This window comes from Pseudomonas sp. YL2 (assembly GCF_023063025.1).
In the GTDB taxonomy this organism is placed as follows: Bacteria; Pseudomonadota; Gammaproteobacteria; order Pseudomonadales; family Pseudomonadaceae; genus Aquipseudomonas; species Aquipseudomonas putida_A.
Genome location: NZ_JAJSLU010000002.1, coordinates 336,650 through 394,320, shown reverse-complemented (window position 1 = coordinate 394,320; position 57,671 = coordinate 336,650). Strand labels below are relative to the sequence as shown.

At 52.4% G+C, this 57,671-nt stretch carries 45 protein-coding genes and 1 pseudogene (2 of these 46 running past the window's edge); 19 read left to right on the top strand and 27 right to left on the bottom strand.

Annotated elements, in window-relative coordinates; all coding sequences use genetic code 11:
* Positions 1-225, bottom strand: partial view of an ATP-dependent nuclease gene (locus LVD08_RS04835; RefSeq protein WP_342453827.1) — the 5' end (the start) only. It extends 732 nt beyond the left edge of the window; 225 of the gene's 957 nt are visible here — the first part of the coding sequence; it begins with the start codon at positions 223-225; the stop codon falls past the left edge of the window.
* A 95-nt stretch (positions 226-320) separates the two neighbouring features.
* Entirely contained in the window at positions 321-632 is a 312-nt protein-coding gene (locus LVD08_RS04830) for a hypothetical protein (RefSeq protein ID WP_247267588.1), read from the bottom strand.
* A gap of 155 nt (positions 633-787) precedes the next feature.
* Here LVD08_RS04830 and LVD08_RS04825 point away from each other — a divergent pair, with 155 nt between their 5' ends.
* Both LVD08_RS04825 and LVD08_RS04820 read left to right on the top strand, forming a co-directional pair.
* Complete coding sequence (locus LVD08_RS04825) at positions 788-1,612, top strand: HNH endonuclease (protein WP_247267587.1); 825 nt, start codon at positions 788-790, stop codon at positions 1,610-1,612.
* Positions 1,613-1,649: 37 nt separating this feature from the next.
* A complete protein-coding gene (locus LVD08_RS04820) occupies positions 1,650-2,387 on the top strand; it encodes a hypothetical protein (RefSeq protein ID WP_247267586.1) in 738 nt (245 codons plus the stop codon).
* An 87-nt stretch (positions 2,388-2,474) separates the two neighbouring features.
* Here LVD08_RS04820 and LVD08_RS04815 read toward each other — a convergent pair whose 3' ends face one another.
* The 3 genes from LVD08_RS04815 to LVD08_RS04805 all read right to left on the bottom strand — a co-directional run bounded on the left by LVD08_RS04815 (position 2,475) and on the right by LVD08_RS04805 (position 8,986).
* Entirely contained in the window at positions 2,475-3,491 is a 1,017-nt protein-coding gene (locus tag LVD08_RS04815; RefSeq protein ID WP_247267585.1) for a hypothetical protein, read from the bottom strand.
* Between the two features lie 321 nt (positions 3,492-3,812).
* Positions 3,813-4,151, bottom strand: a complete 339-nt coding sequence (locus LVD08_RS04810) for a hypothetical protein (RefSeq protein ID WP_247267584.1) — start codon at positions 4,149-4,151, stop codon at positions 3,813-3,815.
* A gap of 248 nt (positions 4,152-4,399) precedes the next feature.
* The gene (locus tag LVD08_RS04805; RefSeq protein WP_247267583.1) at positions 4,400-8,986 is read right to left on the bottom strand and encodes an AAA domain-containing protein; all 4,587 of its coding nucleotides are present in this window, start codon (positions 8,984-8,986) and stop codon (positions 4,400-4,402) included.
* A gap of 349 nt (positions 8,987-9,335) precedes the next feature.
* On the opposite strand from LVD08_RS04805, the gene LVD08_RS04800 reads away from it, so the two are divergent.
* Entirely contained in the window at positions 9,336-10,631 is a 1,296-nt protein-coding gene (locus LVD08_RS04800) for an ImmA/IrrE family metallo-endopeptidase (protein WP_247267582.1), read from the top strand.
* Positions 10,632-10,752: 121 nt separating this feature from the next.
* Here LVD08_RS04800 and LVD08_RS04795 read toward each other — a convergent pair whose 3' ends face one another.
* A complete protein-coding gene (locus LVD08_RS04795; protein ID WP_247267581.1) occupies positions 10,753-11,445 on the bottom strand; it encodes an ImmA/IrrE family metallo-endopeptidase in 693 nt (230 codons plus the stop codon).
* 296 nt (positions 11,446-11,741) lie between these two features.
* Positions 11,742-12,809, bottom strand: coding sequence for a DNA-binding protein (locus tag LVD08_RS04790; protein WP_247267580.1), 1,068 nt, complete (start codon positions 12,807-12,809; stop codon positions 11,742-11,744).
* 1,200 nt (positions 12,810-14,009) lie between these two features.
* On the opposite strand from LVD08_RS04790, the gene LVD08_RS04785 reads away from it, so the two are divergent.
* Entirely contained in the window at positions 14,010-15,866 is a 1,857-nt protein-coding gene (locus LVD08_RS04785; protein WP_247267579.1) for a hypothetical protein, read from the top strand.
* A 188-nt stretch (positions 15,867-16,054) separates the two neighbouring features.
* On the opposite strand, the gene LVD08_RS04780 is transcribed toward LVD08_RS04785, so the two are convergent.
* The gene (locus LVD08_RS04780; protein WP_247267578.1) at positions 16,055-17,137 is read right to left on the bottom strand and encodes a serine/threonine protein kinase; all 1,083 of its coding nucleotides are present in this window, start codon (positions 17,135-17,137) and stop codon (positions 16,055-16,057) included.
* A 739-nt stretch (positions 17,138-17,876) separates the two neighbouring features.
* On the opposite strand from LVD08_RS04780, the gene LVD08_RS04775 reads away from it, so the two are divergent.
* The 5 genes from LVD08_RS04775 (at position 17,877) to LVD08_RS04755 (ending at position 23,823) form a co-directional block, all read left to right on the top strand.
* Positions 17,877-19,670 (top strand): hypothetical protein, encoded by a 1,794-nt coding sequence (locus tag LVD08_RS04775; protein WP_247267577.1) that lies wholly within the window; start codon positions 17,877-17,879, stop codon positions 19,668-19,670.
* A 53-nt stretch (positions 19,671-19,723) separates the two neighbouring features.
* Positions 19,724-20,020: a hypothetical protein gene (locus LVD08_RS04770; protein ID WP_247267576.1), complete on the top strand. Its 297-nt coding sequence runs from the start codon at positions 19,724-19,726 to the stop codon at positions 20,018-20,020.
* A gap of 327 nt (positions 20,021-20,347) precedes the next feature.
* Positions 20,348-21,313: a site-specific integrase gene (locus LVD08_RS04765; RefSeq protein ID WP_247267575.1), complete on the top strand. Its 966-nt coding sequence runs from the start codon at positions 20,348-20,350 to the stop codon at positions 21,311-21,313.
* 481 nt (positions 21,314-21,794) lie between these two features.
* Positions 21,795-22,406, top strand: a complete 612-nt coding sequence (locus LVD08_RS04760; RefSeq protein WP_247267574.1) for a hypothetical protein — start codon at positions 21,795-21,797, stop codon at positions 22,404-22,406.
* 199 nt (positions 22,407-22,605) lie between these two features.
* Entirely contained in the window at positions 22,606-23,823 is a 1,218-nt protein-coding gene (locus LVD08_RS04755) for a hypothetical protein (protein WP_247267573.1), read from the top strand.
* Between the two features lie 278 nt (positions 23,824-24,101).
* On the opposite strand, the gene LVD08_RS04750 is transcribed toward LVD08_RS04755, so the two are convergent.
* The 5 genes from LVD08_RS04750 to LVD08_RS04730 all read right to left on the bottom strand — a co-directional run bounded on the left by LVD08_RS04750 (position 24,102) and on the right by LVD08_RS04730 (position 35,511).
* Complete coding sequence (locus LVD08_RS04750; RefSeq protein ID WP_247267572.1) at positions 24,102-25,115, bottom strand: DUF6035 family protein; 1,014 nt, start codon at positions 25,113-25,115, stop codon at positions 24,102-24,104.
* Positions 25,116-25,599: 484 nt separating this feature from the next.
* The gene (locus tag LVD08_RS04745; protein WP_247267571.1) at positions 25,600-26,595 is read right to left on the bottom strand and encodes a hypothetical protein; all 996 of its coding nucleotides are present in this window, start codon (positions 26,593-26,595) and stop codon (positions 25,600-25,602) included.
* A gap of 127 nt (positions 26,596-26,722) precedes the next feature.
* On the bottom strand, positions 26,723-28,444 hold the full coding sequence (locus LVD08_RS04740; RefSeq protein ID WP_247267570.1) for a hypothetical protein: 1,722 nt from the start codon (positions 28,442-28,444) through the stop codon (positions 26,723-26,725).
* 335 nt (positions 28,445-28,779) lie between these two features.
* Complete coding sequence (locus LVD08_RS04735) at positions 28,780-32,589, bottom strand: YdbL family protein (protein ID WP_247267569.1); 3,810 nt, start codon at positions 32,587-32,589, stop codon at positions 28,780-28,782.
* Positions 32,590-32,757: 168 nt separating this feature from the next.
* A complete protein-coding gene (locus LVD08_RS04730) occupies positions 32,758-35,511 on the bottom strand; it encodes a UvrD-helicase domain-containing protein (protein WP_247267568.1) in 2,754 nt (917 codons plus the stop codon).
* 234 nt (positions 35,512-35,745) lie between these two features.
* Here LVD08_RS04730 and LVD08_RS04725 point away from each other — a divergent pair, with 234 nt between their 5' ends.
* The gene (locus LVD08_RS04725) at positions 35,746-36,018 is read left to right on the top strand and encodes a hypothetical protein (RefSeq protein WP_247267567.1); all 273 of its coding nucleotides are present in this window, start codon (positions 35,746-35,748) and stop codon (positions 36,016-36,018) included.
* 338 nt (positions 36,019-36,356) lie between these two features.
* Here LVD08_RS04725 and LVD08_RS04720 read toward each other — a convergent pair whose 3' ends face one another.
* The gene (locus tag LVD08_RS04720; RefSeq protein WP_247267566.1) at positions 36,357-37,523 is read right to left on the bottom strand and encodes a restriction endonuclease; all 1,167 of its coding nucleotides are present in this window, start codon (positions 37,521-37,523) and stop codon (positions 36,357-36,359) included.
* A 197-nt stretch (positions 37,524-37,720) separates the two neighbouring features.
* On the opposite strand from LVD08_RS04720, the gene LVD08_RS04715 reads away from it, so the two are divergent.
* From LVD08_RS04715 to LVD08_RS04700, 4 genes are all read left to right on the top strand, one after another.
* Entirely contained in the window at positions 37,721-38,041 is a 321-nt protein-coding gene (locus tag LVD08_RS04715) for a hypothetical protein (RefSeq protein ID WP_247267565.1), read from the top strand.
* Positions 38,038-38,637 carry a DUF262 domain-containing protein gene (locus LVD08_RS04710; protein WP_247267564.1) on the top strand — a complete coding sequence of 200 codons (600 nt, stop codon included), beginning with the start codon at positions 38,038-38,040 and terminating at the stop codon, positions 38,635-38,637. Before LVD08_RS04715 ends, LVD08_RS04710 begins: the two co-directional genes overlap by 4 nt.
* Before the next feature lie 509 nt (positions 38,638-39,146).
* Positions 39,147-39,710 carry a hypothetical protein gene (locus LVD08_RS04705; RefSeq protein ID WP_247267563.1) on the top strand — a complete coding sequence of 188 codons (564 nt, stop codon included), beginning with the start codon at positions 39,147-39,149 and terminating at the stop codon, positions 39,708-39,710.
* A gap of 73 nt (positions 39,711-39,783) precedes the next feature.
* Positions 39,784-40,833 (top strand): hypothetical protein, encoded by a 1,050-nt coding sequence (locus tag LVD08_RS04700; protein WP_342453840.1) that lies wholly within the window; start codon positions 39,784-39,786, stop codon positions 40,831-40,833.
* Between the two features lie 428 nt (positions 40,834-41,261).
* On the opposite strand, the gene LVD08_RS04695 is transcribed toward LVD08_RS04700, so the two are convergent.
* The 4 genes from LVD08_RS04695 to LVD08_RS04680 all read right to left on the bottom strand — a co-directional run bounded on the left by LVD08_RS04695 (position 41,262) and on the right by LVD08_RS04680 (position 43,758).
* Positions 41,262-41,687, bottom strand: a complete 426-nt coding sequence (locus LVD08_RS04695; RefSeq protein WP_247267561.1) for a hypothetical protein — start codon at positions 41,685-41,687, stop codon at positions 41,262-41,264.
* A gap of 67 nt (positions 41,688-41,754) precedes the next feature.
* Complete coding sequence (locus LVD08_RS04690) at positions 41,755-42,165, bottom strand: hypothetical protein (RefSeq protein ID WP_191952816.1); 411 nt, start codon at positions 42,163-42,165, stop codon at positions 41,755-41,757.
* 72 nt (positions 42,166-42,237) lie between these two features.
* Positions 42,238-42,456 carry a hypothetical protein gene (locus LVD08_RS04685; protein WP_191952817.1) on the bottom strand — a complete coding sequence of 73 codons (219 nt, stop codon included), beginning with the start codon at positions 42,454-42,456 and terminating at the stop codon, positions 42,238-42,240.
* Between the two features lie 147 nt (positions 42,457-42,603).
* Positions 42,604-43,758: a hypothetical protein gene (locus LVD08_RS04680; RefSeq protein ID WP_191951203.1), complete on the bottom strand. Its 1,155-nt coding sequence runs from the start codon at positions 43,756-43,758 to the stop codon at positions 42,604-42,606.
* A 162-nt stretch (positions 43,759-43,920) separates the two neighbouring features.
* On the opposite strand from LVD08_RS04680, the gene LVD08_RS28190 reads away from it, so the two are divergent.
* On the top strand, positions 43,921-44,247 hold the full coding sequence (locus LVD08_RS28190; protein ID WP_446739753.1) for a DUF7830 domain-containing protein: 327 nt from the start codon (positions 43,921-43,923) through the stop codon (positions 44,245-44,247).
* 116 nt (positions 44,248-44,363) lie between these two features.
* The gene (locus LVD08_RS04675; protein WP_191951202.1) at positions 44,364-44,714 is read left to right on the top strand and encodes a DUF6035 family protein; all 351 of its coding nucleotides are present in this window, start codon (positions 44,364-44,366) and stop codon (positions 44,712-44,714) included.
* 741 nt (positions 44,715-45,455) lie between these two features.
* Here the strand turns inward: LVD08_RS04675 and LVD08_RS04670 are convergent.
* From LVD08_RS04670 to LVD08_RS04660, 3 genes and pseudogenes are all read right to left on the bottom strand, one after another.
* Positions 45,456-46,481, bottom strand: a complete 1,026-nt coding sequence (locus LVD08_RS04670; RefSeq protein ID WP_247267560.1) for an HNH endonuclease signature motif containing protein — start codon at positions 46,479-46,481, stop codon at positions 45,456-45,458.
* Entirely contained in the window at positions 46,478-48,046 is a 1,569-nt protein-coding gene (locus tag LVD08_RS04665) for an ATP-dependent nuclease (RefSeq protein WP_247267559.1), read from the bottom strand. Before LVD08_RS04665 ends, LVD08_RS04670 begins: the two co-directional genes overlap by 4 nt.
* 157 nt (positions 48,047-48,203) lie before the next feature.
* Positions 48,204-49,057: pseudogene (locus LVD08_RS04660) on the bottom strand (IS5 family transposase).
* A gap of 356 nt (positions 49,058-49,413) precedes the next feature.
* On the opposite strand from LVD08_RS04660, the gene LVD08_RS04655 reads away from it, so the two are divergent.
* The 3 genes from LVD08_RS04655 (at position 49,414) to LVD08_RS04645 (ending at position 51,379) form a co-directional block, all read left to right on the top strand.
* Entirely contained in the window at positions 49,414-49,701 is a 288-nt protein-coding gene (locus LVD08_RS04655; protein ID WP_244653383.1) for a hypothetical protein, read from the top strand.
* Positions 49,702-49,741: 40 nt separating this feature from the next.
* Entirely contained in the window at positions 49,742-50,566 is an 825-nt protein-coding gene (locus LVD08_RS04650; protein WP_191951199.1) for an inositol monophosphatase family protein, read from the top strand.
* A gap of 351 nt (positions 50,567-50,917) precedes the next feature.
* Positions 50,918-51,379, top strand: coding sequence for a hypothetical protein (locus LVD08_RS04645; RefSeq protein WP_177016850.1), 462 nt, complete (start codon positions 50,918-50,920; stop codon positions 51,377-51,379).
* 172 nt (positions 51,380-51,551) lie between these two features.
* Here the strand turns inward: LVD08_RS04645 and LVD08_RS04640 are convergent, their stop codons facing one another.
* From LVD08_RS04640 to LVD08_RS04615, 6 genes are all read right to left on the bottom strand, one after another.
* Positions 51,552-52,601 carry a DUF3800 domain-containing protein gene (locus LVD08_RS04640; protein WP_191951198.1) on the bottom strand — a complete coding sequence of 350 codons (1,050 nt, stop codon included), beginning with the start codon at positions 52,599-52,601 and terminating at the stop codon, positions 51,552-51,554.
* A 42-nt stretch (positions 52,602-52,643) separates the two neighbouring features.
* A complete protein-coding gene (locus LVD08_RS04635) occupies positions 52,644-53,627 on the bottom strand; it encodes a tetratricopeptide repeat protein (protein ID WP_247267558.1) in 984 nt (327 codons plus the stop codon).
* A 636-nt stretch (positions 53,628-54,263) separates the two neighbouring features.
* Positions 54,264-55,268, bottom strand: coding sequence for a metallophosphoesterase (locus tag LVD08_RS04630; protein WP_247267557.1), 1,005 nt, complete (start codon positions 55,266-55,268; stop codon positions 54,264-54,266).
* A gap of 384 nt (positions 55,269-55,652) precedes the next feature.
* Positions 55,653-56,117, bottom strand: a complete 465-nt coding sequence (locus tag LVD08_RS04625; protein WP_247267556.1) for a hypothetical protein — start codon at positions 56,115-56,117, stop codon at positions 55,653-55,655.
* A 103-nt stretch (positions 56,118-56,220) separates the two neighbouring features.
* The gene (locus LVD08_RS04620) at positions 56,221-57,522 is read right to left on the bottom strand and encodes a hypothetical protein (RefSeq protein WP_247267555.1); all 1,302 of its coding nucleotides are present in this window, start codon (positions 57,520-57,522) and stop codon (positions 56,221-56,223) included.
* A gap of 85 nt (positions 57,523-57,607) precedes the next feature.
* Positions 57,608-57,671: the 3' end of a hypothetical protein gene (locus tag LVD08_RS04615; protein WP_247267554.1), read on the bottom strand. 1,010 nt of this gene lie beyond the right edge of the window; only the last 64 of its 1,074 coding nucleotides appear in the window; its start codon lies beyond the right edge, outside the window; its stop codon occupies positions 57,608-57,610.

Genomic DNA, 57,671 nt, shown 5'->3' with positions numbered 1-57,671 from the left:
ATCCATTGCCAACGCCATAGGCTCAGATTGCAGCGCTGCGCCTAGTCCGGAAAGTCGCTTGTTCACCGGCGCCAGCGCACCATCAGTCATTGACGCTTTGATACCGCGATAGTCTAGGGATATCTGTGCCTTCTCGGACGTTTCCAAGTGGTCGCTTAGTATCTGGCGGAGATGATAATCAACGCCGGCGGCGGATTTGACCGTGCGAGAATCGATGGTTGCCACGGAGAGCGCCCGCGGTCGCCGTGTGAGTTCGCTATCGGCGAAGGAGCGCCATTCGTAGGTGTAATACTCGATCGGAAGTAGCGCAGATGGGTCTTTCAGCCATTCATCCAGTTCGTCCTTGTACTCCTCGTTGGGGATATGGAGAGAAAGACACCAGGACAAGCGTTCGTTGGAACGTCGGCATTTATTGCGCCCAGCAACCCCTGCAGTTCATCTGTGTTTTGCAGATAGAGTTCGATGAGAATTTGTGGGAGTGCAGGCTTCATTCCAGCTCTTCTGAGGGTCAGAAACTCAGTCACCACATCGGTGTTAAACCAATGGGGATTCAGGATATTCACGCCCGGGTTAGGCTTCAGCAAGAAGTCTTTGTAGATACGGTACCCACGGATGCGGATTTTGGTGATCACGTTCGACGTTCCTCGGCCAGTTGGTACTATATGGCGCTTTAATGGCAGGGTTGCCTGATGCTATAAGCGAAGCGGTACGTTGTCGACTCCGTCATTTTCTGCTGTCCCCCCTTCCTTCGCACCTCCGCCAGACAACCGAATGCACAGGATTTCGCATGACCGTCCCTTACTACCCAAACCGTAAAGCATTTATCGAATCCTTGGGAGCCACGTGTAAAAACTGGACTTGGAGTTGGTCGTTTGTGAATCACCTAGAGCGCAAAGTCATATTCGGCGCTTGGGACATTCATGTGGACGGCGACCGCACACTCATCCTTTGCGAGGGGTGGGAGATAAAGAAGGGGCGGCGCAACAATGGCTACGCGCAGAGCGTTGAGCATCTCAGGTTAGTCGCCGAGCAGGGATACGAGCTTTACACATTCAAGATTACGCACTCGGACGAACTCCAGGACGAGGACGGCATAGGCCCTGCAAAGATCAAAGGTTTTGAACGATTTATCACTCGCAAATGGGTGCTTCAGCAAGAAGGTAGATGGTACGCGTGTGACGAAATACCTATCCCTGTAATCCCCGAAGAAGTCAGTCATCCTGAGCTCTACCTGGAGGGTGCATTACGAGAGGTGAAGGTCAACGCATATGAGCGCAATGCTCAGGCCCGGGAGGCATGTATTCGGCATCACAAGGCCGTGTGTGCAGCTTGTAAATTCGACTTCGGCTCGGTCTACGGCGAGATCGCCAAAGGGCTTATCCATGTTCATCACATCGTCCCCCTGAGCACGATCGGCGCGGAATACAAGCTCGATCCAATAACCGATTTGATACCGCTGTGCCCGAACTGCCATGCAGTCGTACATCGTGGCGCCGAAGTCTTGAGTATAGATAAGCTCAAAGAATGCTTAGCCGCGGCAAATGGGGGAATGCCTGAGCTTTTAGCACCCAGTAATACGCCGCCTAGCCCTACCCCTGCACAGGGATTTTAGGGATGTAACTCCGCCACTGGTTCCGCCCGAGGTAATAATGTCGTTGTCCGTTTTAAGGTTCGCCTGGTCTAAAATTCGCGACCATCAGGTTAGTAAGTACGCCCTACTCCTGATAGCTCCTATCGTTGTAAAACCGTTGGATTTCACCCCTACCAGAAGGCCGATCCATTTGCGGCTGAAGGGGCTCTGGGGATTGCCAGTAGTTGTTGCTGGGGTGTGGGCGGCGATAGCCGGCTTCAGCCTGGAGTGGGCTTATGGAAATTCTGTGGGGCCTGGAGTGTCGGTTGCCGAGGCATTGAAAATCGTCGGTCGCCTCAAGAATATGGCCTGGGTATTGGTGACCGCTTCGACTGCAATCCTGCTATATAGCATCAGCGTTCTCCGTTGGGGATTCCACTGCGCTGCGATCCAGTTGCTGAGGAGATGGTTTCCCACTATCAGCATGCCGCACTGCCTTTTCTTTGTCGTCAATACGTCGGGATGGGGGCTGTGGCTTGCCATATACATATATGGGCTGTTTCAAGCGATCAAATGGTGGGTCAGTGCAGGAAAACCTACCTATGCGCCGGACGCCAGTAACTTGATCGAGCCGTTGTTACACTTAACCGTTCTTTGTGCTTTGGGTGGACTGCTGCACCTGACAACTCGGAATAGTAATGAAGGGTTGCGAGCGCTTTACGGAGGGCATAAAGGGCTGAGCTTTTTGATCACCGTCGTAGGCATCATCTTGATGTTTCTCCTTGGCAGCCTTTCTTTAATGCTCGGCTATCCGTGAGGGTCGCCCCTTACTCTGCGAGCTCTGATCGAGTTAGAAGCGGGACGTCGACCCATGACTAATGTATTTTCTGACCATTTGTACGGTTCAACTTACATCTCGAACGTTGTCAAACGACCAATCCGCCAGCCCCTCGCAACCCGCCATTAGGTAGTCAGCGCGTATCCCCAATGTAGGATCCGCCATGAACGCCATGAAATCTAAGGCCTGATTTTTCGCTACTGCAGGTAGCGAGTTCCACCAGGAGATCCGGATCGCGTGGTTCTCGCAACACGCGAGTGAGAATCTGAGCAGCATGTCCTCAATTTTTGCTCCACTGCGTACTGATTTCGCTAAGGAGTGAACGAGTCGCTGGCAGCTCAGATTGCTTGATTCATGCCATGCCAGAACAAACGCCCAACCGTATTCTGTCGGAGCTGTAAAGAAGACCAGAAGATCCAGATCACTGGTTTCGGGCCCCAAGTTCTGTAGTTGGTGCCCTTGAAAATCAAAATCAGGAAATATCAGCCCCGAGGCTTGTATCGACCATCGAGACGTCGAGCCAAAGATGATGAATTTCAGCTCGGTACAATCGCTGGCAGCTAGGCAATCATCGTATATGAGTTTGTGGCGCTTGAGTCGCTCAAAACCAAGGGACTGTCCATAGGCCGCGCCGATCAGAAAATGGCGCTGTTCAGGTGTCAGTCCTGGGTGCTCGAGCATCTCAGTGAGGGTCTTCGATGCGTTCTCTTTGACAAAATATTCTCGGCAGATACTGCGGTAAGCGTACAACGCCACCTGTTGGGGATCGACGGAAAGGGGCCGATCATCAATGGGTGAGAAAAGTTTGTTGTCATGCTGCTTGCACATCCCTGGGAACGTAGACGCGCGATTCACCCCAATTTTTTTTGGTAGTGGTTTGCCTCCCGTTTCCTTCAGGGTCGACAGGTCGGCATTGAGTCGATACACATGACCATCTTCAGCAATCAGTCCCAGTTGCCCTCGTTTCTGTATGGAGTGGGCTGAGATGATCTCATTGCATTGTATGCCATCACTGAAATGTAGGCAGCGCCCCTTCTTGCTTTGCAGCTTCATCGCTGCCTGATGCGCGTTTGCGAATGACATATCTAGATCCTAGGGTACTCGGCTGCAGGCTAGGACTAGCCGCGATACCGCTGTAGCCCACACAGCAAGAATGGTTAGATGTGCAGTGCCACAACAAGCTGCAGCTGCGTGTGCGATCAACATAAAAATCTGTCCATACGGACACTGCGGGTATCGTCCATCACTTTTTCGCAGCATCTACCCGTAGACATAGGTAGCTTCAACAGCATCGAGGCGATCCACTTTAGGTGTTGTCTTCAGTGCGACGGTCTTTATCGCAACCATCGCATGCTAATCTGCACACTTGGATGGGCTGAAACTCTCACCTATCATGATTTCAGGCTACTTCGAAATTGGCTCAACAGACACCAATTCCAAGTATTTGTATTTTTGCTTCTTCGCTGCTGCCTTCGCCTCCTGCTCGGCTACCAGCTTGCTCAGGCTGCTCGAGTCGTGAACAAAGACTTCGACTTCACCGTCATACACCTTCGATACATGCAAGGTCACACGTAGCTTAGACGTATGGTAACCAGTAATTTTCTTCGGGCTGGTGGCTGGACTCGGTGTTGGTGGGGGCGATGTTGTATCAGCTACTGGTGTTGTTGCCTTAGGCGTCACCGGATCCACACTGGCTCCGAAGAGTGCCTTTCGCATTTCCTCTTCACTTAATTCAATAGCCATAAATCTACCTTGGAAAGCACTGAAAGCTGTCACGGGTAGAGTGCCCGTCGTACTCGGATTGGTTATGTATGCAGGTGGTAGGTTCGACAGCATGGTTGATACCTGCCGATGCCGATGATAGCGCCGGGATTAGCCGCCCTGCTCTCCTCGACCACGAAGCTCTATCTCCATCGCCAGCTAGTACGTCGAACCAGCTGGCTTGGAACTAACCACGCGTAAAAGCATCCTGCGCGCGGTCAGTTAACTCTTCAGATCGCTAAGGCTTGCTGCTCCTCATCGGTACTCGGTAGGGCTGCCTGGCCGCCGACGTCTTCCTCCTCTTCATCCAGGGATGTGCTACCAGCGGTTGACCATTCCCGTAGCTCTACTACGGCTGGAATCTTCTCCAGGGCATTGGTTGGTTCGATCCCGAGCTCAGCCAGGCGCTGCAGAAGTTCTCCGAAGATTTCCTCCTTATGCATGCTCCATGACGAAGCGAAGCACCGCCAAAACGTCCAGCCTGCACGTTCGAGGATACGTTGGCGATTCATGTCTGCCTCCCAGCGATCGGGGCCATGGAAGGCATCTCCATCGCACTCGATTGCCAGACGATTATCGTTGGCTCCCTCGACGACCATGTCGAGCCTGAATGCCCCACTCTTCACCTGCGGGATGACGCGGTAGCCCCGCTCAACCAGTCTGCTGAATACCTGCTGCTCAAATCCAGACTCGCAAAGCTTGATGAGGCCATCCTGATCGACCTCCTGCTCTGTGAGTGGTTTGCTGAAGTACTCCAGGAGTGTACGACGAACATCTTTCAGGGAAAGGTGATCCAGGGTCACCGATCGAAGCAGGTACATCCTATCGCGTGCACGGCTTGCGGCTACGTTGAACCGCTGTTCAGCAGCAATGCCTGAAAGCGGATGGCAGTTCTCTGGATCTGCGACCATGGAAATGAAGATGATGTCGCGCTCGCTTCCCTGGAAGGTGCTGGCGTCACCACACGCAAATTCACGAGCGTGGAGCTCAACGGCCGGGCATCGTTCACGTACTAGCGAATCGATGAATTTGGCTTGTTCCATGCCCCCTAACAGCGTTACCACACCAATCGTGCGACCCGCATACTTGTCATCCTTGATAAGTGCCTGGATTTCTTCAACGATGGCTTCTGCCTCAAGCCTGTTGCAGCCCTTCTTGTTCCTCACTCCGTCTTTGACATAAATGTCCACTAGAGGTGGATCGAGGCGCTCGGATGGTCGAGGGATTCGAAGGGGCTGGATCGCACCGCCGTAGAACTGGTTGGAATAGGAAATGATGGGAGGAACGCAGCGGAAGTGCTCACGCAACATAACCATATGGCCAGCGAAGACTCGCGATGCCAAATCGTAAAGAGATTTATCCGGCGTCATGTCGGCGCCATAGGGCTGGTCGTTCAGGAACCGGTTACGAAGCTCGCCGATCCTCTTGCCGGATTTGAAGCCACCATCGGGAGAAACTTGCTTGTCATCCCCTACTACCAGTACCTTTTTGGCCCTGACGATAGCCGGCAAAGCCCATAAGTCTGACTGGCTCGCCTCATCCACAATCACCAGGTCGAAGGCGCCTATTTCCGCCGGCATGGACTCAGAAATCTTGGCGTGACTCATGATCCAGCATGGCACGGCACCGGCAGCATCCTGCATGCACTGCTGAGCATCGCGGCGATAACGCTCCGCGTTCGGCCCTGTCCCCTGCCCTATCTTGCGTATCGCTGTCGAGTAGCCGGCCAGTGCTTGCAGTACCATCGGGCTGGCATTGGCTTTAGTGGACAGCCAAGCCGCTCGGCTCACCACTTCCCGATACATACGTGCCAAGCCAGCTTCGAGTTTTACTCGCTTGCCATTTAGCTCGACGAGCTCATGACGCGCTTCGATGCTCTGCAGGTGAGAGCGTATTTGCGCATGCTGCCACGCCTCCTTCCAACTACTTGGGAAAGCCAGGTCTTCAGCTCCGTTTTCAACAGGAACGGTCAGCAACCGACCGGAAAGATTTTCCGCTCCAGCTGCCATCACCCGATGCGCGCCCTCCCTGACATAATTCAGGAGGCCACCGAGTTCTCTGATCCGCTGTAGTTCTGTCAGCAGGTCGACATACTGGGACACGACCCGATGCGTATCTTGATCCGGGCTGCCTAGGCACTCCAGAACGAATGTACGAAGCCGGCAGGAGATTGGGCTATCGCCCGCGACTTTGGCCTGCAAAATTGCGAGTGAGGCGCCCGCCATGCTGAGATCTAATCGAGCAAGGTTTTGAGTGAGGTGATCCCGCAGGCGACGAATCTCGACGATTGTCAGCCTATGCATGTTATCGGGCGCATCTGCGAAGACCGCCTCGCAGAGTTGCTGTACTTTTTCGGCGTACAGTGAGGTGAGCTCGAGCGCAGCCTGAACTGTACTAACGGTGATCTCCAGTTGCCGCAGATGTGCCGTTCCCGCTTGAAGTCGCGGAATCCCCAGTGTCTCGGCCAGAGGGTTCCAACGCGCAGTGAAGGATCTCACGTCCGCGTAAAGCTTCAAGTAGTCCTGGACGATCTTCCACTGCTCGGCAGACTTTGGCGCTGAGCCATTGATCCGGACATTGCTGACGTGTGTCTTGGCTTGGGATGCTCCAAAGCTCATCAGACCAAAAGGCTTTCCTGTTTCGGTAGCTCTATCCACGGCCTCAGATGTTTTCTCGCAATCCAAGGCTTCCTCTGGGAATTCAACAAAGTTTTCCAGCATGACCTTGCGCCGTTGCATCAATGCCTGGGCGGCTGGAAGCATGCCTACTAGGACTGAGATTTCACTGTCGTACCGTCCACCTGCCGCCTTGAGTCGCAGCTCCTGCGACCAAAGAATTTCGCAGTCCCCGTCGTCGTGCAGCGCCACAAGCTTTTCTTCGCAATGACCCAGCTCCAAATCTAGATTTTTGGCGGCAGCGACAACGGCTTCACTGTCGGATTTCAGGGGTATGAGATCCCCCTGACCTAGAGCATATTCGAGCGACTTTAGCTGGCAGATTGAGCCGTGGAGCTTACCGATCTCCGCAGCTGCCGGTAATTGCTCAACTTCAGGCAGACTGGAATTGATGTAGACAAGGTCACGCCCGAGGTCGCGACGGGCCTGTCTTAAGCCCCTACCGAACTCATCGTCAAAAGGCAGCGAGTGTTCGGGTGACAACGAAAGTTCGTCGTCAAACCAGGCGTACTGGTCGCCGCCCTTCATCAGAAGCTCAGCAAGCTCTTCCGCACGATACTTGGCATCGCCTACTTTGATTTCGGAAAGCTGACTCAGGGCAATCTCATTGACGCGTCGATCAAGCCTCACCAGCTCGGTATGAGCAAGATCAATGGACTGGTGCAGGCGATCAATCTCACTCCGAGCAAGTAATGGATTGATTTGCGAAACTTGGTGTTGGATAGCCTCAATCGAGCCTTGGAATTGCCGGATACCCTCACGGTCACTGGTCAGCAGCGCAACTGTCAGAGGCCGAACCTCAGTCGGTATCTTCGACTGGAGTACCTTCAGGGCCTGCTCGCCACGAGAGGTAACTAGGACACGTTTACCAGTCGCCAGATAGTGGCAAATGATGTTGGCGATCGTATGGGTTTTGCCGGTACCAGGAGGGCCCTGAACGGCAACCCCTGGTGCGTGCTCCAGACGCTGAACGATAGTTACCTGCTCGTCATTGTATGGAAGGGGGAAATACAGTTCCTTGGGTTCAGCTCTAGATCCATCCATGCTTCGGCTGGAAAGCCCGCGGAAGTTAACGTGCTGGTAATCGATTGCAATATTCGAGGCCGGGGTCACCAACGCAAGTGGGCCGGCAGGAAGCTCGAGACATTCCTTAAGCTTCTCCCGGATCTTGCGAAGGTCGTTGATCAGCCAGTTGCTGGGTTTGGGGCGAGCAAACACCACCCACGCATCGCTTATCTGGAGCGTGTCACCTGGTTCCGGGAAGCCCTGGGCTCCATCTCCCATCACCTCCAAATATTTGCCTTTGCTGTCGAGGCTTCTGGCCGAGAGCTTGAGCACGTCAGCAAAGGTCGATGGCAAGAATGGGTTCAAAGGGGAGTCGACATGTCTGCCTAGATGATCGCGAATAGCTCTTTCGCACTCGCTGGCGCCAGGGATATTGGCGTTGATCAGCGCATCGAACTCGATCATCGGCTCTGTGGCACGCGGGCGAACTTCGACCGCCATGCTCTCCTCGTTCAAAGAGATGTCGAGGGCTTGGGTCAACAATGGATAATTGAATCCCTGCTGCGCATCGTTGATCGTTAACGTCCAAGCGCTAACGCCCAAGCCCCATACCAGCTCGCGAGCAGATTTTCCCGTCTCCATCTGCTGCATCAATGCAAACATGTCGCCATAGAGGCTAATGGTCTTGCGACGTGGTTTCTCAAGCTCAGCCCATTCGTGCCACAGGACAAGATACGCCGTAAGAGCAGCCGAAGCTTGCGCGCGTACCTCGGACTCCACTGCGGCGATATCTCCACCCGGATCTTTGTCTTGCTGCTCGCGGATTAACTGGAGGAGCACCTGCTCAGAGAGCGTTGGTGGCTTGGTGGGATTGTCGCTGGCTTTGATGACGGAGCTATAGCTTCCATCAACTGGTGCTGGGGCACGTAACTCTTCGAGCCGTTCGATTTGCAGCCAGACATTGTCGCCTGGGAACTGGAGATCAAAATGCAGCCCAGGAAGACCTAGAAGGCTCGTAGGCGGATACACGTCATTAACAGAACTCGAGAGTTGATAGCGCGACGGATCAAGCTCCTTGAGGCTTTCCTCTGCGTACTCGAATAGTCGGCTGAGGAGCTCGTTAGGCGTCCGTTGCATTTTAATACTCCGATGATTCAGGGGATGCGACTTCAGCAGTCAATATAGAGCCAAGGATGCCATATTGCCTCTAGGTGTGGTTTTGAAATAATCGCTGTTTGACGATTGTCCTTGAGAATCGGGCGGAGCCAAATCTACCGATACGCAGATGGCGTCGGCGGGCCAAACAAACAAAGTCGTCAGCGGTTGGCTGGACGCTAACCTTCTGGTCATTGACATAAAAGTAGAAAAAAAGACGATCATATTAACGAGCTGAGAGCCAGCATGGCCGGGGGTAACCCGTTTCTCGACCGCTATCTATTCACTTACGACTGACTTTCTGACCTTTTAACCGGAGCCTGCCCTAAATATGGAAATTGAAGCGCTCAGCACCTATGCCAAGGGCGACCGATTCGAGGAGCAGCTCTTTGAGTTCCTGTCTCGTGAGATCAATGAAGGTCGGTTCTATGCGTTCCGACCTGAGTGCTGCAAAATTTTCAGGAAGAAGGGTTACTATTCGCGTGACCGAGAAGACTTCATCATTTTTGACATTTCTGTCGAAGTATTCCTGCCTGGTTTCGAAACTCCATCGTTGCTTGTGCTCATCGAATGTAAGAACTACAGCGGCAAAGTGCCCGTCGGGGACATCGAAGAATTTGGTTCAAAGATAAGTCAAGTGGCCGGCTTCAATGCCAAGGGTGTTTTTGCGTCCGCCAGTGCGTTTCAGTCAGGCACGTTCAACATTGCTCGGAATCGAGGTTTCGGTGTCTTGCGTTACTTCGATCAATCTGAGTTTCGATGGGAGCTTCCTCGCGCCCTGCTAACCGGGGCGCGTAGCGCTAAGACCCGTAAGCGCGCAGAGATCGAATACGCCCTAACCCAAACGGATTTTCGGCCTACCGTTTATAGCGCCTATGCCGTAACTCCTGCCGGCTTTAAGGATGGTTGGGAAGGCATCTGGAAAGGCCTCGACCTTGAGAGTGCTTTTAAAGAGAGCGATCTGAGTCTGATTCGTCAGCCCACGCTTATCGAAACACCCAGGGTCGCGTTCATTTCGCGGGACAGAATAGATCGCTTGGCGCAGCAGGCTTTGAAATCCATTTCATACATCCGGGGAGCGGTCGATCTGACTAAGCTAGTGTCCAGGGAAGCTGATGTCAGTGGACTGTCTGTGAGCTTCATTGAGGACTCGGGCTCAGCCCTCGGCAGTATCACGTTCAACCCGCTTGAGATCAAAATCTTCGGGGCAGATAGCCAATCCCATTTGGCCCGATTCACACTCGCCCATGAGTTGGGGCATCACTTTCTAGGTCATAAGCGCTACATGACACGAGAAGCCATCCGAGCGCAGGACATTGACCAGAGCCAGCTGATCACCATCCCTAAAGGGGAAGTCGAGCGGTTGGAGTGGCAAGCAAATACGTTTGCTTCATGTCTCTTGATGCCTAAAGAGGACTTTCAGGCTGCGTTTGGGTTGTTACTACAGCATCTTGGCATCCGAAACCGTGGTCACGGCCATCTGTACCTGGACAGTCAGAGGGACAACGTCATTCAGTTTCATGCTGCGTGCAATTCTCTGAGCGAATATTTTAACGTTTCGAAGACAGCGATCCGATTGCGTATGAGGGCGCTGGAACTGCTGGTCGAGGTTGGTCGCCAAGATTGAGCTGCATCTCACGGGGAGTTTAGGACGCATCGTCGGGCGGTTCTAGAGCGTACAGTCCTTTATCGCCCCACCACTCTATTGCACTTCGATTGATACCTAGCGCCTACTTCAAGCCCCCAAGTTACGGCCAGCGTACTAAACCAAGCTCCTTCAGTCTTAACGCCATTGCCGAATCGGATACTCCAAACTGCGTAGCAAGCGATACGACGTTGAGATTATTGAAGCGTTGGCACCGCGCCAGCGCCAGCTCTCGTTCCAAGGAGTCTGCCGAGGCATACAGCAGACCTTCGATGTTATGTGCATCGAGGTGATATGCAACCGTGTCGTTAAAGTGAAGCTGGTCTCCACAAAGGAATAGACGCCTGAAGTGGTCGGCGACAAGCTTCGCAGGCATCAAAAAACAAGCTGCAAAGAAATCAGCCTCGCGCTCTTCAAGGTTTCGCGGCCCCCCGACTGGACGGCCATCTAACGCCCGATCCCTATGCATAACCTCACCTTTATGTAGGGCAAGGTGGCCGATCTCATGAGCACCCGTGAACAGTTTTACCGTGGGTGAGAATTCTTGGGAGATGGCGATGCGGTTCGCTTGGCGATCAATCAGACCTGCAATCTTAGGGCCGGAGCCGCCTTGGATGAATTTGGGGTCACCGAGATTCGGAAGCTCCCGATATTCAAAGCCGTACGCTAACGCCGCCTTTCTCGGATCACGCGCCTGAAGCGGGGTGATATCTTGATCGCCCCACAGGTGATATCGGTCGCGCCAGAGCATGCGCAACAGCTCGGATGCTTCTTGTTCGATACTTGGCATGTCCATGCAAATCACCGCATGTAGTGTTCATGAATTGATAATAACCCAATATGTGGGGTTTACAAACCCGTCGAACATGCGTTGGTTGTGTTCGGCACACTGCTGCTAGTTTGCTTTACTAGAGTGAGCCGCTTCGATACTTGACTGAGCTCGGGTTTCCAATCGAGGGCGGGTGTCGAGCTGTATGAAAGCTGGCGGTAATGTGCTGTTCGCCAGCATCAAAGTGAGTCGCTGATGAGCCCACTGAAGCGCGGAGCATTCTTCATTAAGGCCTATGGGTTTGAGCGTGGCTTTGTTCATGGTCACTTCCTCGACGGTTTTGTGGGTGCTGTCTTTGGCTTCTCGGATGCAGGCGCAAATGTGGTCTTCGAATCGCTTCCATCTGTCTCAGCCTCGGTAGCCTGCAATCGCCGGAGTTGCTCATTCTCCGATTGGGCAGCGACAAGCAGCAGTCTTGCCTCCAGCTCGCGCTCGGCGCTCTTGGCTGCTGCTTCATTCAGTGCCGTGGCGTCCTGTCGAAGCGTGGCGATCTGTTCCTGGAGCTGCTCAGCAACTCCGGCGGATCTCGCTTCCGCCAGTTTCAGACCTTGGATCTCGCCAGTCAGTGTCTGTATGTGCGCCTCATGGCCGTGTAGCAGTTTCACCTGCTGCCTGGACTCTCCAAGCAACCGCTCGTTGTCACGATTTAAACGAGTTAGGTCATCCTGTTTCAGCACCAAGGTTTCCTGAAGCTTGCGCTTCTCCACTTGAGCCTCGTGGAGTTGGGATTCATGCCGGCGTTGATCTTGATCCCGCTGCTCTTTGACGGACTGCCGGTAGTGCTCCAATGCCCCGCGCGCGTGAACATGCTTTTCCTCTAGGGAGTGGATCTGTTTATCCCGGTCACTGACCAAGGCTTCTAGGTCAGTACAGCGTTGATTAAGTCCGGCATTGCGTGTCAGCTCTGCCTGGAGTGAGGACTGCGTGGTTTTTAAGTCAGCAGTTTGAGCCTCAATCGCTGCTTGCTGAGTGTCGAGCTGCCTACGCGCTGCGGTCAGTTCAATTTGCAGGCTGTCGATCTGCGCCTGGAGCTCTACACGCTCAATATCAAAGGCTGATCGGGACTGTTCGATCGACTCGTTACCCTCCTCCATGAGTCGATCCAGAAGGCTTTCCACCATTGCCGAAAGTTCTTCACCCATGCGTTCGCGGGACGATAGTGGGCGTGGATCGTAGGATTCGATCTCCTTCAGGTACCGGGCAATGGTTGTCTTCGACCCGGTATTCCCCAGTTCCACACGCACGGCATCGATGCTTGGGTATGTGCCCCTAGCGAGCAGAGACTGCCTTGCTTTTTGCACCACCGCCTTGTTAATGCCGCCACGAGCCATGTGAACTCCTACGATTTCGTGCTGTGTTACGTGTCATGTAATTACGTGACACGCTATCACCAATTTTTTGGATGTAAAGTCCAAGAATTGAAAGGCTATAATAGTGCTTTATGGCTTCTTGACTCTTTGCTGCCCCCAGAAAACCTCCCCGTGGGGCAGGAAAAGCAAAACGCTCCGTTTTTGAAGGCAAAGCACGGCGGAAAAGGCAGATCGGTACCTGAGCGCCGCTACCCGGGAGAGCACACGGAAGAATTACCGCTCGGCGATTGAGCACTTTGAGGTGACATGAAGCGGGTACTTGGCCGCCACCGGTGTGAGCGTCGTTCGGTACCTGGCTGAGTACGCCACACCGAAGCAACGTCTAGCGGCGCCGGCGCAGCGGCACATCACTCAGGGTTTTCCGAATCCGACAAATACTCCTGGCGCTCGCCAGATGCTCAAGGATATTCGAGTCGTCCATCCAGCTCAGATCAAACGGGCCGCCCCTCCTCTGCTCAAGCACCTTCAGCAAACAGTTGCATGGCTGGAAGGAGGGTGCGCAGCTGCAATAGAGCATGGCGACTACAGAATCTTGGTGCGCCACCGCCGCTCAATAGCGATCATCTTGATTGGGTTTTGGCTTCTTCTTGCCCTATACAAAAGGTGATCGCCAACATGAAGGCGCAACTATGCGCCAATGCTTGCCAAACTGTGCCTGGTGGAGGACTACATCAACTGGGTGACGGTGGCCGGTACCGGAAAGGGGGCAGTGTTCCAGCGGATTGATCGCTGGGGCAATCTATCCGGCAAAGGAATGTTAGTTTTCTGGACTGCAGAGAGCTCAAAGAGCCCCTCCCGTGATACCCATGAGGGCGCAAACTCGTTAGCGATTTATGCAGAACAATCCAACCAAGCACCGCACGCTGATCGTGAGTGGTATTTCTGTCTGATATCTAGTGTTCAGCGGTTACCACACCCAGGGGCTTATGGCTCGGCGTACAGTTTTTGGTTGAATTGGCCAAAATACTCGCAAAGTGCGCCGACAACATGCACATGTCACTCCTAATACTGTGAGTCATCGAGCCAGAGAATCATTCAGTGCACTTATTCATTGTGCGCGTGCACTTTGGTATAATATTAAATATACCAACGAGCTTTTGATCAAGCCGTTTGAGACTCAGGGGTCACTCACTCACACAACCAGAATGCGGAGCACACCACATGGACGAAGCTGAACTTTCATACCAATCTTCAGAGTTTTACTTGAGACATATGAGTGACGCTATTGAAGCATCACAGTCTGGTGATATACCAGCGGTAGGAGTTGCAGTGTTCAGCTTTTTTAGCGGGACTGAATACCGCCCCGGCACTACTGCTAATCTGGAATCGTACCATTTTATGTGTGTGATTCGCTCCGATGAGCTGTCTTCATTTATTAGGGTGCAACCTACGTTTTTGCTGAAGTGGATACAGACACTATTTCACTATTGCCGAAGTATGGCAGCAATGCCAGAGATCATAGAAACTGTCTGGCCAGTCGCAGCCAGAATAGTAGACGCGCTGAAAGGTCATTTTGAAGTCGAGGGGATGCTGGCGTCATCGCAACTGGCAACCTGGGATTATTTTTACGGCAAAGCCAATCACCCCAGCTATCTGGAAGGGATAAAAAAGTGGGAAGTAACACACCCAAAAGCAATCGCCTATAGGAATCTTTTTTGTAGTACAGTAATAAATCGGGACAGTCCAGACTTCAAGGATTATGTCCAAGGGTGCTACTTGACCAAAGATTTCTATACCCATGAAAACCAGGCTATAGCGATCCTGAATTATTATTGCCATATTGAGGAAAGTGAGAAAATTCTGGATGAGCTCTTGCGCCTCATCAAAACTGAAGATATGAAAGTCTTGACAAAATCCGGAAACTGCGACTTCCTGAAAGGCATAATCGGGCACTTTTACGACCACAACGACTATCAGCCGTTGTTCAAGCTTCTGTCATCAATGAAAAATGTTGCGCCTAACGCCATTCCCGGGCATGGCTTTGTCTTGAGCAATGGTCAAACTTTGACCGTCATGACTGCAAGCTCAAGAATTAATTTTCCAGCGGAGGGAAACTACCCAAGCTATGAGCGGCTGATCAAAATCAGAAATCAATTGCTTAACGTATACGTTAGCCTTTTGGGCACGCCTAGCCAAGATGCTAGATTTTTTGACGCCGATCGTAGTGGCACCCCTGCAGTGGACGATGATTTATCTTCCTACAGAGATATTGTGATTGAGCATTTTCGGTTGAATAACGATATCTACGACGAGGTGAACTCAATAACTTTGGCCCCCTCTCATGACTTCCCAATTCAAGCGGCTAGGTTTGGATTAGGCAAAAATGCGCCTTGGATATCTGCTAGCCTTGAAGTAATGGCAGACGATCCGGAGGAGCACTCCTTTGTATTTATGCTTGCCAGTCATACTCATACTGTAAATGTTGAGCAAGCATTCATTCGAGCCCACTTCGGTGCATCCGCTGAAATCTACATAGACCCAAGTGTCGAAACGTTCACTGAGATTTTTAAGAGCGAAAGGCATAGTGTTATCTATATTTCGGCTCATGGGATGTATAACCACTGGGGGAGTGGCAAGGAAGACCATATTTTATTTTCAGATGAATGCATTATTCCCGGTAATGTATTGCATTCGTGCATTCCTAAATCGCCCTACGCCAGAAATGTGATTCTGAACATTTGTAATGGTGCCACAGTTGAAATAAGCTGCAATCCATATTCCAGAGGACTTGCAGCCTCAATCGCGAGAGGAAACCAAAGGGTGGTTTCGCACCTCTGGCCGGTAAATCCAATCTATGCCGCCTCCTTCGGATTGCTCGTTCTTCACTATCTCAGAGAACGCGACCTGCTTGATGCAAGCAGGGAAGCTTTTGCTACCCTAAACCGAGAAAAAGATAGCATCATTCAGACGGTTCGCTCATTGGGGGCAGACTGTGATGCTTTATCCGACTATTTAGAGAAAACCGAATTTAAAATGAATGCATTTAAAAATATCGGAAGCATTGCGGCATACAGCTAGCAATCAATAACCCAGGCCTTCGGTAATGGAGGCCTTTTGTTATAATCTGTCCAGCATGGAATATTCTATTAAAAATTTATAGACAGCACTGCACACACTGGACAGCCCTCCTCAAACCGTGCTTTTCAAAATAACAGGTGAGGTGCAGGTGACTCGGTCATATGACGATGACAGCCGGCGAAATAGGCCTAGCCGAAGCGCTTTTGAAACCTTGCCCACGCATTCGCTAGGTAGGGCCATTCATCCGCTAGATCACCTTTTGAAGCGTTACCATCAAAGTGGTCGATGAGACCGCTCAGCTGTAAGTGGGATATTTTGCATCGAGCCCTGATAAGACTGAGAATCTCGTTCCTCAAGCCCACCATGCTAGGTCGCTCATCAGGATCGACTGATAGCGCCCGCTTAACCAGGCTGATGACATCTGAACGCAAATTGCCAGGCGCCTCTAGAGGACACCCACGTGCTATCCATTTCTGCCAGTCTGCAGGGCGAGTCCATTTGGTCGAGTGTCCTGGCTTAGCCGACGGCCAGACGTCATCAGTGCGAACACCTGCTGGGTGAACACCGTTTGTCAGCAGCTCATACAGAATGATGCCTAAGGCAAAAACATCTGTCTTTTCGGAGAGCTGGGTTTTACCCCACTGCTCCGGGGCCATGTACGGCCTTGACCCTTCGAAAACCGCAGGCGTCTTCAAGAAAGCATTAGCGAGTCCGAAGTCAGCAATCATTGCCACCTGATAGATATCAATGTCAGGGAGTCCATTGATGACCTTTTCAAAATCACGCACAAAAATGTTGGCTGGCTTCAGATCTTGATGGCACACAAGGCCATGGCTATAACAGTGTATTAACCCCGAGCAACAGTAGGCGATCAGAGAAAGCTGCCTGATCTCGTTTTGCCCCGACATGTAGTGTAGTAGGTCTCCGTCCCAATATCGAAACAGGGCAACTGGCGCACCCAGAACTTCCCGCAGATCGAAACACCAATGCACAAATGTGTGATGCGAAAAACGCAACTGGAGAGCCAACTCCTGAACGAAACGCTCGTTTGCTTCTACAGCAGGAACCGTCTCAAGCTTGCGGGGCATCTTGGCGCACACGTAACGAGGATAAACCGACTCTCCTTGATCCATGACAAAGATGTCACCGCATACTCCGTTTAGCCGCTTGACGACCACACCGCGATTACCTAATGCGGCCGCAAGCAGGAATTTCTGCTCGTCCTCGCTAAAGTCGTAGAAAAACGGGAGTTCCATGTTTGTGTATTTCATCACTAGACAATACTCCACCAGCCACAGCTTACGCATCTATAGGCGAGCGATGAGTCATAAGATGCCTAGTGTAGCGTTAACACCACGGCGGTCGCTGCCCCACGTCCGGCTGGCATCAAGCACGGAAGTGATCAGGCCGCTCGATGAACAGCCCCTCCCCTCCTGAGCGACGGAGCAACCCTGACCTTGTTGAGGCTGCTCACCCCAGGATATCGGCTGCTTGCAAAGGAATGACTCGACCCATTTACCTGGGGCTACCGGGATGAGCTCAAGACGATCATTAGCACGATGTTCACCAGCCATGCGCTGCCCATCATGAGTCTTGGAAACGGTGATCGTTCAGCACCGTACCTGCCAGCCCATCTTGAGGCTTCAGGTCGGGCAAGAAACGACGCTGATGGGCCTTGCCACGTATGCCTTTCAGACTAAGCGCGCGCCTGACAAAGCCATAACCGCGGGGTATGAGCGGCTGGAATGGCCCTTGCTGAATTCAGCACTGAGCGCCGGATGATAATTGCATAACGCGTTTTGAAGGCTCTTACGCCAAAGCCAAGTCTTCTGCCAAGCGGTAAGCTGTTAGTTGTCATGGCAATTTGCTGGCAACTCAAGCCGCTAGGATTTAGGATCTGCGTCAGCCAAAGAACATCACCACACTGAGTACAGGATACGGGACTTTGATACGCCTGGCCGGCTAGGCGATGCCCAATTGAAACAAGGAGAGCTTCAATGAATTTCAGCGATGCCCACGACGTTGCGACTGAGGCACTGGAAAATTGAGGATGGTGCGGCGCGGCTTCTAGCGACACGCAGCGGTGAGGCGTCCGACGTCCTGGCAGTGATCAACACGTTCACCAACACTGCAGCAGTAGCCAAAATCGCATCTATTAGTGACGCCACCACCAAATCGTTGCTCAGCCTCGTCCGCGAACCTGCAGTCTCACGTGTGGTTGCCGAGACAGACGAAGGCGAGATCGTCACCTACTATATCTGCCGCACGACCAACATCACGGTCAAAGGGACGATGCTGGCGGGCTACCGTACACCTATCGGCCGTCTGGCGGTCTTCGATGTTGGTGAAAGTGTCGAGCTTGAGGTTGCTGGGAAGCAGAGAGGCTATCGTATACTCGAAAAGCTTGAGCTTAAGCCTCTAAAGAGTGACGACCTTTGGGATGCCATCGATAGCATCTGGCGCCGACGGCGTGCAACCCCACAGACAATCCCTTCGCTTCGAAAGCTCGTTCAGCCCGTCGACGACAACGCATTCCTCGCGATGCTGGACGGCGAATCTGAGGCAGAGAAGATCCGGGAGGGTGTAGTCCATGAAATACGCAGAGCCATGGCTTTGCGAGACCAGGCAATTCTCGACAAGATCCAGGACGAGATTTTCCGGCTGTCGATCGATCATCAGCTGATCATCCTCGGCCCTCCAGGTACCGGCAAAACCACAACACTGATCAAACGCCTTGGGCAGAAACTCGATGCGCAGGCGTTAAGCCCAGACGAACAACGGCTGCTTGGCTCAGCGACTAACCGCCAACGCTGGATGATGTTTACACCCTCCGACCTGTTGAAGCACTACGTCAAAGAGGCATTCAACCGGGAGAATGTTCCCGCGTCTGACGACCACATCAAAACCTGGAACAAGCGTCGACATGACCTGGCTAGGTCAACATTTGGCATTCTGAGAACCGGCAATAGCGGTAGCTGCATTCTCAAGGAGGATCGGCGCTATTCCAGCTTTTCGGTCAGTGATGATCCTCGACAATGGTTTGCCGACTTCAAGGCGTATCACCAAAACCGTCTGCTCTCCTCACTCAGGGAAGGCGCCGGCCTCCTGAAAGACTCGGCGCCGAACCTCTCGGATCCGGTCGTGAAGGAGCTCCTCACCACGGTAGATGAACTGAGTCCCGAGGGGTTGCTCAGTGCCTACGCGATCTGGAACAGAATCGAGGCGCGGATCGAACCGCTGCTCAAAACCAGCCGCGAGACAACCGACAAGCTTATCCAGCAGCAAGGTAGCCTGCTCTACAACAGGAACAACTCTGTTTTCGTTGAACTCGCTACCTTCCTGGAAAGCTTTGGGCAAAACGAGGATGAAATGGACGACGGTGAAGAGTTCGACGACGACACCGGCACCGAAGGCACGAGCACCCCTAACCACACGACGGAACGCAGGGCGTTTCAGGCGTATCAGCAGTTCCTGCAGAGCCACGCGCGCACCCTCTATCGAAACGGCAGCCTTGGGAAGTCGAGTCGGGCAGCCCGGATTCGTGACTGGCTCGGAGATAGGTTTCCGCCAGCTGAATGGTTGAAAACACTGGGTCGCGAAATGTGCTTCCAGAACGCTATGCGGCGGTTCAGGAATGCGTGGAAACGTTACGTTCTGGATGTCCCAACGAGCTATCGCGCGTTCCGCCGAGAGTGCCTCGCACTTGAGTTCTATGACTACCAGAAGCCTGACACCCCCGCGCACATCGACGAGACCGAGCTGGACGCTATCCTGTTCCTGATGCTCCGTTCAGCGATAAAATAACACTGAGAAACTCATCGATTCATAAAGGGCAAATCCCGACATATGAGGAGGCCATGGAATTCGGTGAGGAAGTCTTATCAATACTTTCCGAGACATCGCTAAAAGTTTGGAAAACCATACCCGTTGCGGCGAACAAAGTGGTAAACATTCATGCACAAAATTCAATCAAAAAGATAACTGATACAGGAGGAACCCAGTCTGGAGACATGATCTGCGTTGATTCAGCTATTCGTGGCAACAGGTCGCTTAAAGAACATATCAAACGGACAGCTTTGCGACACTCTAGGGATACGATAGAAAAACACAAAAAACTAATAGCTGGATTAGAAGATAAGCACCACATCCAGTAGTACTGGTGCCCTCTCTTTCTTGACGATTCCTCTGCCAAATCGCGATCGTCAAGAGATGAAGAACGATAATCCAGCACATTGCCATCAGCACCCTTTCATAGGCTATCCATTTGGATGCGACCAAATGGGTTCAGCGGCAGTAATTCCGTGGCAAGGCGACTGAGGCATAACCGTATTCAGCCTGGTCTGTCACTGGACGAGAATGAGATATCCCGGCGGCTGGAAGCGCTGAGCCCCTAAAGAGCCCTAGGCATGATGGGCACTACCCCCTGTCATTGACGCAGATTTAATGTGCTGCCGTTACACTGAACATCCTGCCCGATTTTGATGGCAAAGAAGACGATGGAAAAAGCAGATCGGTACCTAAGCGCCGGCACCCGAGAGAACACCCGCAAAAGCTACCGGGCGGCGATCGAACACTTTGAGGTGACGTGGGGCGGGTACTTGCCCACCACCGGTGTGGGCGTCGTTCGGTACCTGGCAGAGTACGCCGACAAACTCTCGATCAATACCCTGAAGCAGCGTCTGGCAGCGCTGGCGCAGTGGCACATCACTCAGGGCTTTCCGGATCCGACAAAGACCCCTGACGTTCGCCAGATGATCAAGGGCATCAGGGTCGTGCACCCCGCAAAGGTGAAACAGGCCGCCCCGCTGCTGCTGAAGCACCTAGAGCAGGTGGTCACATGGCTTGAAAGGGAAGCTGCCGCTGCGATTGAACGGGGAGATTACAAATCGCTGGTGCGTCATCGTCGCTCGGTGGCGATTATCTTGATCGGGTTCTGGCGTGGCTTTCGGGGCGATGAGCTGGCCAGGCTGACGGTGGAGGACACCCAAGCCATAAGCGGTGAAGGCATTACCTTTTTCCTGCCCTACACCAAAGGTGACCGTCAGCATGAAGGAACTACGTTCCAGACGCCGGCGCTCACAATGCTTTGCCCCGTGGAGGCCTATATCAATTGGATAACGGTTGCCGGGATCGCTAAAGGCCCGGTGTTCCAGCGGATTGATCGCTGGGGCAACCTGTCAGGCAAAGCCATGCAGCCGCATAGCCTGATACCCGTGCTACGCCGCATTTTTAAAGAGGCAGGATTGCCAGCCGAACTGTATAGCAGTCACTCGATGCGGCGAGGTTTTGCGACCTGGGCGTCCGCCAATGGGTGGGACATCAAAGGGCTGATGAGCTATGTGGGCTGGAAGGATATGAAGTCGGCGCTGCGTTATGTCGATGCGGGCATGTCGTTTGGTGGCTTGGCGTCGCGCAATACAAGCCCCAAGCTCGTGCCACTTACCTGACAAGGAGCAGACGGGGGCCGAACGGATGACTACAACGGCCCGACATACTTGATGGGGGCTACATTGAAGGTTTCGGTGATCTGGATTTACTCGCCTTCCAATCCTCGAAATCCTGCACCCGCTCATTCATAAAAGGGTGGTCGGCGGCATAGGCAGCGATCAAGCAAGCAACGGCTTGACCCATTTCCACGCAAACCAAAAGCTCACGCTTTACGTGCCTGCTGTTACCGCTTGGTACGCCGGCGAGCGAAAGTCCGACCCCATCGCTTCCCTCAGCCCTGACGGCCAGGATAAGCGTTGAGGCACGCTCTGAATTTAGACGCTGGATTTTGACTAGAGCTATTCCGAATTCTGAATATCATACGGCCATGGATTCCAGAAACGAGACGGCATAATGAGACAATGCTTTGGAAGGACGCGCAACGGAACCAGATGCAAAAGATCTGGAAATTGGTGGCTGTTTTGCGCTGAGCATCGACTGATGGGCCTGTTGGCTATTCCGCTAATCATCGGGGGCGCTTTGAATTTCGCAGGCAATGCCACCTCGGTTCTGGGCTGGCTATCGATCATGCCACCTGACCTTGCGGGATTGATCAATCCGCAACAGGTATCGCTGCCAGATGCAATCAAGTCTGCTGTGGTTGAAGGAACCAACTACACAGCGGCACCCACCAGTGAGACTCTTGTAGCCAAGGTAATTACCCGCGCTAGCTTGGATGATGCGAACTCAGGCGCTGACATGCCTTTCCTGTTTTCGTTGGTGAGTCCGTTCAAACCTACCGGAATGAATACAATCTTCCGAGGCGACGGCTGCAGATTCCTCGGAAAAGGGAGGGGGATTTCCCAAGGCAAAAACGGAGGGTACATCGACATCGTCGGTGCGTCGTGTGTGGACGACCGTGGTATAGCTTACGAGCTCCACGCGCAGGGAACGCGTCGGCTTGGCTTTGTGGCCAACGTGGGTGATTTCACCAGCGGTACTGTGAAAGTGATCCGGGACAAAGGGGATCACACGCTGCAGCATGCCGAGAATGTAATGCTCCGTTTCGACCAACCAGTTGCCTTACTCCTGGAAGTAGGTCGAGTGAGGTGAGAAAGAGTGCTTGGCTCATGACAACGTTAATGCAAGTGCCGGGGAAGGCGCACAGTCGTTCATAGGTGGACGTAACTTCAATGGCCGTTTGGAGCTGTGGATATTGATCCTAGCGGGTAGGAAGCCATAAGCTCGCACCTAAGAGCTTCTTCAAAACTGCACTTAGCAGCTACATCTGACTTAGCAATTGGACGTTCTCATGACCGCCTCGTTTCCTCCTCGCTTGATTATCGATGACCAAAAGACGATGGTCATTCTGGATACCGTAGTCGCGCGAGAGCTTGTCGACCTCGAACACTGCCCCGCTTGGGTGGAGACGTTCGAGAAGATGACAGCGGATGGATATTCCTTCTCCCTCGCCGACGGTACGTTTATAGAGCTTGTAAACCAGAGAAGCCGCGGATCAATTACGGCAGATCAATTCCAACGCATGTGCACTCGATTGACCCAGTTCCTGAGCACTGAGCTCCCTATAGCACCCGGGCGCAGAGATTTGTTGGGGATGCTGCAACAGGACGGAGAGCCTTGGAGTGAGCAGGAATGTCGCTCAATATCTCTGGACAGCTGGGCTGAATTGCTTCGTTGCGCTGACGCTGGATATACCCCCGGCTCAACTGAGCATTTGCTGGAGGAGGAACGCAATGCATGGAGAGCAATGCTCGCGGGCTTCCAGGAAACAGTCAACACCCTAAAACACAGTGTGCAGCTTAGGATTGAAGTGCTACACGCCCTAGATGAGGCTGGTTTGCTGTCTGCCTTCGACACGCTTCCTGATCATGAATTTCTGAAAGCGTTGGAGGCTATCCACACCCTTCAGGCGAGCCCGTCCGAGGAGGTGTTGGATCTTTTCAAAGCTGTGCCAAATATGGCACTGCAAAAGGTATTCCAGTCACTTGAGGCGCTTAGTCCGCAAGATCTGAGCGGAGTGTTGCAGCTAGCGCACCCATACAAAGACCAGAAGCAGCATATCGATGATAATTCCAAAGACCCGACCGATGCTTGGCAAGCTTGGACAGCTCAACAAGTGAGCTGGAAAGTCATTGGGCCCAAAATTAACGTGGGTGTCACCAAAGCGTTTGAGAATTCGGAGTCGGCTGTGTTCACCATGAACATGCGCAGCCACTTGGAGGTGGTTTACTGCTGGACACGGTTTTCAAGCATGCAGAAAGCGAAGCGAGCCTATGACCCGACCTCCAAAAAAAGTCGCAACGACGGCGTGGATTTCGACCTATATCGCTTTTTGAAGTTGCCTGCCTTCGTGGTGACGCTGGATAAAGGGTTTCTTGAGGGACTTACTGACGTCAATAGTTATCAGGCCAACTGGTTCTTCAGGCCGCAAGAATTGGCTGACTCCTGGAACGCTGGGATTACGCCAGAACCCCGCTGGCCAGCAGTCAAGGATCTGAGCAAGCGCTGAACGCATCGCACCCCTGCTTCACGAGCTCACTGTAGGAGATCAAACGCGCCTCACCAACCCTAATCTCGCAAGAGTACCGACTCGCCCATTCCTAGAGCTATCACTAGCCAAGAATGGCGCATGGTACCCCCGCATAGTAACCACCCGGCGGCCTGCTACTCATAGCTCTGCGTGGAAAGTAGAAACCAAATTTGGGCCTCCATTCCGGTGTCTCAGGCAAGGAGCAGTAGGGTTGCTTTCTCATAGCCGGTACCAGCAAGTTGCGGGAGCTCCCGCCGTCACCGCTCGCGCATGCTGATCAGGCGCTCCTCGAGCTCAGGTACCAAAAATGCGAATAGATGGTTGTATTGCCGATCGGGTCGATATGCTTCATCCCGATTTTGCAGTGCAGCGCGGATAATCCCGCGTCGCTTCGCCCAAGCACCCTTCTTGTCCTGTTCGGCCAATAGCTCTTTGTGCTCAAAGATTTCCGGTGTCCAGCCGAGCTGCAGCAGAAAGGGTTTGTAGGAGTCGAAGGCTTGGTTACTGACGTTAAGGAGGCGCTCGAATCGGTATCCGATCGGGCGACCGTAGCGTGCGCTCAGTACAATGGAGACAGCCCCTTGAAATGGATCTGTCCAGTGGAAGGTCGGGAGCTTGATATCTGGGTAAGCGATTGCCATACGCTCGCGCACGTCGATCCAGCGTTCCCGGGATTTTGGCGTGTCCTCCCTGCCAAAATCCGTCCAGAAAGCATGGAGGTCACGGCGCAGCACGTCGGTGTTTACCGAGCCCTCCAATGCCTCTCTCTGTGCCTGGTAATCGTTATAGAACACGAGCTGCTTTTCCGGACTGAACGTCAGATCGTCCAGAAAAATTTCAGCCCTCCTCCACTCGTTGATTATGGTGCGGCCAGCCAATTCCGGCACTGCGTACCAGCAATCAAACGCCATGCGTCCAGATGCTTTGGATCGCGCCAGCGTTCGATCGTTGACGATGAAGACGTTCAAGTTGTTCAGGAAGAAAATGTCCTCCTCGGCTGTCTTGGTTGAACTAGGATCTAAACTCTGAAATACCCAGATCATCGACCCGCCATTAGCTCGGTAAAAATCCCGGCGCCCGACGATCTCAGTCAAAAAGGTTGTCGAGAGCTGAACTTCAAACGCGATCCGCTCATTCCCCCTGACGACTTGTACATCCGGCTTACGCCAAGCGGCGCGGTCGGCGACCGCTTGGCTTTTCCAGACTTTTTCTACCTGAGGCTCGCCACACGATCGATCAGCAACCAAGCTGTCACGGATGATCCCTTTCAACCGGATGTGCGCTTGACTCTCCTTTTGCGCGCTGTACTCGATCGCGGTGATCTAAGCTGAGCTCTCCTTTGGTGGAAATGTCGCACTGAATGAGCCCTTCAATGGTCGGGGAAGTGGAAGAAGCGATGCTGTGTGCGAACCAACAAAAGAGCGGCCCCGCACAGCTGGCAAACCAACCAAGAATTATCTCGAGTAGGAACCGAGAAGCCAGCTCCGCTCTATCCTGTATGACCAAGGACAGTTCACGGGTTAGGAGGCTGCTAATTTCGATGGGGGCCGCGTTGTCCAGATCCATTACACCCGTCAGCTTCATCTGTTCGGTAGGCTGAGCGTATTCTAAGGTGCGCACGAATTCCCTCCATAAGCACTACGCACGTTGCCGTGCAGAAAATGACCTGCCCAAGCTTGTACAATGCCGACTTAATGTCACGGTCATCCTGATTTTTGAATCCGGCCCTCTGGTCTAGTTAGCTCTCGCCCGGGATTACTTGCCGAGCTTGGGCTGGAAAGAATAATGCTCGCTCGACCATTGTACATGTCTGACATAGTGAGAAAAGGCCAGACGCTGCATCACATAATCTGGCGCATCGCCTTCAATCTTATGTTCGCTCAGCTCGTTGTTGTAAACACGGAGCGTACGGGCAAAAGTCTCGAACAACGCTCTGGGTTTCCTGGATCTGGGATTGGCATACAGGAGCGAAAAGGCATCGGTAAATGTCCAGTGTCCTGTCAGTTTGTCCTTCTCAGATACTGATTTGTGGCGATGGTAGAGGTTGGTCAGGACGACCAAGTCGACATTGCAGTAGCGTGTGGGGTCTGCAAATGAATCGCCAGTGAACAGCCCCCGTTCGCCGGTCAAATAGCCCTCCCACAGCTGCATGTCCCCAGGATCATCGCAGCCGACGACGAGAACGTTGTACTGGCGATCATCTGCTCCATCGGGGAATTTTCCATGAGCATCGTACAAATAGTCTTTAAGCTTGTTGTCCATATGGAGGCCTGGCACAAGGCTACTGCCAACACTCGCAAAGCTTTTTTGAAGCTTAGCGACTGTATCTTTGTAATCGGACATCCGCCCTATGGCGCGGATAATGAATTCGCCGCCCGAATCGATCTCATGTTTAGTAGTGTAATCAGCACATTTGACCTCAACATTGAATTTGTAACCCCTAGTGCAAAAAGAACAATCAACATCTCGTGGCGGCATCACCCTGTCTTCATAGACAAAACTGCTGGGGAAGTAGCGAGCATAGTGAGCGCACACCGTGAGTTCCACTGCTGCTTGAAGAAACTGAGGCTCTGCCGGCCCAGGATCCTCCATGCGCAACTTCTTATGCACCAATGCCTCTAATTCGCGCTGGGTAAGGTGGGGCGCGATGCTCTGCAACTTGAACTCCAGCCCTCGACGATACTCCCCGGCAGGAATAAAGGGATTGCAGACTGTGACTTCCATCTGTTTACGGGCGCCTGGTGGTTCCATTACGCGTTCTCCATGATCATTGATTCGTAGAATCGAGGCGTCCCTAGGTGTGCCTGTTCTTGAGCTGTTCGCGCTACGGGCTGCATGGGCTCAGACGGTTATTCGCAGTTCCTAGCCTACTAGCTTTTCACAGGCAAACGCATTCGAGGGTTGCCTGCTGCATGGTGATGCTGGGATAGATGATCGAAAGCCAGGCGATGGGGGTGCTTGGATCGAAATTGGCCGACAAGGTACGCAGCTGGATGAGATGCGGAAAGTTCTCAGCGGCCGAAGTTAGCGCGCCATGGGCTGAAGATGTGTCACCGGCTTTCCTGTGCCGTTCGGCCAATGTAAGAGCCATGCAGGCTTCTACATTTGCCGGTACCCTGATGCCACTGCTCTTGTAACGCTGCGTGTAATAGCGATCAAGCTGGAGATGGTGGACTGCGGGTGCCCATTCCGAGTCACTGCCCAACAAGGTCTGGGTGATCAGGGAGTCCACACTCGGTTTGTTCAGCAACTCCACCTCCTTCGCGGTATGCGTTCTCTTCGCAGGGTCGTGTCCCAAATAGACGTTGGACAACCACCATAGGGCTAGAAACGGCACATTCTGCGCTTCATTCATTTGGGGCTGAATGCTCAGCCCCTTGTCGATAATGTGGCTCGGCCGGTGGAGCTTGCGATTGGGGTATTCGACCAGACACTCGTCGAGCAGCTCTACCAAACCTTGAAGATATCGCCGCGACGTCTGAGCTTCAAATCCGAAAGGGTCGTAGACCCAATACTGGGGGGCGACCCTGAGCCTTATGAGGTTGGGGTTGTCCCACTCGTAATTGCACGGCTCATGCTCAATCTTTGGGGCTTTGCGCACAAACTCAATGATCACTGCCCGCACTAACCGGAACAATCCCTGAAATGTGAAGGTGAGCTTCCCGTCGTCCTCCCAGGTTTCTCTGTGGCTAGCGAAATGGATGAATTCTTTAGTGAGAGGTTTGAGCGTGTGAACGTAGCTGGAGCGGACACCGTAGAGGTTTTGCAAGGCCGCCTCCAAGTCACGACGACCTATTGGATGTTTCTGTGCGTCGGCCTGAGCCGAGAAGTAGTCCGCTGGCAGGTGAGCCAGGATGAATTGCACAAATCTAAACCCAAGGCGCGGATGTATGACTTCCAGTACTGCGTCCCTGACCTTTTGCGAATCTTCTTCGCTGACGCTGAGGAGTGCCTCATCCACCCCGGCTCGCTTTTGATCAGGAAGATCGACCCATTCTGGTTCGTGGCCATCGAATTTCTGAGCCAGTGATTCCACACACATAACCAACAGGGTGTAGGCCAGGTTGAGGTCATCACCCATTCGGTGGACTGCGGCGACGTATGTTCGGATTGCCTGGATCACAGCAAGGTAGTTGGCGCGCGGCAAGTCAATCAACTGATCCGCAAACTGTTCGAATGCCTGCAGTTCGGATTCAGTAGCCCTGACTGATTTATCATAGAATCGTGCTAGCCGTTCACTGGGAGAACGGTCTCCAGGCCTGTGCCGCTGGTACAGTAAGCGCTCGGCAATATGAACATCTGGTGAGAAGATCACCTGCAGGCTGAAAGAGGCAACGTCCGCGAAGTCATCAATGTAAGTAGCCATCGCACGGGAAACGAGTACTCCTGGGGCGGGATCAGCCGCCTCCATATACTCGGTCATCTCATAACCCAATGCCGCAGGGGTACGGGATGACTCCAGATTGACCAAGGTTCCAACCCTGGTACTGAATCGATCAAACGCACCAAGATCTAGATTGCTATAAATCACACCTTTGAGATCTTGCCGGCGTGGGTTTTCGCGATTCGTGAACAACTTTCCGGTCGCAGCTTGTAGCATGGAAACTCCTTACTGGATAAACCCACATTCCATGGTTTCACAGTGGTTCAACGTTTCCGGCTGCGCCCAAGGCTCACGGCCATGCAAATAACCTCGGTTTCTGGTCAAACAGCTTCCTTGATTACCTTATCCGTTGCCCCAGCAGAATTGGATGCGACTAAGTCGAGGTTACCCTGCTCCTGCGTCGACAATACCTTGGACAGTAGCTTGTCTGTGGTTAGATTGTCGTACCTGTCCTCCAGAATTTCCGTGTCGTCGTCCAAACTTCAAATTCCAGCCATGGCTTACCAGAATTGTGCCTTCACCAGAAGAGGCTGGGCCAATACAGGCCAATGTCACGTTAGGCCATTGAGCTTTTTGCTGAAAACCACGGTGCGTTTATCTTCGTAGCGGACAACCCCCACGAACCCTCGGCGCTTAAGGGCCTCAACAAGGCGCCGAACGTCTGAGGATGGCGGGAGGTGCGCACGCTTCTTTCCAACGAGGTCAGCATGCTCTTCTCCCAGTAAAGGTAGTACCTCGGCTAAGTCAGTCCAGCCGCAATTCATCTGCAGGGCTTGGATGATCATCTCTGTCCGATTCGAGGTGCTCAGGGATGAATCGGAAAGGCAATGCAGGATCACGGGCAAGTAGCTCACCGGGAATGTGGCTTGCTCACTGTTAGCGCGAACGCAAGCGTTGGCCAATTCAACGACCGAGCCCTCCCAAGTGCTGAACATATCTGCAGTAATGCCCTGCCACATCGTAATGGTGTCTACTACAGAAGCGACTCCAGAGCGGCTGAGGGCCGCAACCAAGCCAATTGGCAACGTAGTTAGACTCAGAGTTTCACGGGCTTCCGTCCAATGATGGGCGATGTAACGTGCCGCTAGTGAGATGTTGTACTGTGCGAATAGCTCTCTGACTTCTGAACTGTAAGGGACGAAGGACGCATCTGAGAAACAGAGCCATCGGGTTGTTGGCACGGAGTGTTTCAAAAATACCGACGGCGCCAGGACGATCGAAGAAAACAGGGACTTTAAAGTCTCATCGCTAACCTGCTCATGTTGGATGAGGAATGTCTGCAGCTCTTCCTCTCCTTCTGCTCCCCAAATCTCTTCGGTCAGCCTCGCCGCGTTGCGTGTGACGAATTTGATGAAGGTAGGAGCAGCAGTATTGCCGAGATCTATCGTTTCAACTTCAGATGACGAGGCGTCTCCGCCGGTCATGATGACGTTATCGAAGAAAGTCCATACGGTATCTCCGATGTTGCACAAGCGCTCAGACTCCATAGCCGACAACCAAAGCGCATGAGGAAGTCTTTCAATATCAGTGATCAAGCAACTGGTTTTTTTGAAGAGCTCCAACTGAAGCCCCTCCATGTCTTCGATATCTGCGAGCAGAGCAAACAGGTCAAGTAGCGAGATCTCCGTCTCAGGTAGGCTGCCATCTTGGCTGAGCAATCCGCAAACGTACGCTGCAGCAGATTGCTCAATCAGCTCATCGAAGCCGACGAGTTCCAACTGGGAAAGCCGATCGTGGGAAACTGTGCCAGGGTCGGTGCCATGATCCAGAGTACTGCATAGCAGTTTCAACATCGGCAGTGTGGGACTGAGGCACCCCCACTCCACCAGTGATCGGAGCTCGTCAAAAGTAGATGTGTCGCTGACATTCCAAAACTGCGCGGGTTTCTTTCTGAGCCAATCCCAGCCCATCTGGTTTGAAGCCAACCCGGGAATCAGCTTTGAAACATCGCGCAGGTCGTTGATGGCTTTGAACACCGTGTCGCTGCGCCCTTCAAGCTGTTTGAGTTCGTCGGCCGTCAAGCTATCCAACGTCATGACCAACAAATCTTCAAGCACAAAATTCGCTTTGTCGTAGGCGACGAGCTCATTGATGACGTTAGGATGGTTTTTGAATAGTGCCCTGATGAACCCAGTCTTCGCCTCATCTGGGAGCAGCTCGACAACCTCAGCAAGGCGCGCTAGATGCTGAGAACTGCTTTTGATGATTACCGACAGCTTATCTTCCCTGGACTGAGCGTCATCCTGGCTTGGCCGGACGAGTTCGGCCATCAAGTGCACCAACAACCCTTTCCCCTTGTCGATCGAATCGAAATCCAGCTTGCTCGCAACACGCTCGGGATTCCGTATGGGGGTGCCGACGTCAAGCATTTCGCCCCGGGCAAGGGCCATCGTGAGCATCTTGTCCGTCTGGGTCAATGAACCTTCGTAGAAGTAGCCCAGGTAGTCCGTGTAATCGGTATCAAGCTTGCCTCGGCGCAGCATGAAAATGATCAGCTCGTAGCCAGCGAAGCGAGCACTGAACGAGTCACCATAGCCGTTTTTACAGGCGTCTCTGAACGGCATGGTTTTCAGTTTGGTTATCTCTCTCTGCGAATCCGCAATCTGATCGTCAATCTCATGAATTGACTTTTCAAACCTCGCGGCGCGATCGGAGTACGACAGCTCCTGGAGCACTGTTTTGGGACTCTGGGCGTCACCTCGCTGAGATCCGTAACCCCTGGCATTAAATTGCGGATAGACATTTCTCTGATTGACCACCCGGTCGAACACTTGGTCTTCGACAAAATCCATCAGCGAGATGACGGTTCCGTCTTCTAGCCATAGAGTATTGGCCTCTCTGAGGTTGCCTCGACGGATGATCTCTAACCAAACACACGCACGGAGGCTTGCCAAATTGGGAGCAATCTCTGCCTCATGCTTCTCTCGCTGTTCCTTCAGGGCTGCAATCACGCGCTGATGGGGTTGTGCTTCACCTTTAACCCACTCGGGGTAGCCGTCGATCACCTCATACACAAGTCCTTTCCGCTTGAGGAGATCCGAATACACCTCAGGGTGAAGGTTCCTAAGGGCAACCATCGCGAAAAGCTTGTCAGGTTCAAGCGCCAGGCCGTCATTGGCGAGAATGTTTGCGTAGATGTCGAACTCGTTCACGATGTTCTTGATCAGGCGCATCTCATCGACGTGGTAGCCCACCGTTTCGATCAGCTTGGGCGTGAGACCAGCGGTGAGCGGCTGACCACCTACATGTCGCTGCTCCAGCAGCTCGATCAGTTTTTCACGCGAGTTTTCCGAGTTCACCACGGGAATGATCGGGATGATCAGATCAAAAAACTTCGTTTTGTCCGTGACGGTAAACATCTCATCCCGCAGCGCATAGATGAAATGGATAGGGCGATTCACCTGGGGAGACTGGCGGATGATGAAATTGATCTCTCGCAGCCTGAAAAAGATCTCCTGGATGTCGAATCTGTCCAGATCCTCAATCACCACAACGTCGATGTCGCTGCGCTCGAAGCAGTAGATGATCTCGTCGATGTTCTTGTGCAGCACCGAGCCATGGTGAGTCGCCTCAAGCTTACCGCCCTTGAGCGTCAAACCATCGATGCTGAAAAGTGAGAGCAGTTTTAAGCCAGAGTAAAGGGCCCACGCACAGCCAACCAAGACCACACCAAGTGCAACCGGTTCTGGTACCCACATCAGCCCTTTCAATGCCCAATCCTTTGCGACCTCGGAAAGGGTTTGCAACTTCGGCGCACCCAGGCGCAACGCGCAGATCCCGATCGCTGCGACGCACAGGGTACGCCAACACACGCGGAGCGTTGAGGCATGAGAAATGCGCTTAAGTCGTGTTTTGGGTAATTTTTTCGCTTGTACCGCGTAAAGAAGCTGCTGGACGATCGTCTCTTCGATCCGATTGATTAGGTCATCACTAGCCGCCCCATCGGTGGTGACCTCAACCGATGCAGGCCGAGGTGCTTCGAGCAGCCTTGGCTCAGATGACTCGTCAATTGGCTTTTGTGAGACAGTGGTGGGAGCGTTCGCCTTGGTGAATGTGGCCAACGATACGAAAGTATGTTTGAAGCTACGGTGGTGTTCGAAAAAGGTCTTCAGGACACTGCTTTTACCTGCCCCATAGCCACCGGTAATTGCTATGTTGAGTACTTCATCGTTTTGCAGTGCCCGCAAGAGTTCACGCTCATATCTCGCCGCTCTGTCGTCCTCCACCAGAATGGGAGTCAAGGGCTCGAAATAGAGTCCTTCCTCACTTCGCCAAGCTGCGAATGATCGCCGGGCTGCACGTCCACCGGCGACAAGCGCCCACCAACAGCGGCTGGCGCCGCGTACGATTTTCCCTGACATTTCCTGATCCTGGTTCTCGGCCCGCCGCCCAGCGCTGGGCAGCAATCGCCTTCAATACACGCGTCGACGTAGTCACAATGAAAACCTACGCGCCACTTCGTTAGCGGCTATATGCCACATATGGAGGCTTTGCGCTATCCGGGTGCGGGCTGGCTGGTACTGACGCCCTTAACGTCGCCGAGTTAGTTTTGCCTGTCGAGTATCTTGGCGTCTTGGTTTTCCGGGCTTGTACTTGCAACGAGGAAAGCTTGAGCAGGATTTGAAATCACCGAACTTACCGGTGCGCTGAAGCACGACCCCATGTTGGCAAACAGGGCATCGTTCCTCCTGGATTGGTTCACCCTTGATGTCTGTAACTATTACCACCCCGTCGTTTACCAGCTCTGTGAGGAACGGTGAGTTTCTGGCAGTCACAGTGAACATCACGACAGACCTACGAGCCCGGGTCAACGCCACATAGAAAAGTCGGCGTTCCTCGCCATGCAAATAGGTGTCTCCTTCGGGCATCACTAGGCCGAAGACAGGGTCGTCCCCTTTCATGCTCGGAAATCCTCCAGCCATCATTCCAGGGAGCAGAACGTAGTCGGCCTGATCACCCTTTGAGGTGTGGACGGTTTTGAATCTGATCTCAAGCTTGTTGCCGTAGCGTTGCTCCCACCCCTGGGGTATGAATTGCGCATCGGTTTTGTAGCGTCCAAGAACGAAGACTGTTATCAGCCGATCACTTGCCCCGGGGACTACACCGGTCGAAAGCTGCTGGTGAAGATCGTCCAGATACTGCCGCAAGCCATTCTGAACCTGATCCCTACTAGATAGCTGGAATGCCAGAAATGCGGGGCCAATCGGCTCCGTCACAGAAATCACGGTCTTCTGCAGTTGAGCAGGGTTTTTAGCCACAAACTGACTGGAAGCATCACAGATAGCCTGAGGGCACCGGTAAGTCTTCTCTAATCGGAATACCTCACCGTGGCCATACCATTCCACGAAACCAGTCATCACACTCACATCCGCGCCGGCGAATCGATTGATTGACTGCCAGTCATCACCCACCGCGAACAGGTGACTATGGGGCTCTTGAACCAACGCCCGGCAAAGCCGCGCACGTGCACGCGAGGCATCTTGGTATTCGTCAGCCATGACCAAGCGATAAGGCGACTGGTAGCCACGCTCTAGGCAATCTGCGGCCAAGTTAATCATGTCCTCAAAATCGATCCCTCGGTCTTCTTTCAGGGCGGCATCCCAGCCTTCGATCACCGGAATCGCGAGCTCCAGGAACATTTTGTACCGGAACTTGAAAACGCTGATCGGAAGAGCGTCGTACCGTTCGTGCAGCATCGCCGCCGTCAAGCTATTACTTTTGTAGTGAGAGATGAACGATCGGAGCACCTTCACCAAGTCAATATGCTCCAGTGGTACTAGGCCGGAGTCCGGGATCGGACGGTCGGGGTTTGGATCTAGCTCCACGCCCCGCGACGTCAGCTCTTGAGAGAGATGAGCGAAGATTTCACCCGTCCGCAATTGGTGTGAAGTCGACTCGATCAGCTGCGTACCATAGATGGCATGGGTCTTCCGCTTCCAATCGGCCCCTTCCGCATAATTCACGAAATGCGCCGGTGCCTGGCCCTCTGCATCGAAGGCAAAGTGCTCGTGATAGAGGTTCAGCTGCGGGTAATAAAAGTCGGGCGCATATTGGCGGTGATCAGCAGTTGCAGTGTCGTATTCGTAGGGCCGCTCATAGGCGTACTCGACGCCGTTGTAGAAAAGCCAGTTGGCAATCAAGCGCTCTTCCTGACTCGCGACATGCTCACCATTGAGTGTGATTAGCCGAGCCTCCCCTTCCCTGTCGAAAGCTTCCGCCATATCTCTCAACGGCGCAGTGGAGTGATCCCGCCCGAATACCAAGCGGAAAAGATCCCACTTGGTGCGGAACTCATCTGACCTGTCTTTAAGCGTGTCAACGATCACACCAAGTTTCTCAAGCCCAAGATCCGCCTTGGTAGCCCACTTGGGGACGCTAGGTTTTTTGCCTGTCGCACCGCCAATGATTTTTAGGCCCAGTGAATGAAACGTCAGTGCAGTGATCGTGACACCGGCCATACCTAGCCTTCCGAGAGACTGAGCACCCCTTTCCTGCAGCTCCTGTGCAGCATCTTTGTTAAAGGCCAGCATGATGATCTCGGATGGGGCCACGAAACCGCGATGAACCGCGTAAATCGCCTTGGCAACCATCGTAGAGGTTTTGCCGGAGCCTGCGGAGGCAACAAGCTGAACCCGATTGTCGAAGCAAACCACGGCTTTTGCTTGCTCATCATTAAGCTCACGGGACTCGACGTTATCCAGAAGATCTGAGCAAGCATCCAGCTCGCGGATCATGTGCGCTTTGTTACGAGTCTGCCAATGCGTTGGCCAATCCTGAGACCATTGGCGCAACCGCCCTAACACGCGTGTCTTGTTGTCTCCCAATGCAGTTTGGATAACTGGAGAATCAAACAGTGCCTTGAGATCAGCATCGTCGATTTTCAAAGCATCCTTCTCGGAAAGAAGCTCATGCTGCATGTCGTGTGTCAGCCATCGATGTTCTGCGTCTACCGTCAGCGCCACTTGATCGACCAATTTCAGCCAACCCATGATCTTGGCGTAATAAGTACGGAAATTCTGCCTGCTTGTGACGGCTCGAAGCTGGTTACTCAGCGTGTGACGAGCCGACTTTCGCAAGCCGACGAGATGAATCTCGTTACCAACCCAGACAGTGACGTTCGTCCATAACAGGCCATCGCGAAAGCGCAGTGAGGAAAACGCTTCGAGAGGTATCGGATACGTTTTCTCATTCAACGTGACGCTGAATTGATCATTCTCGATCTTCAGACGCCATGATGCCGCCCTTCTGAACAGCCGCGAGAGAAAAGAAGGTTGCCACTCCATTGTTATCCGCCAATCACACCGCAAAAAACAGGTAGTTTACCCATCAATGAGGCACTCGACACATACCTGCTTGCTCATGAAACCTCCTCCCTGAGCACACTACTCAACGCAAGGAGTGAACTGGGCATCCAAGGTTAACCATTCAGGGCCAAGATTTTCTTCTCCCGCTCAAGTTTCGAATTTCGCCTCCGTTTAAATAGTCATGCGACATATTTTCTGAGGACTATCGAGACCATGAGTGCAAAACTGCCGCCGAACAGATTCTTCACGTTCAAGGATGGTTCGCCCGAGGGTGAAATGGACGAAGTTAGGCTCGCCATCTTCACTCGGCCCGGCATTGCCGAGGGTGAAGTCATAGGCGATGACAACAGCTACGCAGTTCTCCTGGATACAGAATCCAATGGCGTAATTTCTATCAAAATCGATGAGTCGCGCTTTAGGTTCACGCCTCAGCAGGCGACGGCGCTAGCCTCAGCACTTACTGAGCTCTCGAGAAATGACGGATGAGTTCCCGCCTCTGCTCTGTGCAATCGGCTCTGTGAGACCTTCATCATGGATGGGTGATCATTACGGGCCGGAAACCTTGTAAATCCTTGCTGAGGAGATAGCGATTGGGGGTTACCGGCTTGGCTCTGTGCGTGCCCCTGCGGGGATGGCTGTCGTGAACCGAGCCTGGCGGAGCCAAGTCTCGACCCTGCCGGGCTTCCATCCTCACGACTCCAGCCGTATAGGCTTGCGCGCTCCGCTTGCTGTTCAATCGGTTGAGCATCGTCTTTATTGTCACGGATCTCGAAACCGCACCGACGTCGCGGGGCTAAAGTTTTTGCCTCGAAGGGCGCCAACTTTTAAGCACTTTCTTCCTCGGCCTGGAAAACCTCGATGAGCTTCTGGTTGTAGTCATCCAAATAGCTCTGAAGCCCGTCCCGGTCGATCAGTCGGACGCCTGCGGTGCTGGCCAGCTCTTTGGCGGATTTCGTGTAGTAGGAGTTCGTGACTACCATCGCCTCGTCGCACCCATAGAAAGCTTTTGCGGAAATGGCTTGCTGCACTGCAGCATTACCTACAGAGCCAGAGTAGTTTTTAGCTTGGATCACCATGTTTTTTCCGAAGCGGCTGACGAAAAGATCAGCGCCTTGGTCAGCTGTCTTCTTAGTCTCTTTAACGTCGTATCCAATGGTCTGGAATATCTCAACCAGGAAAGCTTCAAACTGAAATCCGTCCATAGCGTCCACTAGGTACATAGTGATGAACTGGTTCGGATTGAAATGCTCCAGCTGAGATCCCAGGCGCTCGACGAGAATATCGAAATAAATCTCCTCGCAAAGGCTCAGGCCATTACGGAAAAACTGTATCGGGAGGAGTGGAACACCAGATGTAGAAGCCGCTTGGGGATTGAATTGAACATTGGGGAAAGCAACGTCATTTTCCCACAGGTAGTAATAGAACAAAGCCAAGTCAGACCTGAACGTCGTTCCTGCCTCTTCAATCCAAGAACGTAAGGTGTTGGCAAGATCAGTTCGAATGTGGCGGGTCAGCTCTCTGGAGAACCCCATATAGTCAGAGTTGAAAGCTGTGGTCTGCAGCAGCTTGTCCAAGAGAGATGGAAGCCCTTCAAGCTCGTCAAAGCCTTTGCGAATCAGGACTTCTCTGAACAATTCCCTTTCGCTGTACACACCATCCAATCGTGGCCCGGGTACGCCCGCGTCATCGCTGCTACCTGCGCTTTCACGAGTTGTGTGAATGAAGTTCGTGAAGTATGGCTGCTTCAGCTCCGCGTACTTTCTCAGGACGTTATTCAAAAGATCGTTGAGCTGGGCTTGCTCCTTCTTCTTCCCGAAGAAGTCCTGAATCAAACCTTTGGATCTGTATTGAAAATCGGGATAAAAAGAAGGATCCAGTGGCGTGAGGTGTCGCAAGGTGAGCTCTGATGATGGCGAGACCTGAGAGCCCATGCACCACGGGCATGCGATCTCGAAGGTAGTCCTGTTGCATCCGTTGCATTGGTAAATCATCGCGTCTATCCCTTTCATGAGTCGTCACGCGGCTAGCGCGTAATCACGCTTGCGACAATATCTGAGTGCCATTAGCACGTCCACGCGTTCGCGTCCGGTTAGCGCCTATTTGCGTAGGCAAAAAAAACTTCCTATACGGCTCAAGGTTTCTCAAAACGAACCGTTTTTCATATCTATGACATCTAGAGAAACCGGTTTTGAACCTACCAACGATCGCATTTGCACGCTCCTTGAAAGGCGCCGTGCCGTTTGCTGAGACCATCCAGGGTCATCGTCAACGCAGGGCGTGGGAGCGCTTGGTCAGCTACATCGCGTCCTCTGACTCCCCTTCGGACTTTGACAGAGCTGCTGCCTTCGCTGAGGGCTATGCGCAAGCGCTGGTCGATGGTGAGCAGATCGAAATCTCAACAGAGCGTGACTTACTAATCATCTCAGTCGTTGATGAGTGGCGGCGTCATTTCATCCGCACCAATGGTTCGTCCACCTTTAGCACTCCCCTCCTCCAAGGACATTCATGACTTCCAAATTTCAGCGCTACGCGGACGACGAAATTTCAGATCCCAGCCTCCGAATGCCACGTCAAATTTTGGCGACCAGCACCAACCAATATCCGATTGATATCTTGGTTTCTCGCTGGGAAAGACACTTGGTCGAGCCATCTGTTGCTCACGAGAAGTACCCTTGGGCTGCGGGGTTCGTAATGGGCATTCCAGTTCCGTCTTGGCATCGCCCAGTAGTATGGAATCTGGGGCAAAAGGCTCGGTTCATCGTTTCTGTGTGGTCTGGAGGGGATCTCGGAAGCTATCTCACTAATGAGTGGTGTGATTCGGGTGCGGGGCGAGCAATGGCTGAGAGCAGCGATATTTTGATCGATGGCTTGCAGCGGTTGCATAGCCTTGAGGAGTACCTTCTTGATCGCTTGGCAGTCCCAGATGCTCAAGGGCAACCAAGGGTTTGGTCTGAGATTGGCAATGGCGAACGGAGGCGGTTCTTGTCGACAGTCTTCATGCATGCGCATGTATCGTCTGATGACGAATTGTTGTTGCGAAAGACTTATGATCTTTACGCCATGGGTGTAGCTTCTCGTACGAACGAACAGCGTGCGGTTCGATAACCTAGCTTTTATTTTTCGGGCATGCCCCTCTGGGGATGGCTGTCGTAAACCAAGCCTCGTCTATCGACGGGTCTTGGCCCTGCGGGCTTCCATCCTCATGCCTTCGACCTTCCTGGTCTGCGCGCTCCGCTTGCACGATGACCTAAGTCACTTCTCGGCTTGGACATTACCTGAAGCTCCCACATACTGCTTCCATCCAATCAGTGGTGGAGTTAGCCCGATGTTATGGTCATTTTGGAAAGACAATCGTCCTGAATGGATTCAGGCAGAGGAACGAGCGTTCATAAAGGCTGTGAACAGCTTGAGAACGCTGCAGACAACTCCGCGGGGCGGCATGAGAATCGACCCTGAAGAGCTCAGAGACGAGATACTTGCATCACGAGAACGGTACAAAGGGCTGGTGAAAAGATAGCGGTATCGGAGCAATTCCTCAGGAAGCTGTTGCTGCAAGGGATTAGCACCTAGACTCAATCCTGCGTCCTATGGAAGGGGCTATTTCAGGAGATCACATGCGCATACTCATCAAATATCAAGATGGTGAAGGCTGCATTACCGAACGGGAAATCTCGGATCTGCAAAAGGAAAACGATATTCTCATTGGCGCGTTTTGCCACACTCGTGATGAATGGCGATCATTTAATGTAAATCGAATAATTCATGCGGTAGCTCAAGACACGGGAGAGTTGATTAACCCGTATAGGCTGGTGCCAGAGTTGCGTGACGAGCAGTCTCTCGACTCGCTGACCTGGAAGTGGCGACAGGCTATCAAGTCGGTGAAATTTTTCTGTCTCACCACTCGAGGATTTGGTAAGCGCGAGCGCCCTCGGATCGTCGATTTCGTCAAAGTCCTAGTGGATACGTCACAGCACTCCGAAGAAGATATCACCGAGTGGGTTAACAACCTGTGGTGCGCAGACCTTAATCGATACCGCGATGGTGACGTTGATGAGTATAAAGGGCTGCTAGAGCAAATCCCCTTACTCACTGCTCGACCAATGTCGGGAGTGCGCGCTGAAGATAATCGTGGGCTCAGGCCGAAAATCCGAAAACCCCGACTGGTTGCAGAGAATTGATGAAGAATTCAGCTCTCACCCCGTAGTGCGAAACCCGATCAACCTCGGGGTTTGACCATGATCGAAGGAATGAATAATGAAGCTTTTACGGGACGCACGAACCCTTAAGATCAAAGCTGTCAGTTCCCTTCGTATCGGGATGCAGTCCTTCAATAGCTTTGACGACGATGGCCGTATCACTACCGTATTGCTCCACCTTCAGCACGCCTGTGAAATGCTGCTCAAGGCAGTCCTTGTTCAGAACAAGGCCAAAGTATTCGATAAGGTTACAGGGCGCTCAATTTCGTTCGACAAAAGCCTTGGGCTTTGCATTGCCCACTATGGCCTGACTCAAGAAGAGGCCGGTGTGATGCGCGCAGTGGATAGTCTGCGTGATGCTGCACAGCATTGGTCGGTGATTGTTGCCGAAGACTTGCTGTACCTCAACACTAGGGCATTGATAACTGCATTCGATGCGTACCTGCTCCGGGCATTAGAGATTAGCCTGATTGATCACATTCCGGCTCGAGTGCTGCCAGTGTCGACTATGCCGCCAGGTGATTTTGAGTTTTTAGTGGACAGGGAATACAACCTGATTAGGGATTTGTTGGAGCCGGGAAGGCGTCAGCGTGATGAAGCACGTGGCCGTATACGATCAATGCTGGCCATGGAATCCATCGCGGTGGAAGAAGTAGAAGTATCCGAGCGCGATATTGATCGGGTTGAAAAGGCAGTGCGTGGCGGCCAGGGCATCAATGAAGTCTTCCCTCGTCTTTCGATGGTGGGCACTCGTACTGACGGCGAAGGCGTGAACTTGGTCGTTCACTTCACGAAAAAAGTAGGTGCGCCTGTACGGTATATCGGCGGAGATGACCCAGCAGAGGCTGCGGCAGTTCGTGAGTTAGACCTACAGAAAAAATTTCATCTTGGAGCAGCCGATCTCGCGAAGAAGGTAGGGCTTTCCCAACCTAAAGCCAAAGCGCTACGAGCACATCTGGGCATAGACGAGGATGTGAAGTGCCGTAACGTATTCGAATTTGGATCGACTCGTATTCCCCAGTTTTCGGACAACGCTTTTACACTGATGCGCGATGCCTTAGCTAATCTGGACATCGACGAAATCTGGCGGGCACGGAAGCGCTAGTCTAAAAAACCACCTCTCAGAGCTATCTATCCGTTCTATCTAGCAGGCCCATTGGCTACGACCGCAAACACCTCCATTTTCCTACCGCGTGCAAGCATGTTAAGCACTGTCTAAACAGGCGTATGACAACAATGTCTTGTGATTGGTATGTAGGTGATCGGGCTTATCAAAAGGTTCGTGATCCAGAAAGCCTGCAGATTGAGGAGCGCGCCAGAGCCCATGCTGAGGTAGGCTACCTGTTGCCATAACCGGTCTGCAATGAACGCCGAGGGCATCGAAAGGGACGCTAGAGAAAGCCTCAAAGGCTTGGCGGTGCCTCCTGGTACTCTACCGCACCCGACTCTGTAGCTCCCCGCCGGCCTTGAACAACGCCTCGCTTAGCCAGGTTGCATCAGCTTTCGTGAATGAGTAGCCCATGAAGGGAAAAATTAACTCGTACCCCCATCTTGGATAGTGGCGACCACAATTGATGTCGTGCCAGAAGATGAATCCTCAAAAATATCTCCGCTCGCGCCTTCAACATCGATTTCGCCAAACGCTGCGTACTGCATTCCGCGCATTCCGGCAAGGCTGCGAATTTTGAACAGGCCATTTGGCCGTTTTTTGAGTTCGACTTGGTAGCCATCATCGTCGATAGAAATAGCAAGTGCTTCTTTCACACATTCTGCGATTTCTTGAGCGACTTCGAGGGTGACACTGCAACTCACAATGTCCAGCTCGATCATGATCCGCGCTGACGGCAGCACTTCGATTGCGCACGTGTATTTCTCGTCAAAATCTAGGCCGCGCCACGAATCGAACTCTCTACAAATGCGAAATTCAGAAGATGCTTTTGAAGCTTGGTGCAGGTTCATTGAAACGTCCTTTATGTTTGCTCTTATGAATACAAACGGATGCGTTTCGAAAAACTTGAGTTATTTTCTACATGTATTTATCGATCGCTGAACGGTGTTCCTCCAGGTGCTGATTCTCCTGCGTCCAAAGATTGATGAATTTCTCTAGGTCGTGAAGATACGGCCCCGCTTCCAGTCGAGTCGAACCGATACTCGCTTGTAGAAATCGTTCCCGCCAAGGTTCGGGAATGCTGACATCCCGAACAATTTGTAGGTTGCTCGAGTGAAACTCGGTGACGACGAACCTGCGAAGCGCTTCTACCTTCACCACTGGTGTCATTAAAATGTCGGCCTCGTCCTGGCGATCAATATCGTCAAGCACAGATACGACTGGAATAGCCTTGGGATCGCCTGGCAGAAGATCAGATAGCGTCCACAAAGCTCTCCTCCTGATCTTCTCTCGCTCACGCAGACTGCGATCAGCAGCACCGCTAGACATTAGGTTTACCTCCTTCCGATGCGGACACCCTGCCCTCTTCTTAAAGTCGCTGGCTACGTTAGCTCGGGAGCTTCAATGTGGCCGTCGGCCAAATCCACCTGTATCGGCGAGTTGCTCCTCTACGAACTCAATTGAAGAATTCAGCTCGTGCTGTATTTCCTCAAAGACTGAGTCGAGCTCAGGATGAGCACCTGACTCTCTAAGCTCCGCCACTAACCGTGAAAGCTCCTTCCCCTTGGCCATCGGCATTTGAACATTGCAATACACCGTGTCTTTGTCGTCACGACTCATAAGTCCTCCGATCCAGGAAGCAAAACCGAGATGTTTGTATGTGCCGATGCTGCACTCAAGCCCCGTCAGGAAGGTGCGCCAGCGCGATCTTCCAAAGCATCCCTTCCTGAGACAGGTCAAGCCGAGTGCGGGTCGTTTTTAATTGGATCATGCTTCCTTTTTAGCATCCTGACTTTCCTCAGTTGCAGCACCGGCCGTGGCCATCGCGTCGTACTCCTGCCGAACTTGATCCTCGCATTTGTGGCAGGCGAAATATTGAATTCTTTCCATATCTCCTGTCACAAAAGCGCCGCAACGCTCACACGTAACTGCTTGCCATCCGCGATCAAAGCATGACACGCAACTCCACAAACCATCGATGACGAACACGGAAGGCCGTGCGCACTGGCAGTTATGGCATGACGCAATATGTTCGGCGCCCTCCTCCCACCACTGATCTCCCTCATGGATGTGAGCGGTACACAGATCAATCAAAGAGTCGGTGTTCAAAGCGAAGTGACACGTCGGACACTCGGTCACCTTTGCATCAAAGAACTCTATTTCTTCATTGCATCCTAGGCAGGGTAATTTGATATCAGCCTTCACTACCGCAGTGTCACTGACCCCGCACACCAGGCAGCTGTAATCTGTCCCCCAAGCGTGTACTTCACCTGCAACTGCTGACGAAAGTTCGCAATGCCCGCACGCGATGATCGTCTTGCCTTTTTTCACCTCGATTTCGATTTTCGGCTTGAGAATTGTGAACCGCGAATTGAGAAAATCACGCTGTCTCATCATGCGGTGGTTCAGTTTTTGAAGCTCAATTTTGTAAGGCTCGAAAACGTCCTTCCATGTCTCTGTGAGCATGGCATACAGGTAGTGCCATGAGGCCCACTGCTCAACGATGACGCCCGCTTGAGTGGCTGCTAGGTCGTCATGAGCTGAATGAGCGAAGTGGACGATTTGGTTGCGGTGTTCGCCTAGAGCTTTGAAGTTATCGGACGCGGCGACGTCAATTTTCTCTCCAAGTATCGAGTTGATCCGCTTCAGGGCGTCATCCAGATAGACGGAAAGAAAGTCTCCGACGTATAGGTTTTGGAGGTCGGCAGTCTCTGGCTTGGCCAGCATAAGCGTCCAGTGCTCCGCCATTAGACGTGCTTTGAGAAAGAGTTCAATAGCCGTATACAGGTCGACGATAGAGTTCTTGGGTCTTTCCTTGACGTGATCCAGTGACGTCTCTACGAACCCCAGGGCGTTTTTCACCAAAGCGTCGAACAACTGCTCCTTCGTCCGCTTTTCCTGCTTGAGCCACTTTCTTCCCATGAGTCCCACCTAAGTCAATACCCGGCCATTTGATAGCTGATGTGCCGCTTAAGATTTTGACTCAACGGACATGATGGCGCCATGCCGGCTCAGCACCCTTTCTGTAAAAACGCGGCGTTTCACCCTCCAAACTTGGATGCGAGACCAATCAGGGAGTGATCGATGTTCACCTACGACGTAGCCCAGCCTACGGATCAAATGCTGCTGAGCGAAATCCTAAGCCTCGATAGCGGCGAGCCCTTGGACGTAGACGCGTTTCTAAGGAGAGATTTGGTCGTCGTAATACAGGATAGGAACGAACTCGCCGGCCGTTACGCTCGAGACCTAATTCAGCCATTGCTGGTATGCAGAATCTGCGGCGGTGCGGTGATGCTCGTACTTACGAAACAGCGGCGATTCCTCTTCCGTCACATCCGGATGAAGAAGGCACCAAGGGCTGCCCAATTTCGACTAAGGGGGCATTCAGCACCGATCAGATCAATCGGATGAAGTACAACGCTGCGAAAGAAAGCGCGGCTCATCTAAGACTCAAAGGGATTATTCGTGACAGTTTGTATGCTGACTCGGCCTGCTCGGAACCGTAGGTTGCAAAAGTATGGCGCGGAATGCCTATCGCTGACAGGGCAAGATGGCGCAAGCCGGATGTCCAGGTTTACCGGGAGCAGCAGCGGTTCGCGTTTGAAGTTCAGCTATCCACTACCTTTCTGACGGAGATCGTAGGCAGAAGAGAGTTCTACCGCGTCAACGGTGGTGCCATCGTGTGGGTGTTCGAGGGCTTCAATCCCCAAGAACACCCTACAGCTGAACAGGATATTTTCTACCTCAATAACCTGAACGTCTTCGTTGTGAATGAGCGAACTCTGGAGCGCTCCCGAGAAGCAAACCGTATGGCGCTGACCTGCTGGTACGCGGCTCCATACCCTAAAAGGTCGGATGATCTTCAACGAATGGCATGAAGAAGAGGTATTTCCTATCAGCTAACGGTCGATACGGAACAGCAACTGGTCTATTTCTACGACTATGATACTCGCCGAAAAGAGCTGGAAGAAACAATCGCTCCTGCCCGACTTCGCCAAGAATTCCACGACTTTTGGCTAGAGCACGGTACCAGCGAGGAACCCGAGACAGACGTGGCCTGGAGCGAACTGCGGGAACGTATGACTCTCGCGATACCCCAGATTTCTCTGCCTCGCTCATTTCATGAGGGCCGATTTCATGGCGCGGTATCCATCGTTCTCAGCGCAAGATATGGCCGCCCTGTTGGCTACCGCCTGCCCCGCCTAATTAACGTGACGAATACCGCATTCGACTACTACAAAGCCTACCTACTGCCTTTCGGATGGACACTAGAAGCTTTCCACCAAGCAGCGTCGCTGGCTTCTCAGGACTCGAAAAAAACATGGGAAAAACGCCGAAAAATCATTCGAGAAGCGCTGCGAAGTAAGGATCCGGCATACTGCCAAGACCTCCAATACAATCGGCTATTCGCGTTCTTGGTGCCAGAAATCAAGGAACAACTTGCGACCGAGAGACATTGGTGAGACGTCGCCCGTTAGGTTCTGTACGAATAGTCTTGATACTCTGTGATGGTGTGTTGAAAACAGCCTCAGAATACTCATTTACAATTCGTAAACTCCGCATCCTCTTCCTTTATTGCCTTGCCTGGCCTTCGTCTCAAGACTTTTAAAATTCCCTTATCATAGGAATATGGGCTGTTCGACCAACATGTTTGGTCTGTGCCAACCCCGTGCATAAGACAAAAAATCCTCTAGCATCCACCTGTTGGTTAACAGCCCGAAAAGATATGTCGGCTCGATGGCGTTGCACGCACCCGCTGCACGTGCAACCGCTTCTTGATATAGTCGCATAAGATCATTCTGCAAAGCAGCGCCGTGTGGCACCTTGCCGCCGTATGTCAGAGAGGTAAGCAACGTCTGGCGATGACGATTGATACAGCTATTAGCGCGTGAAGACAAGCGAAGCTTATGAATGTGAAAATCCAGATTGCGCCGGTCGTTACGTCGCACCCCTGAGAAAGCTTTTACGACGAACTCTTCCGGATGTTTTGTTGGCAATACCAACATGGCTCGGCGCATCAAGAATTTATCAATCAGAGGATGAATGAGCCGGCTACCTTTCAGTGTACTGATGCCCCGTTTTAGAACGAAGCGATCTTTTCGGCGACTGCCAGTCATGCACTTGAGTCCGCGTACGGGATCGTCAGTCTCAAGAGGTGCTTTTGGACGTGGGTGTCTTGCGAAGCGACGCCGAGCACGAATTTTCTCATTATAGTAATCGGACTTTATATTTTGACAGTCACTGCACGCAGGTACCAGATTCAAGGAAAGTGTGGAGTATTCTGGGAATGCCGTCTTTTTTCTTGGTAAATGGTGATCCAGTGTAATATTTGAGGGCATGCCGCAGTAGGGGCAGCAGGAAAGTTTAAGTCGTGCCTTATCACGAAACTCTGAAATATATGAAAAACAGTCCGACGAACTTTCATAAAGATCGTGGAATGCTTTTGCAGTTGCCCGACTATGAGTCCTTTGCTTGAGATACAAGGCAGGATCTTCCACTGCGATCGGGTAATGTCGAAAGTACGCAGAAAGCTTGCTTGAATGGGCTCGAAGTAACGGTGCTTTGGGTGATTTTCCGCGAGCAAAGTGTCGAATAGCCTGTAAATCATCGGCGGCGGTACGCAACCGCTTGATATAGACCGTCATGGAAGGAGGCGCTCCAGAGAACGCGCGTAAGCCGCGGCATCGTAACCGAGAGACTCGAATGCACGTAGTGCCTCTTGGCGTTGCTCGATGTCGCGGCACGCATTGATCCGCTGATCGATGCGCTCTTGATAGTTCTTCCTGACCGAACTGTCCTCGAATACATATTCGGATATCAAGGAAACGTCACCACCCAAGGTCTGCAAGGTTGGCCGATACAGGCACGGCAGACCGCGCTGGTCAGCCTTTAGGATCAGCACACCAGACTTCTCGACCTCACGAACCACGAAGGGTGAATGAGTTGCCACCACAGCGACTGATTCGCTGGCAATCAACATTGAATGCAGCGCTTGGATGAACAACGAGATGAATTGTGGGTGCAGGTGATTTTCCGGTTCATCAATGAGCAATAACGAGTGTCGATTGCTATTCAGCACCAAATTGAAACAAAAAAGGATTATCGCGCGCTGACCAGAACTTAGCTCGAATATTTCACCATCAGGGCCAAGATGTTTGCACTCTATGGAGGTGTTAAGAAAGTTACACCCCCGAGGAGTTTCCACCAGCGAGACGAAGGAGGCTATATCACCCTCATTAGTTCGAAAATAGAGCGTGGCAGGATCGAGGATTTTGGCGATTAATAGATGGAGTATCCGCAGGTGATGACCCTTGACATCCATTAGGTAGATTTCTTGCAGCGTTCGGGTTAGCTGCAGCCAGTCTGCTCGGGTTGTGCTCAAGGGGACATACTTGAAGCCCGAGCGCCTAATGCGAGCCCACTGGTGTGTTTCGTGGCTGAATACAACCACAGAAATACGTAGCTTTCGTCCTGATTCTAGCGCTGACTCATCAGAACGATTATCGTGAGCCAATCGTGATAGCGACTTAAGAGCGCGAGTTTTACCTACGCCGTTCTCCCCAATAATAACATTAATGGGTGTAGGGAGAGGACTACCCTCTTCGCGGAAGTTGAATTTTAATGGAAGTTTATAGTGATTGTTTATTTTGAGATCTGTTGTAAGCTCATGAATTGGGTCATAATAATTTACGCCATCTGAGTCAAGAATTACACCTAATGATATAAAAGTGAAATAGGTTTCTTCATTCTCAACAAGCCCATACAAAGATGAGGACTTGGCAACCTTGCGATAGAGTTGATGAGTAGGTTTCAATGCATGAAACGCTGCGACATCGTGCGCATCTAATAACAGACGTTTGGTTTGGTATTTTCCAATGGACTTAGAGAGTCCACGATATTCTTCTCGGCTTTCGAGCAGCGTGACATCGTCTGAGCCCATTTTTTCTACTGGATACTCGGGGAGAACAGGCGGTGACACTTCGTCATACTGGGAATGTATGTGCGCCATATATCCAACCCAAAGACCAATTTTTTCGTTGTTTTTTATGTAGTACATGAAAAAAGGCCTTACGTTTTTCCAGCTACTTTCTACTAATGCATAAATCAGACAGTTATCAAAACGACGGCCTTCGAACAATTTTCCATCTGTCAAATCGGAGTGACGGCACTTAAAAGCCCCGTTTCGATATTCGCTAGGTTTTTCGTACATCGCGTAATCCTTTTATCGCCGCATCCAAATTTCTGAACAGCGCAGCTTGGAAGCACGAACATCATTGTCTGCAAGATCAAAGATTAAATCTGATACTATTTCTACTATTGACGATATCATTTAGATATCGCGTTTGTACAGAGCACTGTTTTGCAACCTAGGCTCTGTACGAAGAGCACCCTCGCAAACACCGCATAGCACAAGCCAGCAAGACTATCTCGCCGCAAAACTTGTTGCGAGTTTGTCGACGCGGGTAATAATGCGGCGATTTTCTTTCAACCACCCGAACGCGCGCTCAATGATGCTGCGCTGTCGGTATTGGGGTCTATCTAACTGCCCGGCCAAGCCCTGCGCGGGTTTTCGTTTCATGTCGCGCAGCGGGATCAGCAGCTGCATCCGATAACGTTCACAGTTACGGCGCAGCGCTTGAGCGTCATAGCCCTTGACGGCGAGCAATCATCGACAGCGTTCGCGGGGGCGGCCGCGTAGATTGGGAGTTTAAGCCTCATCCAGCAGCGGTTGGGCATAAATTATTTTGCTGGCTTGTCCGCCGAAAAGCAGGAAACGGAGTCGCACACAATTGGCATCGCACAGCATGTGAGTCTTGGTCTTCAGGCCACCCCGGCTGCGCCCGATTGCGTGCTTTGCAGCTCTTCACGCCCTCTTTTTTGTCGGCTCCTGATGAGGTTTAGGTTGCGCGAATGGCAGTGAAATCGATCATCCAGATTTCCAGATCGATCAAGCCTTGCTCGTTCAATCGGATGTGCAGGCGGCTTAGCATCTGATCGAAAGCGCCGCAATTGCGCCACTCTCGAAACCGCAGATACACCGTCGACCAAGGGCCGAAACGCTCCGGCATGTCACGCCAAGCTGCGCCGGAACAGAGCACACAAAGCACACCGCTGAGCATCAGGCGATCGTCGGCTCGCTGGCGTCCGCTGCGGCAGGTTTAATGAAGATATCGGCAACCAAATCCCAAGCTGTATCGTGGAGTTCATAACGCTTTGCCATTGTGGCGTTCTGGCGTTAACGGCGACGGATTCTACCGGAATCGATATTTCAAGGGATTTCGTACAGCGCCTAGCGCTCACTTATATGGTGGTGCTGCTTCGGATTTGACGCCTACGAGCCAGCGCCAGTGCAACCGGAGAGATTGAGGAATGCGTAATTTCGACGTTGGTCTGAAACGTGTGACCCACTTGCACTACATCACTGCCAAGGCGGCCATAAATTTTCCCTGGATTCACACGACTTCCGGCGGGTGGCACTACCTATAGTATTGGAACAGCACGACTGGCCAGGCGAAGGTGTCTCTTGCGGGTATTCACTATCCCGACACGTCAAAATACTTTGGCGACACGGGTATCATGAATGCTAGCGAAGAGCTAAAGCAGCGCGGCTGGCAGATCGATCACCAGATCTACATGGCCAATCAGTTCCGTGCCGCTGGGGATATGACTCTTGCTTGGGCGTTCGGCCGATCGAAGCATTGCAACGTCGAACTGTCCGAGTGGTTTCCAGACGACCGAGATCTGGCCGACATGGTCAGTCTTCTCAGACGCGCCCTCGATACAATGGATGGCGTAGAACGCAACCGGCTCGATCTATGGCTTGAATCGCAGCTTCGGCAAGATGGTAGGAGCACGCTGGTCTAGACGTTTCAGATCCCCCCGTTAATTAATTCGAAAGGTCATCATGACTAACCAATGGCTTCAGCACATTCTCCAACAAGTGATCGCAGTAGTGGAGCGAGCCGGCGCTCTATTGGCAGAAGAATACGAGCGTCCAGACGGCCGGAGAGGGTCAGGAGACAAAGCTGAGATTGATGTCGAAATCGAAGTGCTTCTCCGCGCGGAACTGCTGGCACTCCTGGACTGCGATTGGTGGGGTGAAGAGACCGGCCATGTTCTTTCCGGATATCCTTTCTGTTGGGTCGTTGACCCGAATGATGGCACCAGCGATTTTTTGAAGGGGCTCAAAGGCTCCGCCGTATCCGTCGGCTTGCTCCATGATAACCGTCCTGTTTTGGGCGTCGTACATGCTCCAGTAACGCAATGCGGGATCCCCGACTGCATCAGTTGGGCGCAGGGCATGGATCACTTGATTAGGAATGGAAGCCCCGTCTATGTAGACCTCTCAAAGCAGGAGCTTACGGACACGAGCTTGCTCATGGTGAGCGCTGCTGCTGGCAACAAACCGCAGACCAATCGCGAACTCTGTGCGCCGGCAGGTTTTTACCCGATGCCATCAATTGCCTACAGACTGGCAAAGGTCGCTGCTGGTGACGGAGTTTGTGGACTATCTCTGTATCCGGTGTCAGCTCATGACGTAGTTGCAGGACATGCACTGCTGATTGGTGCCAAAGGCATTTTGGTTGACGAATCCGGTGACCCGATCCAGTACCGTACAGAGGTAGAGATGCTTAAGGTTTGCCAGCAATGCTTTGGGGGAGCTCCTGGCGTTTGCGCGGAATTGGTGAGGCGTGATTGGGCCAAGGTATTTGATCCGAGAGCGAGCTAGAGTGAATCCCGAAGCACCTAATGATTTGAGCAGAAATCTCCAATCATTTCTTTGGATTTTGCCGAGCAATTTAACCGATATTTTCTGATTGGGCTCAGCCCTCCAGGAGCGGCCATTTCAACATCGCTCAGCTCTAAGGAAACCACAGTTGAAGCACCTTGCAGTGACGCTGCTCATCTTGCATTTGGATGCTGCTTTGCCGTTTTCCCAAAGGATTTCTCGCGCAGTGCTTTCTGAAATGTACGAGCAAAAACGGGGCTACACTCCCCCTGCATTTACGTCCTCCTTCGGGAGCTGAAGATTGGCCGTATTCTATTCAGGTTTGCAGTTACTACCGCATGGAGACATCTGATGAAAGGCGAAGACCCGATCAATATCTATTTCAACGAACCAGCTAAGAGCCTCCTTTTCTCTCTGGCAGATAGGAAAGATCCAAACGGCTTGGCTACAGGCTCGGACGATACTTTCAAACACAGCATTTCAGCGGTCTTCACATTGTTTGCTTCGCTGTTGGATGAGCATACGCCTGACCTATATCCAGCAGAGTGGCAAATGATTGTGGATGCTCAGATCCCACTCCTTGATATGCACCGACTTCCGAGCTCTTTTCCCGAAATGAAAAGCAACTTAATCGTTGGAGTCGAAGATCTCACTGGTCGTGATGGCGAAATCCATAGTGGGCTTTTGGCGAATAAGCTCGCTGGCTTCTCCTCTATCCAGCTTTGTGCAATTTCGGTGCATGTGCAGCGGTATTTGGTAGCTAGGAAGCGAGGCCAGGATTACAAATTTCCGGAGATTCAGTTCAAGGGTTGATCGACTGAGAGGCTTCGTTATCTTCGCGCTAACTGCAAGGGAGCGACCTGAACGTCCGCCGAAACCTTCATAGAATCTCGGAGGTTTTGGATCGGCTGGACACCTAGACGGATCGATGAGCTCAAGTAAAAAACCGTCTTTGCCAAGCAGATTTGGCTTGCCTTTCGATTCGCTAGCTAGAAAAATTTTTGGCGTAGTAATCAATCAGTGCCGACGCCTGCGTTCCTTTCCGAAAGGCGAGCTGGCCCTCAATGTCTAACGAGGGGAGCATATGGATAAGCTGGTCATCGGCATAAAGTCCTAGCACTGCTTCCGGCTCAAGACCATCGCTGATACGACCAGTAATTCTTTGCGCCGCCTCAATAGCCGCACCAATCATCACATCGGCGATCTGCACGGCAGGGCTACTCTTAGAGTCGACCTGAATGACCGACGTCAGCTTGAGTGGAAAGCGGATACTCGCGAGCTGTGATTGTCGAAACTCAGCGATGCCAACATGATTGATCTGCCGTTGCAGCAGATCGTGGTACGTCAGCAGATTTTTCGACTGGTCATGCTCTACTCGATAAGGGCCCTCCGCCATTACCTCCATGCGAGAAATCAGTGCAATCACAATTTCCAGAGCGATATCTGTGGTTACGCCAGGTGTGGCGATAGCTCCCAGGCACTCTGGGGCTGCATAGTGGGCCAATGGCCCCATCGCTTCGGGCAACTCCTGCCAACGGGTTTTGCGGGCGCACAGAACGAGATTGTCTATCGCGGAGGGGGTCTTGAGCTTCATCGCGTCTTGGAACGCTTTCTCTAGGTACACCATCGGTTGTCGGCCTAATAATTGCGGGCCGATGTAGTAGAGGATAGAGGCCAGAGAGTAATTCTGGCCGTCGGCGTAGAAGTCGATTCCTCTTTCGTAATAAAAGGGTTCCACTGCATAGTCGAGAAACTTCAGGAGCAACATGAAGCGTTTGTCGCATACATGGGTTACGCATTTGTACTGACTGAGGATATCGCCCATCAGTCCCAGTAATCGAGGATGGTTACCCGGGCGACGGGATAGCGCGCGATATTTCAGTTCGGGCGCCTGGAGCTTTGGGAAGTGCTCGCGAATCAGGCGAGCAGCCTCATTGTCATCGATGGCTATCGCCGTTGCCCCTTGGAACGGTTGATCGTGGTTCAGAAGGTCAAAGCCCGTATAACCACTCTCGTCAATACGGAAGCATTCCATGCGTGAACCTCATTGCTCGATGATGGAGGTGATCGTGACAGCCTAGCCCACCCTTTTCTTCAGAGCATCCAGGCGACGCTTCACCCCTATTTTTGGGTTCAGCGTGATTGCCTCCTCATAGACTTCGATCGCCTGACGAATCTGCCCGAGTAGCTCGTGCGCAAGGCCTTGAACCTTCAATGCATTTGGCTTCCAGGCAGGGTTGGAATCAGCACCGAGTGACCGAGCTCGCATGACAGCTGCTAGAGCCTCAGTGGCGCGTTCATCCGATACATCTTGTTCCCCGAGGATCTTTTCAACTGCACGGATGATACGGCTGTAGTCGGATGAGTCGAGATTGGCCTTGTCCAGATTATTGCCATCGACGAAATTGCCGGTGCTGTCATACCTGAATTTGCCCACGCCCTTGACGTCCGCGATCAGGAGCTTCCTCTCCTCATCGAAAATATAGGTTTCAAGGCCTTGAGTACCAGGCGTCACACAAAACAGTTCTTTACCCGTTTCAAGGTCGAACAGCATGACTTTATAGCCGTGTTCGGTCTTGCTATTAGCAGTGGCGCAGTACGCAAGCTTTCCATTTTTTGAGATACCACTCCCGAATATATTGGCTGTAAGCTCTTTCGTGACGATTGGAGTGCCGGCGCAATCGAACACGTTGAAGGTACCCGACAAAGAGCTCCCCAAGTGCCAATCTTCAAGGCAGAACGATCCGTTGTTGGCAACTGAGCCATTGTTTGGTCGTTGCATCTGTCCATGCGCAGACAAAACATCGCCGGCTAAGTCCGCTAGGACGTATTCCCCGTGACCGCTTTCACGATGCCCTCCTCTCCTAGCGACAGGATCCGAATCTCTCCAAGAAATCGCCCACTTCCTAGATTTAGAGAGACTGTAGAGCCCAGCGTAACCGATTGAGCTGACACTCAAAAAAGGCTTGGATACCTCTATCGTCTGAGTGCTGGATTGAATCGCCTTTCCTTTCGGTGGGATTACTATCTTTTTCTTGAACAGCCAGTCGAAGATTCCCATCTGTGCTCGGTTCCTTATTCCTTGAGCGTGTTGGCGCGATTACTGGAGCTCGCACCTGAATTTGGTTATCAATGTCCTGGTACCGAATACGCCAACCCAACTGCCTCAGCATTCGAACACCGTGCGCGTCATTCTCTGGAAAAATGGCCGGAACGCTCAGGATTCACAGCAGCCATCAGTCCAACCTTGCAGCCCCAACGCGCATTCCTGTTGACGTATGACTGCTAGTAACAGAAATGGCATATGGCCACTTTTTTCGAAAAAAATGATTTCTTTTGGAATCAAAAAGTAGCCGCGACTGACGTCGCAAAGGTGCGATCAGCATACACAACACTGGCTTCGCTGCCCTCCATCATGCATTCCAACGCAGAGAAAACCGAAAACAGAAGCCAAAAGATCAAAAGCAAAAGGAGCGCAAGCCTATAGAGCAACAGCAAGGCAATCGAGTCGATTGCCCCACAGCTCAAGGCAGGCCAAAAAAACGGGAGACTTTTGGAGAACGTCGCTTTTCGTTTGTTTTCAAATGTAAGGTCTCCGGTTTGAAATTTTACTTTCAAGGGGGCGGGGAAAATATATTTTCGGTTTGTGTGGCGAAAGCGTCCTGAAGATCCATTTTGTGAAGCCCTGAACAGTAAATCAGGCGCCGAATAGCCGCTGAAGCAGCTGCTCCGTCTGCGTTCCACTGTACCTTGCCTTCAGCTCATCAAGCTTGGCACCTCTGCGCTCGCCAGTAAGTAAGCTAAGCCCGTGCAACGCGTTGATGAGCTTCTCAGATTCGGCGTCCTCATCTCTGCTGGTGATCCACGATGAGTTTGCCTGCTTGGCCAACGCTTCAGCCTTTCGGCTAAGGCTCTGCGATTCAATCAACCTGTTGCCATTCACTTCTGTCTTAAGCTGACTGATGACGTTCTCGAGCTCCTGCAGCTGCTCTGAAATGCTCTCTGCGCTGTCAAGCGACACAGGACGCCCGTCAACATAGATAGTGTCTTCTTGGACACAGTAGATTGCCAAGGGGCCGTCCCCTCCTCCCGTGCAGTCAAGCGCAAGAAAATTCCCCAGTCTCAGCGGTTTCGGTATCCACGTATGTCCCGAGCAAACTCTCCAGATGCCAGGAACACCGTCACGATAATGCTTGATGATCCGTTCCCTGCCCCACAGAGCGATCTCTTCGATCTGAGCATTGTCTATACTCCCAACGAACTCCTGCCAAGAAATCCCTGCCGGCACATCGGCATGAACGACACCGACCAGGCCACGTGCGGACTGGATTTCTATGGCGGTGGGAAGACGTTCCAGCTTCTCGATGACCATTCCTTTCGACTCATCGGCGATCGTTGCCCACCATCCCGCACCGTGGGAGCTGTACCGTGCTTGTGGGTTCTCACGGTAAGCGTTTATCAGCATCTGCTCGTGATTGCCTTGTACACAAAAGAACCAAGGTTCACCGAGCAGTTTTAGGCCATCCAGCATCCCAGGCCCGCGGTCAATCAGATCGCCTACAGCTATGACCCGATCAATCGCACTGTCAAACCCGAGTGCACGAAGCCCCTTGTGGAGTTCGATGGTTTTGAAATGGATATCACCGACTACAAAGTCTCGGCCATGGTCATTCATCGAGAGTCGTAAAAGTGCTTGCTTCATTTGGGGTCTGCTCCGGAGCGATAGCCGATGAATTGGCCGCAGCTCCATTGTACTCACTCGTCGGAACGCATGATTGATCGCCGGCGAACCTGCGATTGCTGGCACCGTTTGAGCCAGCGGAGGGATGAACATGGCGTGGGCAGTGGTGGGGTTCCTGCGGTGTCCGCCAAGGATGCGCTGTATGCCAATGCTCAAGCCATCACAGATTCCATTTTGAGGACTCGACAATCGTAGACGTTGCCCCTGTCCTCCCGCCAATCGCGTCATTGCCAACCAGATTGATCGATAAGAAAGTAGCCCCCATACAGCGTTAGAGGGCTGCTCCTGTATCAGATCTCAGGAATGCATCGAATGTACGCCCATCATATCCACCCCTTTGATAGCTTAAGTTTCGAAAAAAGCACGACAGGCGTTCATCAAAGCAGTTGCGTCATTTAGAGCTCGGTGGCGCTTAGTTGTAGGTAGCAGGCGGTAAATGTCATCGGCGGCCTCTCGGCCTACAAATGCCTCCAAAGGCTTCAACTCGAAGGTGGGCATCAGATCTGCGGCCTCGAAAAGCACATCGAGCCAAAACCCGTCTTGCGGTGAATCGCTGCAAAGCACCTGCCCTGAAAACAGCTTATTCATATATCTCGCCACAGCGTCTGGGGTATCACCTTGCTGATGTAACTGATCTTGAGAGAGACCGTGCATGTCTTCCGCATCAAACGACCAGTGCGTCCAGTACCGGACTGGCTTGATAAGCGAGCTGAAGGAGCTCTCACTCGACACGACGGCAACTTCAATCGGATAGCTGTCAGGAGCTATTCCAGAAGCTTCAAAATCAATGAAAAAAGAAGGTCGTTCCATCTCGCTGTTCCTGTTTGAGGTTGCGATTTTCAGCAGCTACGCCATTCTTCCGCACTCACATTTTAACTACACGCGCATTCACCCACTGTTAAAGCTGGGCGTTCTAATCGCCGGCCTGGAGCAGTGGTGGTTTCCAGTCAGCGAAGTGCCTTAACGCATCGAGGTCGCCGATCAATTCTTTCGCGTTGGCCACCCGTTCCATGACAGCCTCTCTCGACACACCATCCAATCGTTGTGCTGACTTTTCGATATCGGCGAAAAATGCGTGAATACTGTTCACTTTTGCCCACGTCTGGATTACGGCTTCCAGTTGCTCGCGACTTTCCTGTATGGCCTTGAGTTGGCGCTTTTCCTCCTCTTTTCTTTTCCATTCCGCCATTTGCAATTGGTGCTTTTGCCACTCGAGCTCGGCTTTCTCCCGTTCAAGCTTCACTTTCTCCGCAAGCCCTGGAGCTTCAGCGATCAAAAGCTTCACGATGCTTGGGATCTTACTGATCAGATCGCCAGGCTTGTCTTCCTTCCAGCTCTGAACCCACTCTGCCCGATAGTACGGGGAGTAAACTTGAAGGCACAGCCGACCGCTGGGCATGTCGGCGCTCATTACCCATTCGTTTCGATAGGGGGCAACGCGTTTTCTCTCTGGACGCGAACCCAGCCGGACTAACCTTTTGTCTACGCTTTTGACTTCAACGTATTCACTGATTTCGTAAATGGACAAACCAAAAACAACGCTTCCAACATGAACCACTGTCGGACGTTGGGGCTGCCAAAGCGAGGGATAGACGTATCTCGATGACGGCTTGTCCCTATGATCAACTGGTTTGCGGCTCATGCGCTCGGCAGGATCGCTCAAGGTAACCGTAAGGCCTTTTTTCATAAACGCGAGGAACAACTGGTTTGCGAAGTCGACCGCATGAGTGACCCCACTGCGGCTTACTATTAAATCCGCCATCGCACGTTTTGTAGGCCTATCGTAGCCGTTCTCGCTTTCCCGCACTTTCTTGAAGTGATCTTCAATACTCAGTAAAAGTGGGTGCCTACGAGGTTGCATGTCAGAGTTGAGCGGTGCCTTCCGGCTCATTTGCTTTCGTTTTATGGGTGAGGATCGCGCAACCTGAAGCGGTGCTTCATTTCTGTTCCAAACAGTTGAATCGCCTGGTTGAGCCTCAGGCAAGACCGGGCGAGCTTCAGCTTTTCCTACCGCGACTTGCGCCCAGTAGCCAACGGGCGGTCTTGGAATATTCAGGCTGATGTAGACCTTCGTGAGATAGCTGGAGGAGACTCCGTAGCGCGAGCTAATTTTGGTCATTGGCATCGTCCAAGCCTGCTCGAACAGGGACTCTCTGGTAATGACTTCGTCCAACATATCAGCGGCTGAATTCTTAGCCTTTGGCGTGCCTTCCATCCTGATCACTTTCTAGCGACTGACGAATAAATGATCGTAGCTCAGTCGCTCAGCTCCAGTCGCGTTAAGCCTGCCCAGCCATCGTCTAGCCTAGCGACTTCAAGCGATTCTTGAGCTGTCTGGTCATATCGATTAGCGTGCTGATCGAG

Bases quoted from the DNA above. Each gene is read 5' to 3' on its own strand.
- LVD08_RS04825 (WP_247267587.1), top strand. From the start codon at position 788: ATGACCGTCCCTTACTACCCAAACCGTAAAGCATTTATCGAATCCTTG.
- LVD08_RS04820 (WP_247267586.1), top strand. From the start codon at position 1,650: ATGTCGTTGTCCGTTTTAAGGTTCGCCTGGTCTAAAATTCGCGACCAT.
- LVD08_RS04815 (WP_247267585.1), bottom strand. From the start codon at position 3,491: ATGTCATTCGCAAACGCGCATCAGGCAGCGATGAAGCTGCAAAGCAAG.
- LVD08_RS04810 (WP_247267584.1), bottom strand. From the start codon at position 4,151: ATGGCTATTGAATTAAGTGAAGAGGAAATGCGAAAGGCACTCTTCGGA.
- LVD08_RS04805 (WP_247267583.1), bottom strand. From the start codon at position 8,986: ATGCAACGGACGCCTAACGAGCTCCTCAGCCGACTATTCGAGTACGCA.
- LVD08_RS04800 (WP_247267582.1), top strand. From the start codon at position 9,336: ATGGAAATTGAAGCGCTCAGCACCTATGCCAAGGGCGACCGATTCGAG.
- LVD08_RS04795 (WP_247267581.1), bottom strand. From the start codon at position 11,445: ATGGACATGCCAAGTATCGAACAAGAAGCATCCGAGCTGTTGCGCATG.
- LVD08_RS04790 (WP_247267580.1), bottom strand. From the start codon at position 12,809: ATGGCTCGTGGCGGCATTAACAAGGCGGTGGTGCAAAAAGCAAGGCAG.
- LVD08_RS04785 (WP_247267579.1), top strand. From the start codon at position 14,010: ATGGACGAAGCTGAACTTTCATACCAATCTTCAGAGTTTTACTTGAGA.
- LVD08_RS04780 (WP_247267578.1), bottom strand. From the start codon at position 17,137: ATGAAATACACAAACATGGAACTCCCGTTTTTCTACGACTTTAGCGAG.
- LVD08_RS04775 (WP_247267577.1), top strand. From the start codon at position 17,877: ATGCCCACGACGTTGCGACTGAGGCACTGGAAAATTGAGGATGGTGCG.
- LVD08_RS04770 (WP_247267576.1), top strand. From the start codon at position 19,724: ATGGAATTCGGTGAGGAAGTCTTATCAATACTTTCCGAGACATCGCTA.
- LVD08_RS04765 (WP_247267575.1), top strand. From the start codon at position 20,348: ATGGCAAAGAAGACGATGGAAAAAGCAGATCGGTACCTAAGCGCCGGC.
- LVD08_RS04760 (WP_247267574.1), top strand. From the start codon at position 21,795: ATGGGCCTGTTGGCTATTCCGCTAATCATCGGGGGCGCTTTGAATTTC.
- LVD08_RS04755 (WP_247267573.1), top strand. From the start codon at position 22,606: ATGACCGCCTCGTTTCCTCCTCGCTTGATTATCGATGACCAAAAGACG.
- LVD08_RS04745 (WP_247267571.1), bottom strand. From the start codon at position 26,595: ATGGAACCACCAGGCGCCCGTAAACAGATGGAAGTCACAGTCTGCAAT.
- LVD08_RS04740 (WP_247267570.1), bottom strand. From the start codon at position 28,444: ATGCTACAAGCTGCGACCGGAAAGTTGTTCACGAATCGCGAAAACCCA.
- LVD08_RS04735 (WP_247267569.1), bottom strand. From the start codon at position 32,589: ATGTCAGGGAAAATCGTACGCGGCGCCAGCCGCTGTTGGTGGGCGCTT.
- LVD08_RS04730 (WP_247267568.1), bottom strand. From the start codon at position 35,511: ATGGAGTGGCAACCTTCTTTTCTCTCGCGGCTGTTCAGAAGGGCGGCA.
- LVD08_RS04725 (WP_247267567.1), top strand. From the start codon at position 35,746: ATGAGTGCAAAACTGCCGCCGAACAGATTCTTCACGTTCAAGGATGGT.
- LVD08_RS04720 (WP_247267566.1), bottom strand. From the start codon at position 37,523: ATGATTTACCAATGCAACGGATGCAACAGGACTACCTTCGAGATCGCA.
- LVD08_RS04710 (WP_247267564.1), top strand. From the start codon at position 38,038: ATGACTTCCAAATTTCAGCGCTACGCGGACGACGAAATTTCAGATCCC.
- LVD08_RS04705 (WP_247267563.1), top strand. From the start codon at position 39,147: ATGCGCATACTCATCAAATATCAAGATGGTGAAGGCTGCATTACCGAA.
- LVD08_RS04695 (WP_247267561.1), bottom strand. From the start codon at position 41,687: ATGAACCTGCACCAAGCTTCAAAAGCATCTTCTGAATTTCGCATTTGT.
- LVD08_RS04690 (WP_191952816.1), bottom strand. From the start codon at position 42,165: ATGTCTAGCGGTGCTGCTGATCGCAGTCTGCGTGAGCGAGAGAAGATC.
- LVD08_RS04685 (WP_191952817.1), bottom strand. From the start codon at position 42,456: ATGAGTCGTGACGACAAAGACACGGTGTATTGCAATGTTCAAATGCCG.
- LVD08_RS04680 (WP_191951203.1), bottom strand. From the start codon at position 43,758: ATGGGAAGAAAGTGGCTCAAGCAGGAAAAGCGGACGAAGGAGCAGTTG.
- LVD08_RS28190 (WP_446739753.1), top strand. From the start codon at position 43,921: ATGTTCACCTACGACGTAGCCCAGCCTACGGATCAAATGCTGCTGAGC.
- LVD08_RS04675 (WP_191951202.1), top strand. From the start codon at position 44,364: ATGCCTATCGCTGACAGGGCAAGATGGCGCAAGCCGGATGTCCAGGTT.
- LVD08_RS04670 (WP_247267560.1), bottom strand. From the start codon at position 46,481: ATGACGGTCTATATCAAGCGGTTGCGTACCGCCGCCGATGATTTACAG.
- LVD08_RS04665 (WP_247267559.1), bottom strand. From the start codon at position 48,046: ATGTACGAAAAACCTAGCGAATATCGAAACGGGGCTTTTAAGTGCCGT.
- LVD08_RS04655 (WP_244653383.1), top strand. From the start codon at position 49,414: ATGAATGCTAGCGAAGAGCTAAAGCAGCGCGGCTGGCAGATCGATCAC.
- LVD08_RS04650 (WP_191951199.1), top strand. From the start codon at position 49,742: ATGACTAACCAATGGCTTCAGCACATTCTCCAACAAGTGATCGCAGTA.
- LVD08_RS04645 (WP_177016850.1), top strand. From the start codon at position 50,918: ATGAAAGGCGAAGACCCGATCAATATCTATTTCAACGAACCAGCTAAG.
- LVD08_RS04640 (WP_191951198.1), bottom strand. From the start codon at position 52,601: ATGGAATGCTTCCGTATTGACGAGAGTGGTTATACGGGCTTTGACCTT.
- LVD08_RS04635 (WP_247267558.1), bottom strand. From the start codon at position 53,627: ATGGGAATCTTCGACTGGCTGTTCAAGAAAAAGATAGTAATCCCACCG.
- LVD08_RS04630 (WP_247267557.1), bottom strand. From the start codon at position 55,268: ATGAAGCAAGCACTTTTACGACTCTCGATGAATGACCATGGCCGAGAC.
- LVD08_RS04625 (WP_247267556.1), bottom strand. From the start codon at position 56,117: ATGGAACGACCTTCTTTTTTCATTGATTTTGAAGCTTCTGGAATAGCT.
- LVD08_RS04620 (WP_247267555.1), bottom strand. From the start codon at position 57,522: ATGGAAGGCACGCCAAAGGCTAAGAATTCAGCCGCTGATATGTTGGAC.